Source organism: Leptolyngbya sp. FACHB-711 (assembly GCF_014695615.1).
Lineage (GTDB): Bacteria > Cyanobacteriota > Cyanobacteriia > Elainellales > Elainellaceae > Leptolyngbya_A.
Genome location: NZ_JACJOR010000151.1, coordinates 1 through 48,559 on the forward strand (window position 1 = coordinate 1; position 48,559 = coordinate 48,559).

Annotated in this window: 42 protein-coding genes and 1 pseudogene; 21 read left to right on the forward strand and 22 right to left on the reverse strand. The window is 48.6% G+C overall.

Annotated features, from left to right (window positions below):
* Nucleotides 1-97: 97 nt before the first annotated feature.
* From H6F80_RS05060 to H6F80_RS05075, 4 genes are all read right to left on the reverse strand, one after another.
* Nucleotides 98-703, reverse strand: coding sequence for a recombinase family protein (locus H6F80_RS05060; RefSeq protein ID WP_190790513.1), 606 nt, complete (start codon nt 701-703; stop codon nt 98-100).
* A gap of 506 nt (nt 704-1,209) precedes the next feature.
* Nucleotides 1,210-1,491: a hypothetical protein gene (locus tag H6F80_RS05065; protein WP_190790514.1), complete on the reverse strand. Its 282-nt coding sequence runs from the start codon at nt 1,489-1,491 to the stop codon at nt 1,210-1,212.
* A 258-nt stretch (nt 1,492-1,749) separates the two neighbouring features.
* Nucleotides 1,750-3,126 (reverse strand): hypothetical protein, encoded by a 1,377-nt coding sequence (locus H6F80_RS05070; protein ID WP_190790515.1) that lies wholly within the window; start codon nt 3,124-3,126, stop codon nt 1,750-1,752.
* A 205-nt stretch (nt 3,127-3,331) separates the two neighbouring features.
* Nucleotides 3,332-4,186 carry a DUF7687 domain-containing protein gene (locus tag H6F80_RS05075; RefSeq protein WP_199296388.1) on the reverse strand — a complete coding sequence of 285 codons (855 nt, stop codon included), beginning with the start codon at nt 4,184-4,186 and terminating at the stop codon, nt 3,332-3,334.
* 108 nt (nt 4,187-4,294) lie between these two features.
* Here H6F80_RS05075 and H6F80_RS05080 point away from each other — a divergent pair, with 108 nt between their 5' ends.
* Nucleotides 4,295-5,233 carry a Dam family site-specific DNA-(adenine-N6)-methyltransferase gene (locus H6F80_RS05080; protein WP_199296389.1) on the forward strand — a complete coding sequence of 313 codons (939 nt, stop codon included), beginning with the start codon at nt 4,295-4,297 and terminating at the stop codon, nt 5,231-5,233.
* Between the two features lie 336 nt (nt 5,234-5,569).
* Nucleotides 5,570-6,535 carry an integron integrase gene (locus H6F80_RS05085; protein WP_190790516.1) on the forward strand — a complete coding sequence of 322 codons (966 nt, stop codon included), beginning with the start codon at nt 5,570-5,572 and terminating at the stop codon, nt 6,533-6,535.
* Between the two features lie 253 nt (nt 6,536-6,788).
* Here the strand turns inward: H6F80_RS05085 and H6F80_RS05090 are convergent, their stop codons facing one another.
* From H6F80_RS05090 to H6F80_RS05125, 9 genes and pseudogenes are all read right to left on the reverse strand, one after another.
* Nucleotides 6,789-7,298: an SLATT domain-containing protein gene (locus tag H6F80_RS05090; protein ID WP_190790517.1), complete on the reverse strand. Its 510-nt coding sequence runs from the start codon at nt 7,296-7,298 to the stop codon at nt 6,789-6,791.
* 287 nt (nt 7,299-7,585) lie between these two features.
* Complete coding sequence (locus H6F80_RS05095; RefSeq protein ID WP_190790518.1) at nt 7,586-9,019, reverse strand: serine/threonine-protein kinase; 1,434 nt, start codon at nt 9,017-9,019, stop codon at nt 7,586-7,588.
* A gap of 190 nt (nt 9,020-9,209) precedes the next feature.
* Complete coding sequence (locus H6F80_RS30605; RefSeq protein ID WP_199296390.1) at nt 9,210-9,395, reverse strand: PD-(D/E)XK nuclease domain-containing protein; 186 nt, start codon at nt 9,393-9,395, stop codon at nt 9,210-9,212.
* A gap of 929 nt (nt 9,396-10,324) precedes the next feature.
* Nucleotides 10,325-12,823: a hypothetical protein gene (locus H6F80_RS05105; protein WP_190790519.1), complete on the reverse strand. Its 2,499-nt coding sequence runs from the start codon at nt 12,821-12,823 to the stop codon at nt 10,325-10,327.
* Between the two features lie 50 nt (nt 12,824-12,873).
* Nucleotides 12,874-13,641, reverse strand: a complete 768-nt coding sequence (locus H6F80_RS05110) for a glycosyltransferase (protein WP_242067171.1) — start codon at nt 13,639-13,641, stop codon at nt 12,874-12,876.
* A 1,207-nt stretch (nt 13,642-14,848) separates the two neighbouring features.
* Nucleotides 14,849-15,046, reverse strand: coding sequence for a hypothetical protein (locus H6F80_RS30610; protein WP_347277828.1), 198 nt, complete (start codon nt 15,044-15,046; stop codon nt 14,849-14,851).
* Between the two features lie 45 nt (nt 15,047-15,091).
* Nucleotides 15,092-15,310: pseudogene (locus tag H6F80_RS30615) on the reverse strand (transposase); the annotation flags it as partial.
* Between the two features lie 143 nt (nt 15,311-15,453).
* Entirely contained in the window at nt 15,454-15,873 is a 420-nt protein-coding gene (locus tag H6F80_RS05120; protein ID WP_190790520.1) for a hypothetical protein, read from the reverse strand.
* 18 nt (nt 15,874-15,891) lie between these two features.
* A complete protein-coding gene (locus H6F80_RS05125; protein ID WP_190790521.1) occupies nt 15,892-16,251 on the reverse strand; it encodes a GIY-YIG nuclease family protein in 360 nt (119 codons plus the stop codon).
* A gap of 60 nt (nt 16,252-16,311) precedes the next feature.
* On the opposite strand from H6F80_RS05125, the gene H6F80_RS05130 reads away from it, so the two are divergent.
* Together H6F80_RS05130 and H6F80_RS05135 are read left to right on the forward strand one after the other, a co-directional pair.
* A complete protein-coding gene (locus tag H6F80_RS05130; protein ID WP_190790522.1) occupies nt 16,312-17,064 on the forward strand; it encodes an AAA family ATPase in 753 nt (250 codons plus the stop codon).
* On the forward strand, nt 17,064-17,984 hold the full coding sequence (locus H6F80_RS05135) for a ParB/RepB/Spo0J family partition protein (RefSeq protein WP_347277827.1): 921 nt from the start codon (nt 17,064-17,066) through the stop codon (nt 17,982-17,984). Before H6F80_RS05130 ends, H6F80_RS05135 begins: the two co-directional genes overlap by 1 nt.
* 36 nt (nt 17,985-18,020) lie before the next feature.
* Here the strand turns inward: H6F80_RS05135 and H6F80_RS05140 are convergent, their stop codons facing one another.
* The 5 genes from H6F80_RS05140 to H6F80_RS05160 all read right to left on the reverse strand — a co-directional run bounded on the left by H6F80_RS05140 (nt 18,021) and on the right by H6F80_RS05160 (nt 23,984).
* Nucleotides 18,021-18,632: a Uma2 family endonuclease gene (locus H6F80_RS05140; protein WP_190790523.1), complete on the reverse strand. Its 612-nt coding sequence runs from the start codon at nt 18,630-18,632 to the stop codon at nt 18,021-18,023.
* Nucleotides 18,633-18,807: 175 nt separating this feature from the next.
* Nucleotides 18,808-21,960 carry a plasmid replication protein, CyRepA1 family gene (locus tag H6F80_RS05145; protein ID WP_190790524.1) on the reverse strand — a complete coding sequence of 1,051 codons (3,153 nt, stop codon included), beginning with the start codon at nt 21,958-21,960 and terminating at the stop codon, nt 18,808-18,810.
* Nucleotides 21,961-22,564: 604 nt separating this feature from the next.
* The gene (locus H6F80_RS05150) at nt 22,565-23,176 is read right to left on the reverse strand and encodes a Uma2 family endonuclease (RefSeq protein WP_190790525.1); all 612 of its coding nucleotides are present in this window, start codon (nt 23,174-23,176) and stop codon (nt 22,565-22,567) included.
* 35 nt (nt 23,177-23,211) lie between these two features.
* Nucleotides 23,212-23,772 carry a Uma2 family endonuclease gene (locus tag H6F80_RS05155; RefSeq protein WP_190790526.1) on the reverse strand — a complete coding sequence of 187 codons (561 nt, stop codon included), beginning with the start codon at nt 23,770-23,772 and terminating at the stop codon, nt 23,212-23,214.
* 17 nt (nt 23,773-23,789) lie between these two features.
* On the reverse strand, nt 23,790-23,984 hold the full coding sequence (locus H6F80_RS05160) for a ribbon-helix-helix protein, CopG family (protein WP_190790527.1): 195 nt from the start codon (nt 23,982-23,984) through the stop codon (nt 23,790-23,792).
* Nucleotides 23,985-24,113: 129 nt separating this feature from the next.
* Here H6F80_RS05160 and H6F80_RS05165 point away from each other — a divergent pair, with 129 nt between their 5' ends.
* From H6F80_RS05165 to H6F80_RS05220, 12 genes are all read left to right on the forward strand, one after another.
* Nucleotides 24,114-24,386, forward strand: a complete 273-nt coding sequence (locus H6F80_RS05165) for a hypothetical protein (protein ID WP_190790528.1) — start codon at nt 24,114-24,116, stop codon at nt 24,384-24,386.
* On the forward strand, nt 24,373-24,873 hold the full coding sequence (locus H6F80_RS05170) for a hypothetical protein (RefSeq protein WP_190790529.1): 501 nt from the start codon (nt 24,373-24,375) through the stop codon (nt 24,871-24,873). Before H6F80_RS05165 ends, H6F80_RS05170 begins: the two co-directional genes overlap by 14 nt.
* Before the next feature lie 72 nt (nt 24,874-24,945).
* Nucleotides 24,946-25,773 (forward strand): hypothetical protein, encoded by an 828-nt coding sequence (locus tag H6F80_RS05175; RefSeq protein ID WP_190790530.1) that lies wholly within the window; start codon nt 24,946-24,948, stop codon nt 25,771-25,773.
* Between the two features lie 4 nt (nt 25,774-25,777).
* Nucleotides 25,778-27,244: a P-loop NTPase family protein gene (locus tag H6F80_RS05180; RefSeq protein WP_190790531.1), complete on the forward strand. Its 1,467-nt coding sequence runs from the start codon at nt 25,778-25,780 to the stop codon at nt 27,242-27,244.
* A 195-nt stretch (nt 27,245-27,439) separates the two neighbouring features.
* Nucleotides 27,440-27,826 carry a hypothetical protein gene (locus H6F80_RS05185; RefSeq protein ID WP_190790532.1) on the forward strand — a complete coding sequence of 129 codons (387 nt, stop codon included), beginning with the start codon at nt 27,440-27,442 and terminating at the stop codon, nt 27,824-27,826.
* A gap of 3 nt (nt 27,827-27,829) precedes the next feature.
* Nucleotides 27,830-28,255 (forward strand): hypothetical protein, encoded by a 426-nt coding sequence (locus H6F80_RS05190; RefSeq protein WP_190790533.1) that lies wholly within the window; start codon nt 27,830-27,832, stop codon nt 28,253-28,255.
* Nucleotides 28,252-29,682: a M23 family metallopeptidase gene (locus H6F80_RS05195; RefSeq protein ID WP_190790534.1), complete on the forward strand. Its 1,431-nt coding sequence runs from the start codon at nt 28,252-28,254 to the stop codon at nt 29,680-29,682. Before H6F80_RS05190 ends, H6F80_RS05195 begins: the two co-directional genes overlap by 4 nt.
* Entirely contained in the window at nt 29,594-30,619 is a 1,026-nt protein-coding gene (locus H6F80_RS05200) for an ATP-binding protein (RefSeq protein ID WP_190790535.1), read from the forward strand. The genes H6F80_RS05195 and H6F80_RS05200 overlap by 89 nt, the downstream gene beginning before the upstream one ends.
* On the forward strand, nt 30,619-31,452 hold the full coding sequence (locus tag H6F80_RS05205; RefSeq protein ID WP_190790536.1) for a hypothetical protein: 834 nt from the start codon (nt 30,619-30,621) through the stop codon (nt 31,450-31,452). Before H6F80_RS05200 ends, H6F80_RS05205 begins: the two co-directional genes overlap by 1 nt.
* 223 nt (nt 31,453-31,675) lie before the next feature.
* Nucleotides 31,676-32,716, forward strand: a complete 1,041-nt coding sequence (locus tag H6F80_RS05210) for a hypothetical protein (RefSeq protein ID WP_190790537.1) — start codon at nt 31,676-31,678, stop codon at nt 32,714-32,716.
* Between the two features lie 405 nt (nt 32,717-33,121).
* Nucleotides 33,122-34,645 carry a fdxN element excision recombinase XisF gene (xisF, locus tag H6F80_RS05215; RefSeq protein WP_199296392.1) on the forward strand — a complete coding sequence of 508 codons (1,524 nt, stop codon included), beginning with the start codon at nt 33,122-33,124 and terminating at the stop codon, nt 34,643-34,645.
* A 410-nt stretch (nt 34,646-35,055) separates the two neighbouring features.
* Nucleotides 35,056-35,367 (forward strand): recombinase family protein, encoded by a 312-nt coding sequence (locus H6F80_RS05220; RefSeq protein ID WP_190790538.1) that lies wholly within the window; start codon nt 35,056-35,058, stop codon nt 35,365-35,367.
* Between the two features lie 220 nt (nt 35,368-35,587).
* Here the strand turns inward: H6F80_RS05220 and H6F80_RS05225 are convergent, their stop codons facing one another.
* Complete coding sequence (locus tag H6F80_RS05225) at nt 35,588-38,065, reverse strand: hypothetical protein (protein WP_190790539.1); 2,478 nt, start codon at nt 38,063-38,065, stop codon at nt 35,588-35,590.
* A gap of 1,079 nt (nt 38,066-39,144) precedes the next feature.
* On the opposite strand from H6F80_RS05225, the gene H6F80_RS05230 reads away from it, so the two are divergent.
* The 4 genes from H6F80_RS05230 to H6F80_RS05245 are packed head-to-tail and all read left to right on the forward strand — an operon-like array spanning nt 39,145 to nt 45,688.
* On the forward strand, nt 39,145-39,975 hold the full coding sequence (locus tag H6F80_RS05230) for an AAA-like domain-containing protein (protein ID WP_190790540.1): 831 nt from the start codon (nt 39,145-39,147) through the stop codon (nt 39,973-39,975).
* Entirely contained in the window at nt 39,968-41,242 is a 1,275-nt protein-coding gene (locus H6F80_RS05235) for an IS256 family transposase (protein WP_190790541.1), read from the forward strand. Before H6F80_RS05230 ends, H6F80_RS05235 begins: the two co-directional genes overlap by 8 nt.
* Nucleotides 41,243-41,281: 39 nt before the next feature.
* Nucleotides 41,282-41,803 (forward strand): AAA-like domain-containing protein, encoded by a 522-nt coding sequence (locus H6F80_RS05240; protein ID WP_190790542.1) that lies wholly within the window; start codon nt 41,282-41,284, stop codon nt 41,801-41,803.
* A 9-nt stretch (nt 41,804-41,812) separates the two neighbouring features.
* Entirely contained in the window at nt 41,813-45,688 is a 3,876-nt protein-coding gene (locus H6F80_RS05245) for a WD40 domain-containing protein (protein ID WP_190790543.1), read from the forward strand.
* A gap of 70 nt (nt 45,689-45,758) precedes the next feature.
* On the opposite strand, the gene H6F80_RS05250 is transcribed toward H6F80_RS05245, so the two are convergent.
* Nucleotides 45,759-46,073 (reverse strand): hypothetical protein, encoded by a 315-nt coding sequence (locus H6F80_RS05250; protein ID WP_190790544.1) that lies wholly within the window; start codon nt 46,071-46,073, stop codon nt 45,759-45,761.
* A 65-nt stretch (nt 46,074-46,138) separates the two neighbouring features.
* On the opposite strand from H6F80_RS05250, the gene H6F80_RS05255 reads away from it, so the two are divergent.
* Nucleotides 46,139-46,510 carry a hypothetical protein gene (locus H6F80_RS05255; protein WP_190790545.1) on the forward strand — a complete coding sequence of 124 codons (372 nt, stop codon included), beginning with the start codon at nt 46,139-46,141 and terminating at the stop codon, nt 46,508-46,510.
* Nucleotides 46,511-46,797: 287 nt separating this feature from the next.
* Here the strand turns inward: H6F80_RS05255 and H6F80_RS05260 are convergent, their stop codons facing one another.
* Together H6F80_RS05260 and H6F80_RS05265 are read right to left on the reverse strand one after the other, a co-directional pair.
* Complete coding sequence (locus H6F80_RS05260) at nt 46,798-47,205, reverse strand: hypothetical protein (protein ID WP_190790546.1); 408 nt, start codon at nt 47,203-47,205, stop codon at nt 46,798-46,800.
* A gap of 692 nt (nt 47,206-47,897) precedes the next feature.
* Nucleotides 47,898-48,419 carry a DUF6624 domain-containing protein gene (locus H6F80_RS05265; protein ID WP_190790547.1) on the reverse strand — a complete coding sequence of 174 codons (522 nt, stop codon included), beginning with the start codon at nt 48,417-48,419 and terminating at the stop codon, nt 47,898-47,900.
* Nucleotides 48,420-48,559 lie beyond the last annotated feature (140 nt).

Below are 48,559 nucleotides of genomic sequence, written 5' to 3' on the forward strand. Positions count from 1 at the left end.
ATTACACGAGTGCGTAAATCCGTTGAGTAAGCGACAGGCATTTCACCAACTTGATAGATTGTCCACTCGTTAGCTTAATAGAAAAGGGGCTAATTACCTAAAAACTGCTGTAACACTGGTTTGAACTGTCGATCGTTGCTTCCTTATGGCGACTCTTTGCAACAAGTCGGCTCACAGTTGCGGGGTGCACATTGAACAGTCGAGCCGCCTCAGACCCACTCCTTCGTTCACTGGTCACCATTTCCACAATTTCTTGTTGTTGTTGACGAGTGAGTTTAGAGCGACGACCACCAACCCGTCCCTGTCGCTTGGCTGCAGCCAGTCCTGCTTTGGTTCGTTCTCGAATCATGGCTCGTTCAAATTCGGCAAAGCTGCCCACCATCTGCATCATCATGCGGCCGGCAGGAGTCGTTGTATCAATTGCCTCAGTCAAAGAGCGAAACCCAGCGCCGATGGCATCAATCTTCTCCAGCAGGGTGAGCAAATCCTTCAACGATCGCGAGAGCCGATCGAGCTTCCAAACAATAAACACATCTCCAGGTCGCAATTGCTCGATGGCTCGATGTAACTGAGGACGATCCCATCGTCCCCCGGATGCCTTTTCCTCAAAAATTCGGTCTACTCCTGCCGCTTTAAGTGCCTCAATTTGGACAGCCGTATCTTGACCATCCTGACGTGACACTCGGGCATAGCCAATCAGCATAGAAAACGTTGCGTAAATCTATTGCCATTGAAACAGATTTTGCAATAGGTTTATGCAACACTGAAACAATTATTCTTACGTTGACGGAAAAGATTTGCACAAACGGTCGTTTTCGCAATTTTTTATGCCTAAGGAGAAATAGTCTCAAAACTCGTTGATGCAGAATAGTTTTGAGACTTTGATTTCGATACGAGTTTTGAGACTCTGAAAGTTCACCTTTGTCGTTGAAGTGCACCCCCGTTTTTCCATACCTCTATTGGGGCCGTTTTATTTACAAACCCAACTGGCACATCTAAATCGTCACTTTGCCAGAAACAGATACTAAAATTCCCTAGCTGCAATCGCAGAAACTCTCATCAGTTGTCCGTTGCAGAAATACAAGGGAGTCCACCACTGTCGAATTTAATTATTTCTGGAAGGGTTAACGACTAAACTCACCTGCGGTCGGAAGCCGGAGCGGTTGCAGCGCCTTGTTGTACTGCTTGTTAGTGGAACTTACCGCCAAATTAGAGACGGTTGAGAAATTCAACTCCGCCAACTCGATTGCCTTCAAGAATATCAAGCACCAGTTCGCCTTCGTACTTGTCATACAGCAAGATGTTGCGCTCGAATTGCCATTGTGAACCAGGCTTGTTTGAAGCCGTTGGGTCAATAAAATGAATATAGGCGTGACCACTTTGCAAATATGATGTGCATTGAGACAAAGCATCGACCAACCATGCCTCTTCTGGCATTTGCGCTTTTGCTAGTTCAACTAGCCAAGTTGGGTTATATGGTTTCCACGTCATAAACTTTAGCTTACTAGCCAAGCCGCACGCGAGCCGTATAACGGCGAGCGTCACCGGCGGTAGATTACATTGAATCGAAGCCGGAGGTTGCCAGTCCGCCCGGTGCACGTAAGGGTTAGCTGGCGATCGCTGAAGCGGATGAAGTAAGTGGTTAAGAAGTTTTTGGGTTTCCTTCGTTAACCCAACGTACGGACGAGCAATCACTATCCTCGCCTTCAATTACAAGACCAGATAAATGAAAAACCACTTCAATTGCTGTCATTTCGGATCCTCCCGATCTGCTGGTCTATATCCTTTACCCTGCAAATCCAGAGCAAGCTTCAAGTTTCTTATAGAATTGCTTTCCACCCAGTTATTCTTCTGATCTTTTGCCCAATAGTAAGTGTGTGAAAACCAACCACCTCCAATCTTCGTACTGACCGGTACATCCTGAACACCTGAACCAAACAATGGTGATAGAGGACCACCCACAAAGTCACCTTTAAGGAGCCATTGGCACGGAAAATATAGATTAGTCCAACGGACGCAAGCAGTCCAGGCTGCGTGGTGGGGAACAAAGGTCGTTCGGAGAGAACCATCAGGTAATTTATAATCGATTACCTTAGCAAAGGTTCCTCCTTGATTTACAACAGGAGGTGAAACGGGTAGCTCTCGCTGTTCAATCTTCTGCTTCAGATCTCTACGGTTTTTTGCCAGCAAGAGGTCAGCATGTGCGAGAGGGCTGCCAAGCGTTACAAAATTGGTTACTAGCCAAGAATGATTGTTTGCCCGCAGTTCCCGTCCAACCTTCTTTGTTAAATCCATCCACTCATCGCGCAGATCTTTTGGGATTTCTTTTCCGTTATCAATCATTTTGTGCATGTAGACAGCGATAGTTTCAGCTTTCCTGAAACTATCGCGCTGCGGTCTTTCAGGATACCCATGCTTATCACAGTATTGTTGCCAAGCAAAGTTCAAAATGTCATACCCAATGATGCTGCCGAGACTGTGACCTACAACAATGATGCGATCGTATTTACGGCTTCTATGTAAACTATTTAGTAGAGATACTCCAGCCGATCGAATTTCATGGCGTGCAGCAATGTTTCTGGGGTGTGCTCTTAGATAAGTTGCGGCATCGCCTACATAGGATAGGAACAAGCCCTGTAGGAACAACCAGATTGCTGCAATACCAAATGGTATTTCGATAAGAGTTTCAGTCCTCTCCTGCGGGTGAAAACCAGCATATATTAAAGAAACTAATGTGATTATGCAAAGAGCTACTACTCCGATCCATAAAATCCACCAAATGCTGCGAAACTGATACGGGATTGTTTTGATACCACGATTCATTATGAACCAAACCCAATCAAAAATCTTTGACCATTGAGCTTGGGGTATCAAGTGTTGCCAGTAAAATTCAAAGAAATCAGTTCTTGGACGGGTATTACCAGGTGTAGCCAAGCATCTCAACTCAAAACTTCTGGAGAACGGATCAGGTTTACTGTAGTAAAGAGGAGTGTTAAAGCCTGGCTTTGCATCTAAAACATTTTCAACAAAATTGCGTAACGTAGTCATTGGTATTTGTTCGCCAATTCCATGAATGACGATTACGGCTTGGCGCTTTGTATCCTTTTGGTTGAGGAGATGAGGCATCAGTACCTCCTTAAAAATATTCCATTTTAGCTTCAGCAGGTGATGGATTCACATTGAGTACCGACCAGGAATTTTCGGGCTGTGTCTCCGCTGAGAGTGAAGCCGCCTAACGTTGCCCATCACCTGCCGCAGACGAACTTGAACACTCACAGACAACTTATGGCGGTCGGGTGCATGGGCGTTGTTAGACTGCTTTTATCCACACTCAACAACCTCTCATTCTTGCAATCTGCACCCATTCCTGAACTATTTTCGGCAATTCTTCAACTACTTCATAACCAAATAGAGCCTCATCAATATAGCCCATATGAAGCATGTCGATGATTCGGCATAAGTAGGAACGTCCCATCCTCCACCAAGTATTAGAATCATCAACCATAAGATAATGCTTTACATCTATATCTTCATGTTCTCGAAGCTCTTCTAATTCCATGCCATCAAGTAGGCTCTCATAAACACCATCAGCAACTCGACTCCCAAAAGTAGTAGTGTAATAATATTCTTTTATTTCCCAAATAGCTATGGGATTAATAGTACTAGGGAAAGCTCCATCAACACGTCTTGCTAAAGTGCGTAGAGGTGTATTGTTATAAGTTATTGCGGTTAGTTCACGAGGATCATAATCGCATGGCAATCCTTCAGCATGAGCTTCTATTATCATATTTATGATTCCTGTGAAGTATGCTTCAGCCTTCTTTTCTCCCTTCTGTTTATTCATTGGAATAGGACACGATGGAGTTAAAGATTCTTTCAGTTCTGTGAATACTTCTCTCGCTCTTGAAACATTCATCAAGTTATGCTGTACATGATTGTTTAATGCCTCAGCACGGTATTCATAGTACGCTGATAGCAGTTCCCCAAATTCTGTAGGTATTCCTGGTTCACTAGCAATATGAGAAGAATCCAGTCCAAGATCTCGCATTGCTGAACACATTTCATTTATGTTTGGAACTTTAATCTGAGCATTTTGACGTAGTGTGTAGCCTACATGTTGGCTGATGGTTCGGACATTTGCCCAGAAAGATTTTGGTTGATTTAGGAAGAGTGAGTTGGCTTTCATAGCAGAAAAGTCATAATTCGTGGAATAGTTGAATATCTCTTTTCAATTATCTTATCCATGACCTTTAAGTTGCAGTGAGCCTAAAGCTGAGGACTGAGGCGCAACTCCTTGACTCCGAGCCAAAAGAATGGTACGGTCATTTGTCCGCTGAAAATATATGATATGCAGCTACAACAGTTGTCATTACTCAGTAGCGCTCCCTGTCAAGTAAAGCCCTTTAAAGCTCAACTCCTGAAGTGGATTGGGAATAAACAACGCTTTGCTCATGAAATCGTTTCTTATTTTCCTGAAAGCTTTAATACATATTACGAGCCGTTTCTAGGTAGTGGAGCAGTACTCGGAACTCTCGCCCCGAGAAAAGCAGTAGCGTCTGACGTTTTCCAGCCTTTAATTGGAATATGGCAAACTCTCCATCAATCCCCCGATGCTCTTAAAATTTGGTATGAACAGCGGTGGCTTGCTTTGAAGAATGGCAACAAAGTAGAAGAATACGAAAAGATTAAGGCAAGCTATAACAACTGCCCCAATGCAGCAGACTTACTATTTCTAAGTAGATCCTGTTATGGAGGGGTTGTAAGATTTCGGAAAGCAGATGGATACATGTCAACTCCTTGTGGTGTCCATGATCCTATCTCACCTACATCCTTTGCTCAAAGGGTCGATGAATGGCATCAACGTACTATAGGAACCACTTTTCTGCACCAGGACTATAAATTAGCTATGGAAGTCGCAGAAAAAGGGGATTTAATTTATTGCGATCCTCCTTATACGTTTACTCAATCTATCCTATATGGTGCTCAGGAATTTGAACTTTCAGATCTCTTTGATGCCATCCAACAATGCAAGCAACGTGGTGTATATGTTGCATTAAGTATTGATGGCACTAAGAAGTCTGGTAATTTTTTGTGTAATCTTCCTATTCCAGAGCATCTTTTTGAGCGAGAAATTTTTGTGAATTGTGGACGTTCAATGCTAAAACGTTTTCAAATGAATGGTAAAACTCTTGAAGAAGAAATTGTTCTAGATAGGCTTTTATTGACCTACTGATCTTATTTATCTACCAACCACCCCTAATTTTGTGTTTTGGGATAACTAAAGATTCTCTAAGAAACAGATGGGCTTCAAAAGCTGTCTCCACCAATAGCCCCGCAGTCTAACTCGTTATTAGACGGAATTAATTCGGGCTATCTACCCCATAGAGGTAATTAGCCCGAATCAATTCTGCCTAATCCCCCAAATCGGACATTAGCCCGACAATTTTTCCGTATAATACCCCTGATTTTGGGCATTAGCCCGAATTCTTCAGCGTTTCTTCGGTCTGTTTTCGCCTCTAATTCTGCCTAAGATCCCAAAAACGGGATTAGACAGAATCAGGGGGCTGGCATGGAACCACGACCTCGAAAATTACTCGACCGAGTCCGCGATGTCATTCGCATGAAGCACTACTCCTACCGCACCGAGGAGAGCTACGTGGCTTGGATCCGGCGCTTCATCCTCTTCCACAACAAACGCCATCCCAGTGAAATGGGAGCAGCAGAAATCGAGCAGTTTCTCAGCCATCTGGCAGTCCAGGAACGCGTGGCTGCTTCGACTCAAAATCAGGCATTCAGTGCCTTACTATTTCTTTACCGTGAGGTTCTGCAACAGGAGTTGGATGAGTCTATCAACTCAGTCCGAGCCAAGCCGTCTCGATATCTGCCCACTGTGTTAACCAAAGCAGAGACCCACGCCATCCTCAATCAGATGAATGGTGTACCGCAACTGGTCGCGCAACTGCTTTATGGCAGTGGACTGCGTCTCACTGAGGCTTTACAGTTGCGAGTCAAGGACTTGGATTTCGCTCAAGCTCAAATTGTGGTTCGAGATGCCAAGGGCAATGAGAGCCGAGTGACAATGCTGCCGGGTTGCACGATCGAGCCCCTACAAGGACAGCTGCGACGGCTCAAACGATTACATCAGCAAGACCTGGAGCGGGGGTATGGGCTGGTGCAGTTGCCTTACGCCTTGGAGCGAAAATATCCCAATGCGGGGCGGGAGTGGGTGTGGCAATTTATCTTTCCCTCGGTGGGGATTCCACTTGACCCTCGAAGCGGGCTGCGTTGTCGGCACCACCTGCATGAGAGCAGTGTGCAGAAAGCAGTGAAGCAAGCTACAAGAGCGGCAGGAATCCAGAAGCGAGTGGGGTGTCACACGTTTCGCCATAGTTTTGCGACCCACCTTTTGCAGGACGGGTATGATATTCGGACCGTTCAGGAGCTTCTGGGGCACAAGGATGTGAAGACAACGATGATTTACACCCATGTGCTGAATCGAGGTGGGCGAGGCGTGAAAAGTCCGCTCGATTCATGACTTCCAGTTTGTGAAGGAGCAACGTTCGCTCAACAGCCGTTCTGTCGGCAAGAAAATGAGCATATTCGTATAGGAATTTTGTCTCAAAACTCGTCGAACCGAGCCATTCTGAGACATATAAAATTTAGCGGAAACGCCTTCCAGCTTTGTTTTCTAGAGTTATTGACTATCCTCATGCCGATAGTAAACTAAACCAGCGTTTACGATAGAGTCCTAACTGTCACACTGTAAATTGAATTACCAGACTGCATACCTAACCTCGCTTTGATGGTTTGCTTCTGCTTGGAAAACTAGCATTATTGTCACCTAACGCTTTTTGGGTTTTCATCCAAATTCTTTCAGGAACATTTGGTGCCTCTTCTGCTAATCTATCTATTGATTCACGCAGTGGTGTAATCATTTCTCTCGTAAAGTTTTCCCCTACAGCTGAAAGCTCTTCTATCTCACGACGTAATGAACCATATCTTGCTGCAATAGCACGATGCTTCTCAGATCTCTCAGAGAATCTGAGAAAAGTTTGCAAGCCTGTAAGAACAGCAGCTACGACACTTACTAAACCAAAGAGTATTTGGACATTAGTGTTAACAGATTCGCCAATAGTAGCAAAAATCGAAGTTCCAAGCACAGTTGAGAGCATAACAGATGGTATTCCTAACCAATAGTTCATACGTTCAAATGCCTTGGCTGCTTCATAATGAGAGAATTGCGATTCCCGCAAACGACGATACCAAGCTTCAAGTAGCTCTTCAGTAGATGTGCTCATTTCTAGTCAAAATGCTTCCTATTTCATCAGTAATTTAAGTAGATTCATTCTATAGCTACAAATTTATCAAGCATTTCATTAAGGTTTTCTAAATTTAAGATGTTGAATTAAATCTATAGAGAATATGGAAAAGCTTTGTATAAGAGGGTATTACTGTTAACACCAACATACTCTCGATTGAGGACTAGATAGCTTTGTCAGCTTTAACGCATTATTAGTCACGCAGCACGGAGTGCACTCCGTTGCCTAACTCCTTTACCAGCGACACCCCAACATTCGCATCGAGGTCACTCGGGCACATCGTTGTTACTACTCCACGGACCCTCCTTTAGAAGCGACTCTAAGACTTGATCCACAGCATGGGAGAAGGCGTACGCGTCATTGTCTCCTGGATCACCGTTGTCAATCATAGCCTGGCGGAAATTCCAGCGTGCGCACGAACTACGATGTAAGTAGCTCAGCAAGAGTTGTCTCTGAGACACCCTGCATCCTCTGAGCTTGCTGATTGCCACGAGCCCTAGGGCAGCTGCAATTGACAGGCAGCTCCCTTCAGTATCCTTGATGTTCAAATCAGCTGGAAACTCAAACACTTGACTAAGAATATACTCTGCTCCCTCATTATTGCTTGTAGCGCAAGCTGCAACCACTGCGGTTAGCCGTGCTTGATCCCTCGCGGAGCTCCAACTCAGCACCTCCCGAACCAGTGAATGATCCTCTCTTAAAGGGGATGAGCGTACCAGGGGTTCAATCCGGCTCCTAAACTCGCCTACTACAGCATCACTCAGGGAGAGAGCATCTGGAAGTTCCTGTACGAATGCTTCAAGCGAGAGTTCAGCATGCGTAATATTCCACATCTGTAGGGCGAAGTACTCCGCAATGGCATCCGCCTCCGCACAACTCCTGGACGGAAGCGCTGCTAGCGCAATCAGAAGGTCGCCACGGATGAAGCGCTTCTCTGGGTCGGGATCAAGAAGGCTACCTACGATCGTTTGGAAGGACTGCCTGCACCACAGCGTACGTGATTTATGTAAACCCTTAAAACGGAAGCGACGTACAGCCTCCACTTGCTGTGAAAAGTGCGGGAGGTTTGGAACACAGCTGTATCCCTCAAAGGCAAAGTAAAGCACTTGCCCGAGACCCCAATAATCAGATGCCTCGGTATACTGACCGTCGAACAGATACTCGGGTGGCGCATACCGAATTGTCCCAAGAAACTGCCCATCGCGTGTCATTGTAGCGTCTGTAGAAGCGCGCGCTACTCCAAAGTCGCAGAGCTTAGTAGTATGCCCATCATAGAGCACGTTCTCTGGTTTCACATCACGATGCAGCACCTCCGCTGCGTGGATGTGAAGTAATGCATTGGCGAGATCGGCAGCCACTTGGAGAATCATCTGATCGTCGATCTTGGCTCTGGTGATATCAGTCGCCTCAAAGAACTCGTACACGCTGAACGGATCCTGCTCAAGCGCGTATAAGCCGTGAAGCCGCACAACGTTCAGATGTTGAATCCGTGCTAGAAGCGATGCCTCGCGCTGCAGGCGCGATTGCGCATCGCTGTGAAGGAAGAGCGATGGCTTGTACCGCTTCAACGCGTAGTGTTGGTCTGGGAACTCTTCCTTCCACCCATCGCGGGCAACGGCGCGGTAGACAATTCCGGTTGCTCCTTCGCCTAGCTCCTCCACGAGGTCGAATGCGTCTAGTGTAGTCTGCTGGTGTGTCATCGTGAAGTTATTATGGTGTGGTTGGGTGCGACCTAACATTCGCAATTACCGGACTCAAATGGCTTCAACTAGCAAATAGTAACTCCGAAGCCCCAGCACTTTGGGTTTGTTAGACTTTACACCTACTTAGGAGCAATGATTACTTTAACAATTAACCCTTCTTGCTCTCTACTTAAATCATTTTCAATCCTCATAAATTTATGATTTGACCTTCTGAATCATAAACGAAGTATATTAACGTTGGACAATTAGGATGAGTGCGATAAAGTTTAATATCAACAATTAGTTGTTCCCCTAGCTCCTTAGCTCTGAGGAAGTTACAGATTTCTCGACTTCTATGACTGTCTGTTCCTGCTTCAACAAGAAATTCATGCATGAATTATTGCCAGTAGAACTTGGTGCTCCTTCTTCAGCCTACTATAGCTGAAAAACATTTCAAGCCCATTGTTAACCAAACGGTCCTTTCTTTTACACTTGCAACTGGCACACCCTAAATTGGCACTTTGCCAAAAACAGATACTAAAACTTCCCGAACGCGATCGTAGAAACAATCACCAGTCGTCCGATGCAGAAATACAAGGGAGTTCACGATTGTCGAACCTAATCATTTCTGGAAGGGTTAACATTTGCCGCTCCGGCGAGGCTGCTCCGCGTCCAAAGCTCAGCCGGCTCTTGTTGTCCAAAAACTACCATGTCAGCTACGACTACTCAAAGCCAAGGTCTCATCGATATAAACAACGGGCTCTTCCCAGGGATGAGCGGACCGAATGGCATCGATTACCGAGCCAAGGACAGCCTCTTCTCGCGCGACAGAGAAGACTACTTGGACAGAGGATGAGGTAGTCGCTTCGCTCTCTGTGCCCAGAGATGGAGTTGACCCAGGAAGAGGTATGAACGACTCCTTACCGGGCGAGGACATCCAGAGGACATCCGAGTAGTTTCCGTAGCTGAGAACCCCAGTCTTCTGAAGCGCTGACTGAAGAGCAGGAACGCTGTCTGGTGGAATAAAAACAGTGATGCGATAGACGCTTCTCAAACTCATGGCATGAGACGATTGATGAACGGCTAAAGTGAGCGGCGGCAGATATGATTGAAACGAAGCCCAAAACGCCCAAAACCTTTATTCCGTCCGCTCCACTGCGTTGTTATACCGCGCCTTATAGTGACCTTACTCTACTTCAAAGCCTCAATCACGCTCAAATGGCAAGCAGCCCGTATGCCATTTGAGCGATCGCTCAGACAATGTGTACAGATCTTACTGCACAAGCATGGAAGCAATCGATTTGTCAGAAAGAGTAAACTTTTCTACCATCTACTCCAGCTTCTAGGAGAGAAAACCTGTTGAACAACAGGGGCTGCTTTTTTAACAACCTGAGCAGGCTTTTGTGCTGTCTTTTTAGCTGAAGATAATGCTTTATCAGTTTGCTTAATAGCTGTACTAAGTTGCTTCTGTGCCCGCTTTGCAACTTTTGGAGCTTGGGATACTGCAGCTTTGGCAGCCTTTGCCACTCGTTTTCCTGCATTCGATTTAGCCAATACATCGATCGCTGCTGGACCATGTTTAACAAGCAGGTTCGCACCAGCCGCAGGATTCCCTGTCGCCAAATCGAGTATCCCGGACTTCCTTACTAGTCTGGATCGAGTTGGGTCAAGCTTGCTTAGCGCACCAACTAATCTGGGACCGGTTTTAGGCCCAAATACTCTCTTAGCTGCTTCAACACCCAGTTTGGATGCTGCTTGCTTGACCGATTGTGGTAAGTTAAGGAGTTTTTCAACTCCTCTAGGCAACCGATTTTGGCTCTTCTGAGAAAAAGCCCTTGGAGTTGCACCAGAAGGATATAGGGCAACAGCACCAAGCGGTAGTTCGTAAGAACCAAGTCCAATAACAAATGCACTGAATTTCATGGCAGCGTCCAGTTGCCCGGACACGCTGAACATATTGAAGGAACCCAAGTTTGTAGATAGCTCGCTTAATCGTACTTTGTTGGGGTCATTGGGATTTTTGTCATCCCGCCAATTAAAGTCAATCGTGCCAACAAGACCGCCCTGAACTGTGACCCTTGCCAATGCGCTTAAATCGATCGCCGGACCTGCACTGACTCCTGCATTGATTGTGAGGGGAGCGACTCTGGAATCGAGGAAGAATCCATTCTCAAAAATATCAGCAACATTGTTGCTCGTACTGTATCTAAACAACCCTGCTGTATCAAACCCAACCTTAAGGTTGACGTTTGCACCAATAGTACCTTCAAATCGAACTCCAACAGGACCAATGACATAAATGGTTTGTCCCCCCGTTACATTCACGTTCAGGGTTGGCATTTGATAGTCAATGAGCGTTACATTTGGGTTGCCTAGCAGGAGCTTAAAGGCTGCTGTAGTATCTGTTAAAATCGGCAATCCAACAGTGCCGACTCCTGATTTCCCACTCTGAAGCGAATCGACGAAGCTCTTCACCGCACTGCCGTTACTTCCGGTGTAGGAGATACTTCCTCCCACAGGGTTAAAACTCGATAAGTTGAAACTTGGGGAGCGAACATCAACTCCCTCCAGAACTAAGTTGCCGAAGTTGAGAAAAGTTCCATTTGCATTTGGCAAACTGCCTGCCAAGGAAATGAGATTGGCTGCCGCTTTAATAAAGCCTAAATCTAGCTTAAAGTCTGGATCAGCCTTACCAATAATTTCGGCAATGTCAAAGAAGTTAACATCACGCTTTAACAGCTTTGAGAGAGGAGCGATCGGTGTTGTCAGTTTATCGGTAATTGAGCGAATAGGTTGAGTGACATCATTCACTCGCTGTAAGATTGGGGACAGGAAATTTCCCATGAATGACCCCATATCTAATTTCACATCCCGAAACTCAACTCTGGGGACTCCACCTAAGGTCTGCGGTTGTCCCGGATTAAGTTCGCTACTGTTGAGTGACCAATCAATTCGAAAGTCTGTACTTAACGAGGGAAACTTGGCTTGGCTTGGAAAATTAGTCGCTAGATTTACTTTGAGATCTGCGCGTCCTGCAAGACTTGTGTCAATCAAGTTGTCATCGCTCAAACCCAGAAGTTCTGTTATTGATAACCTTGTATCAGCGTCAGCAGAGTCTTTTATGTTGGTAGAAAAACTAGCTTCTAGGGTACTGCCCTGATTAGTTGCTTGAATTGGCAAAATTCCAAGCTTACCTACTCCCGGTATACTGGGATTTGCTTTTACATTGATTGAAATGTCTTTAGAATCTTTGGTCTCTGCATAGAAGGTTGAATTGCCAGTGTAACCTGTTCCACTCAGTTCATAACCAAAGTTCAGATCAAAACTATAATCAATCTCAACATTATTATTACCATTTAGTTCTAACCCTAATTCAGGAAGCCCTAAATCGCTTGTAAGTGCTGTAGTGAATGTAGACGATTGACTTAGTCTTAATTTGAAGTCAACATAGCCCCCATATCCTTCTCCAGTGGAGAATGTTTGATCATCGATCTGAATGTCTGCAACTGTAATGGTATTATCGCCATTTAAATCTTGAAGAACACCAAGACCGCCAGGTGTATTGCCCCAAGCTTTGAAGAGAACATCTGCTACATCTTCACCATAGCCAAAATCTCCAGGGTATACTTGGATTTGACTTTGGAGACTACTTCTAATCCGACTAAAAAAACTGCCGACTGAGGAACTTCTTATTTGATTACCAATAAATGGTAGTTTAGACTGTAAAACTTGGCTTGAAAACGCACTGCCTAATCTATCCAGGTAGCTGTTTAAGCCACTGAACATCTGCTCTTTGCTATTAAAAATTGGTTGATAAGCCATAAATTTAGTTGAGATGGATAATGCTTGAGTAAGCTGACAAAAGACTAGACTTAATCACTTCCGATTTTTCGTAAGGAAAACTTTCCTATGATGTGTAGATGGCTCTCAAATTGATCCGATAAGCCTCTGCGTTGAAGTGCTTGCTTGATTGCTGTGTGCGATAGAAAAATTTGATCGACTTGCTTGTTAAGTGAAAGATTATCATTGTGAGTGCGATAGTAATAAAGAGCTTTTTTAAGGTGCTGGATTTCTGCCGCCTCAGAAAGCCTTAAACAAAGCTCATAATCTTCAATAGATTCAAATGACTCGTCAATCCCCCCAACTTGTTCGTATGCAGAGCGGCGGATCATACGAAAGTGAAAAATCATGAAATCAATAAGGAGCCGATCTTTGGAATAGGGAATCTGACATCTTTCCCCTTCTCCTAATATCCAACCCTTCTCATCAATGACCACATAATCGGTATAGACTAACCCCACTTGTGGGTAGACATCTAGAAGTGCTGCCGTTTCCTCCAGTGCTGTTGGTGCTAAAAAGTCATCACTATCAACTTGCCCGATGTAGATTCCGCGCGCTGCCGCAAATGCTGCTTTTAGAGCCTGTCCTTGTCCCTGATGCTCCGCCAGAATTACTCGAATTCGTTTATCTTGCTTAGCATAGCTTTGAGCGATAGTTATGGATCTATCAGTAGAACCATCATCCCAAACCAATAATTCAAAATCTTTTCTAGTCTGTGATAAAACACTTTCAATTGCTTTTGCAAGATAAAGCTCTCGGTTATAGACAGTCATAACAACCGAAACAACAGGAATCACCATTATTCATTGTGATTTTTATTCAAAATTTACGCATAACGCGTGAGTTTATGCTACTTGAATCTAGCCGAAATCCTAGTAATTTTACGAGAAGTTCATACTTTTCTAAGTTGCTAGATGGCATATAGAACATACCGATCGCACCCCATAACAATCCGCTACTACTTCCCAACCTAAGATTCTTACAGCAGTTGCTGCTCGAACAAGCCACAAATTTTGCCGGAGAAAGCAACTGTTTGAGACTACACCTATGGCTTACTACCCTGAAAATCGCTGTAAGTATTTTTACTTGAGAATGCTTCCTGACTGCTCCTATACAGATAACTCGCGTGGATTAGTTGGAATGTTACCTGCGGGAGGTGTTGGCACACAGACAGGAAGTCCACCAAAGGGATGTCTAGCTCTATGAAATGGTGGACATGGATGAAAAGCCTTTGCTGGTAAAGATTTCCAAGTAAAGCTTGAAATAGCGATTACAAGAGTTACTGAAACTGTAAAGAGACTAAACAGAATGTTACGTCGGATTTTCATGTTTTCATAAAAAACTTGAACTATTAGCGATCGCATTCCACCATTAACTTCAGCGACATCAATAATTGATTGAATTGCACCCTCTTATGTTTGTCACCTAACAGACATTAGGGATTTGCGTAGGAAGACTCGTATCTAACTTAATTGCCTTACACCTACTTTGTCAGTCGGACAATGGTAGGGGAAAGGTCAGGGAAAAGTCAGATACACCCACAGATTTTTCTGCTGTACCGACTCAACCTAGGTCTAGCAGTCTAACGACGAAATTGAGCGGCTGCAAGCATTCTTAATACACTAAGGAGAATTGGCTCAGTCCGCTCCAACAATGCCTATTAGCTGGATAGAGGAGATCGCCTACCAATCCTCTTCAAACACTGACCTCACTAGACACCTCCTGGACGATAACTTCAGCAACTGCACTAAGAGACCTTAATAGCCCTTTCTAATTTCGGAGTTTGTGTTGTTGGGCTAAACTTATTTTCTAATAAGAAATCTAATTGGATAGTTTAGGTTAATATGCAACAATAAAATGTTTAGCTTCTTCATGCCAAATGCAGTGGATACTACTGCAATAATTGCGCTTCTAATACTAAGAAATATAGTTAATCAAACTTATAGATCAACTGCTTACAGCGGTCTCACTTCATTATTTGAAGCTTTTCCCATACTTTGCAGGCTCTCAAGAAACACTTTGGACAATAGAGGATTGGGGCACAACTTCAAAGCCGAGAGACTGGGCTGTTTTCTTCAAGTGTTTAACGAGCCGTTCTCGGTATTTTTGCTCGTAATAGTTTTCTCCAGGGTCAGTATAGATTCCATCTGTAGACCATAGCTTGTAAAACAGACGAGCGATCTTGTGAACCGTTGCCGTGAGCACCTTAGGTGCTCCTAAGCAAGACCGCAAGCGCCGATAAAATGCTCCCAAAGCTGAGCGACTGTGGCTAACGGCTTGAGCCGCCAGACGAAAAGCGTTTGCTGCCCGATTGACGACCGAGCGAGTCTGAGAACTAAGTGGCTTTCCCCCGGTAATCCGTGTCCCTGGACATAATTCCAACCAAGAACAAAAGTGTTTAGCACTGGGAAAGCGCTTTGCGTCTAAGCCTACTTGTCTATGCAGAAGTCTTGTCTCAAAACTCGTCAAACCGAGTCATTATGAGACATATAAAATTTAGCGAAAATGCCTCCTAGCTTTGTTTTCTGGAGTCATAGACTATTTCCATGCCGCTAGTAAAATAAACCAGGATTTGCTTTACACTCCAGCTAGATGATGTAGCATCGACAAACCTACGCTGCTTCGGCTTGATGGGCTTCACGATATTGCTGGAGCAGGTAGACCTGTTCCCTCTGAACACCGATCTGGCAGTCTTCAAAGCTGGTGGCATCGGGGTCGAGGAGGAAGGTAACGGCTAGCTCGACGACAGCTTCTGGTGGAAACTCAATCTCGGCTGCGTATTGCTCAATGCCTTTTTGAAGGGGAAGGGGGAGATGAGCCAGTACGGTTTGATGCGAAGGAATGCTTGGTGCGTCCTGATCGCCGGTGTCAACGTTGATGTCGGCTGACTCCAGGAAATAGCCGATCGCCAACTCAACGACAGCCTCGGGAGACAGGGCAACTTCAGCAGCATAGGCTTTGAGCGCAGCTTGAATCCGCTCAGGGAAGTAACTGAGGAGCGTTGCTTTTTGAGTTGAATCTGCCGTCTGCATCTGCCTAGTCCTCTGATGCTAACGATCGCTGTAGGGCGGTTGGACGCGCTTAATCATGATTTGCTCTAGTTCATATGATACTCGATTCCACTGGAAGGTAAGCGTGGTGCAAGCAACCCGCACGTCACCAGGGTCGAGGCGATCGATAAATGCCCAGCCCAGTGCCTTGTGTCCTCCTCGGAGGCGTGCCCGGATGTTGGTGCTTCTGCCGATGTACAAAATTCCTAAGCTGCAATGTTTCACGGCATAGATGCCAGGGCGGCCAGGGAGATCCTTAAATTGTCGGGTTAGGGGTGCGTCATTCTCGAATGGATTGTTACGCAGGAGGTCGAGAAGGCGCAGTGCCTCATCCACTAAATAGTCGGGATAATCGTCCATCAAACTTGTTCAGAAGTCGTATCTAACGGATAAACTAAGCTTGTCGCTACACCTTAAGTCGTGCCTAAAGTCATTGCTATTTTTAATCAAGCAGGTGGTGTTTGTAAAACGACGGTGACAATGAATTTGGGCTACCACCTGGCACTGCGTAGGCATCGCGTCTTGCTGGTCGATGTTGATCCCCAGGCGTCGCTTACCACCTTCATGGGGCTGGAGCCGCATGAGTTAGAGGAGACGATTACGAATGCAATTCTCGATGAAGAGGGTAGACTACCGATTCAGCAAGATTTGCACAAGATGAGCCTCGCTCCTGCCAACATTACGCTGAGTGCGGCTGAACTGCAACTGGCATCCGTCATGGCAAGGGAGTTGCGGCTGAAGGAAGCGTTAGAACCGGAATTGGCAAACTATGATTTCGTCTTGATCGATTGTCCTCCTAGTTTAGGTGTCCTGAGCATTCTGGCTTTAACGGCGTCCACTCATGTTTTAATTCCAATTCAGACCCACTTTAAGGCGTTCAAGGGGACTGAACTGTTGCTGGATACGATCAAGAAGGTGAGAAAGCACCTGAACCGAAAACTGGCGATCGCAGGGATTGTCCCCACGATCTATAACAATGCCAGCCAGGACAAAGCAATCCTGGACGCGTTGCGAGAACAGCTATCGCACCTTGCCCCTGTTTTCTCTCCGATTCCTCGTGCGACGGCGTTTGCAGATGCGGCAATGGCGCGGCAACCGCTGGCAGTCTATGCCCCCAAGCACCCATCTCTGAAGGTGCTGAATGAAATTGCCCAAGGCATGGAGGATCTGTAGTGTCTAGCAAGCGTCCTCAAGTTCCCCAGATGCGGGGCGTAACCGACCTCTTCAGCATTGAGGTTGAAGAGGGGTCTTCAGTCAGCACCGTTCCGATTCGTAAAATTGTGCTGCCGAAGCGTCAGCCCCGGCGATATTTCGACCCGGAGAAGCTGGCGCAGTTAACTCAGTCTGTGAAAGAGCATGGAATTCTGGAACCGCTTCTGGTTCGTCCGCTGGAGGACGGCTATGAACTGATCGCTGGAGAGCGACGGTATCGGGCTGCTAAGGAAGTGGGGCTGAAGGAAGTTCCGGTGGTTGTTCGGGAGTTTAACGATCGCCAGGCGTTACAGGTCGCGCTGATCGAAAACCTGCAACGGGATGACCTGAACTCGATGGATGAAACCGAGGGGCTGTTGCAGCTGATGGCGATCGACCTCGACGTTACAACCGATGAGGTGGTAGCAGTTCTGAATCGGGCTGCTAATGCCAAAAAGCGAGGGCAGGATTTGACGGATAACGTTATTCGTCAGCTTGAAACGATCGAATCATTGCTCTCTACGGTCGGTGGGTTTAGTGCTGAATCCTTCCGGGTCAACCGACTTCCCCTGCTCAATCTGCCAGAGGATGTGCTGGATGTTCTCAGGCAAGGGAAGCTTGAGTTCACGAAAGCACGGGCGATCGCACGGGTCAAGGATGAAGACCAGCGGCGTGATTTGCTGGAGCAGGCGATCGGTGAGAATTTGCCGTTGAGTGAGATCAAGGCACGGGTCAAAGAAATTAAGCCTGAGTTAGAGCAGCCGCCTGAGAAAATTGCTGCCCAGCGGTTGAGCGAGATTGGTAAGCGGTTGCAAAAGGGTGAGATCTGGAGCGATCGCAAGAAACGCGATCGGATTACGAAGCTGTTGGATGAGTTAGATAGGTTGACTGCTGAGAGCTAGGGGAACAGTCGGTTAGGAGCGAACCTTTCGTCTGAGCTATTGCGGTAGGTTGAGCGATGGTTCGGGAAAGTCGATGTCCTCGTATATTGCGGACAGTGGGCAACGAAAATCGATGCTGGTGAAGTGAACTTCGGGATCGCTTTCTTCTGGGGCTTCATCGAGTGGGTAAGCGGTCAGTTCCCATTTCCCTTGATCGTTGCGACGGTAGCAGTCAACGTTACGGGTTTCAGAGTCGATCAGGACGTATTCTTGTAGGGTTGTGAGTCGGCGGTAAGCTCGGAATTTATCTCCACGATCGAAGCCTGTGGTTCCAGGAGAAAGAATCTCAACGATCAGGCAAGGCGATTGAATGAGTTTGAGGGCGCGTCGATCGCGCTCATCGCAACTGACGACAACATCGGGGTAGAAGTAGGGGCCATTATCGGAGACTTGCACTTTAACGTCAGCAACGTTGACCCGACAGCCTCTCGATCGCAGGTGAGGATAGAGAATACGGTACAAGTTGAGGGCAATGTCATTATGGGGAACCGAGCCCCCCGTCATGGCATAGGCAATACCGCGAAGGTATTCGTGTCGGAAGGGGTGTTGGTCTTCCCACTCTAAATACGCTTCGGGAGCCATTAGCTGACTTTTGGGGTCGGCAATCATCCTGCTACCTCTGCTATCGCTCTATTTTGATTGTAGGTGAGAGAACGATCGCCCTATCCTACTCCCGGCAGGTTTAGCTGGTCATTGTTTGCCTTGCTTAGGTTTGCACAAATTGAGGGGAGTTTGTTGCTACCTCTGAATTCACAGGAATAGTTCTCAGCTACTGTCCAAACTACTAAGGGACAGGAACTGGGGTCATTGCCCTCCTCCACACATCAATCGGAATAACTTTCCTCAACTCCTCCTGGGCTTCGATCGAGTCAGCCTCCTGCCACAATTGCCGCACATCATCAAGCACCTTTTGGGATAACCATTCTTTTGAAGGACAGGAGCTAGATAAAAGTGGATCTCCTGTTCCTTCTTTTGTTTGAAAAGGAAGGGAAGATCCAGAGCATGTTGCCCGATCCCGTTTTGCCTTTCTCTGCTCCAAAATAGCGATCGCCTCCTGCCAAGCAAGTTGATGCAATCGGTAAACTCTTAATTTCTCGCCCTCATGCCCCGGCATCGATCTTGACCAGCGAAACTCAACCTTTACCCCTAATTGCGACAACAGTTGATGAACGATTTGTACATCGCTCATTTTTTCCGTAACCGTGAGACTCAGAGCTTGCTTAATCTGGGCTGCCCATTCCCTTACTCTGTCTGCATAAGGGGTGAGGTCATACTTCGTCCATTCTTTGTCCGGGTTCAGAAAATCGCTTAATCCCAGCTGCTCTCGTAAGGCTCGACGTAGCTCAGCACTAGAGATATCCCACGGGCACAGCGATTGATTCCACTTCAGCTGATTCTCCAGTGCCTTCACTGTGCGATCGATCGCCACTCCCGGATACAGCAATTCCTCCAGGCTCCGCAGTTCCCCCCGCCGCCGCCCCTCTTTATCTGCCAACACATCCTCAACCGTTAGCTCCTCCAGGCAGTAGAACTCCTTCAGGTAAAACTTGGCGATCGCCCGCTGCTGCTCGGGGGAAATGCTCTCTTGAGCTTCCAGTTGCAGCACTTCGCTGATTGTCAGGTCATCGGCTGCCACAATACTCTCCGCGTCTAATTGCCGGAGCTCATCACGGGTAATCTTCAGCCGCTCTCCAATGCCCCCATTGGATTCTCGGTTCTCGATCGCCACTTGGTTCCCCTCAAAGCGGAGCCGCACGATTAATGCCTCTCGCAGGTGCAGCATCGATCGATTCTGAGTGGCGGCAATGCGACAGTAAAGATCGAGGTGGGGATCAGCCTGCCAGTCATAATTTTTGAGGTCTGGGACATCTTCCCGCAGAGATGAGCGAATTAAGCTTACGGTGGCGGAGGTGCGGCTTCGCAGATGGGCTTTTAGCTCTAGAGAATTGGTAGACCGGGACGCTTTACTATAGTTGCTGCCTCGTTTCGCACACCAAACGACCCGCTCCACCGGCTCCCTGACTCGTCCTAATGCCTGTGCCATATCGGCATCGGTGGAACTCACGCCACCGAAGATGCCATAGACTCTGTCAATAATGCCCTGCGTTTCGATGCTGACCCCGGTAGACAGGGAGGGAGAGCAGATCACGACATCAAACTCACCCCGCTCCAGCACGGAGTCTGGACTCTGAATGAAGGCTCGCTCCAACTCTCCGCCAGAGGTATCGGAGTTGATCACTAGCACGCGCAACCCTGGAAACTGCTGCTGGATCGTCCTTGCCAGTGCTTTAGAGGTTGCCCGGCTGTCCGTCGCGACAAACATAACTTTTCCGGCTTCCAGCGTGTCGATGTCTTCCAACAAGTCTGCCGTGATTGCAGTGCGATCTGGACAGTCAAGCATTCGAACCGCATACCCCTGCGGCTGGTAATCGTTGCGAATCAGGAAGACAGGATGGGCATCTTCCCTCAAGGCTTTGAGATAGTACAGCGTCGCGTTATCCAAATCTGCATCAGCGACAATGACGCGGCGGGCAACGCGAATCAACTGCCGGAATCGTGCCAGCAGTGCAGGACGTTTACCGTCTTTCGCGCAGGTGCTGGAGGTCAGCAGGTGACGAATCACCTGCACCACTTCGTCAATCACCAAGTCGCAGCCCTTGAACTTCTCAGGATCGATTGCCAGCAGGGAATCGACGACAAAGCTGACGCGGAGGGTGTAAGCAGAGCCAGAGATGAATTCCCCATTCGCTTTGTCCAGGTCGCCAATATAGTCGAGCTTCAAGCGTTGACTGAGGGAACGTTGCAGCGATCGTCGATGTCCTGCCGAAAGGACTTTCTCCAATCCCTCGACCTGACCCGCAATCCACTTCGTCTTTCCCGTTCCCTTGGGGCTGCACAGGGCGATCATGCCCTCAGCCGGGAGGCGTTGCAGGTCCAGGGTAGACAAGTCAGCGGTCTGGAGCCGGATGGCAGGCGTCCAGGTTAGCTGCTGGGATAACTGCTGCCAGATGCGCCAGTGTTCCAGTGAGAGTGCTTCAGCATTCGCTTTTTCCCAGGCTTCAGCGCCGCAACTTACAATCAGGTCATCAATGCCCTTGCCGTCCTTACCGCTCCACTGAGCGATCGCTACGGTTCCATTCGTTTGATGCAGCAGTCCGCCAAAGCGAGACAAAGCGACATTCACCCGCTGCCGCGTTTTATCCTCCGCGTCCTGGTCGAATGCCAGCACATGCGGTCTGCCCGTCCGACAGAAGCGCAGGACATCGGCAATCAAGAATCGATCGCCAAGCGCATCCTTGGAATAACCGCCGTTTACACCGTAAAGCGCGATCGCCACATAGCCCAGGCTGAGGAGAGCGAGGGCTTTCTTGCCGCCTTCCGTCCAGACGATCGGCAGTTCAGGATGGTCAGTCAGCCAATCCCAGAATGAGCCGTCTAGGGGCACTTCTACGCGGTAGCGATCGGCGATTCTTTGGCGGATGGCGGGTGGAAGGTCGGGCAAAAAGGCTCTTGAACCATTGCCAACCGGGGTTTCATACTTGCAGACCTTCCCTTTCGGGTCCACCCTAGGCTGACCGAGCTTTGCTTGCCAGCAGGAGTAGTCCTCATTCAGCAGTAGTGCCGCGACCGTTGCGATCGGTTTATTAATCCAGAAGCGAGTGTATTTCCAATTCAGCGCGTCATGGATGGGTGTTTCCAGCACTTCCCCCCGCTCATAAATGAGGTCGGGCACGACTCGCACCGTGGCAGAAAACAGGACTGGGTCGATCGCGCTGCCGTGAATGAACTCTTGTGCGATCGCTGTACGAAACTGTTCTAAAGAAATGGAAGGTTGAGGCTTTGTGCCGTCTTCTTCAGATCTCCCTAATGACAAATTTTGAGATGCAAAACCCTGTGGAGACGAGGATGCCCTCGTCCCAATCGATGAAATATTCATAGTGATGTTCTTACTCTTTAGTGAATGTGTTGCTTGATTTGCAGGTTCTCCTGTGACTTAGGGAGTGAAGGTTGAAGCGGGTCCCCGGCAGGCTTGAGAAAAATTGCAGCAACAATTGGCGCACCGATCAGACAGTGTGCTATCTTTGTCTCAAGTCTGGGTGATTTTTAGACAAAAAATCCCCGCCGCTGAAAGACTTACTTTTTCAGCGATTCAACCCCCCAGGGGGACCTATGAAAAACCAAATAGACCGTTTAAGAACTAAAAACCGCTGGTGTTAGAGATTGGCCCCTCCTTAACCAGTGGTTTTTGCCTTTCTGCTACTGGTTCTTATTTGTTTGAGCATTGGTTCGCTAATTTCACCTCCTTGGCTAGATGGACAAACTTGGTCTCTAGTGGCGCTCGACCGATCGGGTTGAGGGCGACTAATTTGCAAAGTATAGATCCGATCGGCGTTTGAGAGAAAATTGATATCTCCAAGTCGGCAGGGTTAGGGGCTATATCTACTGCACAGCTTGGAGTCGTTCATCGCTTCTGGTGCAGTCAGTTCATTTTGTTGGGGTGATAGTCATGGCGTTAGCTTCGCTCCACGTAGTGTTCACCCTCACTTTTTTGCTGTAAAAACTTGCTCAGCGGTCAAATCTAGCCGTCCGAAGACGGCAGACTCGATTGGCTCGTCGTCCCGAAACTGCTGAGCCTCATACTTGCCATTCACCAAAGCATAGATTGTGAGAGTAGGAGACTTGGGGAACCCAATATATTTGGCTGCACCTAAGCCTTCGTAATCAATCACCCAGTATTCCTGCACTCCTAACGCCTCATACTCTTTCAGCTTTCTGTCATAGTCCTCACTGGCTGAACTGGGGCTAACAATCTCCACAACGAGAAGACTGGGGGTTTGAAATACAGCCGTCTGATGCAGCAATCGCTCAGCTTCTGCTCTAGACACGATCGCAACATCGGGCAGGCGAGATGAGGCAACTTCTGTTCGTTGCCCTGGCTCCCTCACGGTTTCCCATTCTTCTGGATCTAAATGCGCTTCAATTGCCTGGTCTAAAATTCGTTCTAAAAACTTCGCAATTCGGTAGTGCAGCATGGTTGGAGGGTTCATGCGATGCAGTTCCCCCTGCACCAGTTCGTAACGCTCGTCAGTTTGAGCGCAGATGTCAACGTATTCTTCAAAGCTTACTCTCGGTCGAACTACTGCTTGTGTCATGGCGTTAGCTTCGCTCCACGTAGTGTTCGCTCCTATCACTCAAACTCAGGTGCCCAGATTTCAGCAACCAGAAGTTCCCATCCTGGTAGAAGTTCTGGAACGGTTAAAACGTCCCCATCCTTCAGGATTTCAGCGTCCTCAACTCTTTTAATACCAGGACGGTACACTTCCAGTGTTCGGCTTCTGGGATCGACCAGAACGCCAACGGATGTGCCTAACTCAATAAATTCCTGAATCTTCTGTCTCAACTTGGGTGTTGAATCGGTCTTGGACTTGACCTCGAAGCTAAGGTCAGGGACGAGTTGAGCAAAGTCTTGGGTCGGACGTTTCAAACGCTCTGCCTTGATAAATGAAGCATCAGGGGCGCGAACATCCTCATCGGAGTTAGGCAGAACATAACCCCCACTGGAGCCAATCACTCGACCCAATCGGCGCGGTCTGACCCAGTTGGCAAGCTGGCGACCGATTTCTAGGGCAACCTCGTCCGACTCTAGCCCGGATGGACTCATGATGATAATCTCCCCTCCCACCAGTTCCATCTGCCAGTCAGGATGCTCCGTTTGCAGCTTTTCCAAGTCCCGCAGTGTTAACGCCATACATCTCTTCCCAATTCCTACTTAATTTCTCCTGTTCTTTCTGCCTGTTCAACTTCTTCCCTTATAAGCGTTTCTAACAAGTTGCTGACAGAGCGGTTGCGTCTCTCAGCCAACCGTTCCAACTTTTCCTTTAATTCCGGCTCAACGTAGGCAAAAATTTTTGCCTTGCTAGTGGGCACAATCCCAAATCCTTCAAGCGTTTCATTATCCATAAGGGTACACCGTCCTACTTTTTTAGTCTCAAGGTGGTAGCACTGTAGTTTTACTGTGCTACTATCATAACTTATAGGAATCGAAAAACGATCGCGCAATAGCTACAGCACGACGGACACACGACAGCAATGATCGAAACTCAAGCAACCCCCTTAGAACAGCAGCTATACACCTTCGATGAATTGCGCTGGCATCTTGCCAAATTCCGAGGTAAGAAACTCCCGCCCAGCACGCTGCGAGATTGGCTGACCATTCTAAAAATTCGACCCAACGAGGTGGGCTGCTATGAGCCAGAGGATTTGAAGTGGCTAGTCCGTTATTGCTTTTGGCTAAAGCGCGGCGGCAGTGCAAAAGGCTTTCAAATCATTCAGCAAAAGGAGATGCAAAATGCCAGTCGATAAGAATGCAGTCCTCAACGGCAACGGTAAAGCACAGCAGTCAGAGCAAGTTCAGCCCACCCCTGACGAAGCCACAGCCCTCGCAGCCCTCACTCAGACCGCAGCAGGCACAATCCGTCAATCAATTGGAGCCATGACCCAACTGGCGGAGAAGCTAGAAGACCAGCGTGACCTGGTGACTGATCATGCCGCAGATCGCGTTGCTGCCATTCTTGATCCGCAATCCATTCAGGCAGAAATCGCTGTCAAAACGCTCTCGCGACTGGAGGGCAAATCTTTCGTCCCTTTCGAGTTGGAGGCGATCGAGTTACCCGAAGTGCGGCAATATGTGCCGCAGTTGCCTCAGTCCTATGCTGTGGCGGTGTTGCCTACCTGCTCCAACGGCAATGGCAGCAGCCCAATTGGTGCTACGGGGAGCGAAACAACCTCCAATGGGAAACCCAGAACGGAAGCGGGGAAGGGGTTCGGTCTGCCGCGCAACGATTCTTAGATTGTCAAAAGTGAGCCATGACCGCATCTACCCTCCCTCCAGGCTTCAGCCTTTCGCCAAGAACTTTCCCTCATGGACCCGATCGACAATCGCACTCTGAGTCAGCTACAACTCAGCCCCCCTTCCCCAGGCAAACTGTCCTGGTTTAACCTCGGCTCGATCGCCCGCCAATGCCAGCGCCTCTCTGCTAAGACCTGGCTCTGGCTCGCGATTGGCAGCATGGGCATGAGCTGTGCAGGCTCCCTGTTCTGGCTCGTCTTTCGTCAGGATGGACTGCAACTGGCTGTCACGCCAACCCAGGAGTCTTATCTTGCCAAAGACTTCAGCCCCGAAATGCTGGCAGGCATTACCCCCAAAACACCAGAGCCAGAAGCGATCGCCAAACTCTATGCCATCATCCCCAACTACGAATACATCCTGTCTGAGGCTGCCTCAACTCACATGGAGACGATGCTGCGCTATGAGGCAGTGCGGCTCAACAACGAGGCACTGAAGGAAGTTCAGGAGTCTCGCTATGACGCGACTGACCCGGCAATCGACATCGACTTAGGCAAGTGTCCTGATGTGGTGAACCGACAGCGGTGTGTCCTGCTCCGCTTTGCCGGGGACGGTCTCAAGCTGATTCAGCAAGGGACGATCGCTCGTGATGCTCAAACGGTCGCCCTGGGCTACACCCGCTATCGCGCCGCATTGCTGGCACTCTATCCCCAGGAGCCGGTGCCGCCGGATAGCTCGATGGTGCTGCAAGGGTTACTCAACTATCGCCTGCTGGCTTACGCCCTGCTCCAGCGCCTGCCTTCGGCTGATCCCTTCGCACAGAAGCTTGACCCCAAGCTGACGCAGCAGGAGGGAGCCAGCCAGATCGAGCAAGCCAATCCCGTTCCGGTGGGAGGGCAGTAGCGCCATGTATCTGGGCAAGGGTCAAAAGCGAACGCTGACGGCTGGGTTGCTGGGAGTGGCTGCTCTGCTGTTTGTGCACGGGGGCAGCAAGGTCTTCAGCAATCCTCAAACCTTTAGTGCCGCAGAAGTGCAACGAATTCATGACCTGGGCATGAGACGCCAATCGATCGCCCTGACTGGCAAGAAGGAAGCCGCTGTGGCGGGTGTGCTGGAGATGGCGCTGGCAATGGGCTGTCTGATGCTGGCAGTTCCTCTCTCCGAGGCAACTCCTCGCCGGATTCTGCCTAAGTCGCTTGACCCCGCCGACACCCCTAAGAGCCACATCCCGGCTCCCCCGGATGCCCTGATACTCCTGCGATCGCGACTGGCAGAACTGTTAAGTGACTATCCCTGGCTGAAGCAGTGCATTGCCTGCGAGAGTCTAATCCTGATTGCACCTGCCGGGGGTGGCAAAAGCTCGATTGCCTCGGTCATTGCCTTTCTACGAGCCATCCTGCGCGGACATCGGGTGATCATTCTTGATCCGCACGGCTCTATCAACATCGAGCGAGGGGTATGGCTGGTTGGGGATGTGGTTCAGTCCGAGGTGGACATTCTAGGGACGCAGGCCACGATTACCGCGCGTCACAGCAAGCAGGAAGCGCACTCCGCCATTCTGGATGAGTTTGGCGCACTCTGCGCGGACAAGAACTCTGCCACCGCCCGGTTTGCCGCCGAGATTGTCGGCAATGCCATTCGCAACAACCGGAAGTTTCACAACCACTACATCTTCCTTTGTCATGGCAGGGCAAAAGGGCAGATGGGCGGGGAAGCGATGCCCTCCGGCTACCTGGATAGCTGGACCTACAAGAGTGCCGTTCTGGAACTGGAGACGGACTACGACGAGTGGGGTGAAGCGGTGTTTTCAGGACGTGCCCGGTTCAAACCAGGCGGAAATAGCTTCGACGATGATGCCGCTTACACTCCACTCCAAATCCCCGACTTCCTCAACCCGATCGCCATCCGCAACGAGTTTACCCACCTCTTTGCTCACCTGGGGCTGAAGCAGGCCGAGCAGCGAGCCCAGCAGCCCCAGTACGACCCCAAGATCGAACAGCTGATTGACGAGGCACTGGCGGAAGAGAATCTGCCGCAAATCAAGACTCTGCTCGATCGGATTTATGAGTCATCCAAGGAAGTGAATCAATGTACCTCGATCGACCCGATCGAAATCGTTGCTCAGTTATCTGATGCTGCCAAGCAACTGCTCGTTTACTACTTCGATAAAGGTCAGAAATATGCCAATTCAGAAGGGTGGCTGGAGGTGAAAGTGCTGCGGGAAAATTGGGCAAAAAACAAAGGCATTCTGGCAGACCAGCTCAAGGTCATTCTGATGGAAACGGTAACAGCCGAGATTGCAATTTTGGAGCGTACCTGCTGGAAGCCAAGGATTACTAAATCAGACTTGCCGCCCAGCTTGGGACAGGTGTAGGTGTCAGCAGATGTGCAGGTATTCCTTGCCCAATCACCGTTTCAGCAAACCTTTTGTTCAGGACTGAGCAGGTTCGCACCTTTACGAGAATCTGCTGATTAACCTGCCCACTAGCATTACCAGAAACAAGCAAGATTTGTCAAGAAATCGATCGAGAAACGAGTTTTCAACTGTTAGCAAATTGGAGCACCCAAAATGTCAGAACAAAGCAATCGTTCAACCCATGACACGGCTTACCGAGCCGGTCAAACCACACGCGGATTTGTTGGAGAAATCGCGACTGGAATGAGTGGGTTTATCTGGACAATTACCCACCCTGGAAAATCATTTCTGCGAACCGTCGGCGTGATTGGAATTTGGAGCGGCCCTGCCGCAATCATTGGTGGCGTTGCCTACTTGCTCGCAGGGCAACCGGGGACCAGTCAGTTCGATCTGTGGCGACCCGCGACCTGGGGTGCGAGTGCCGTCGATGCAATCCGTCCTGGCATCAACACCGGGCAGCAGCTAATCCGCATGCAGTTAAACGAAGTGCAGCCCGGAGAACCCGGACAACCCGCAGACGAACCGGGATATCGGAGATAGCTCATGCGACGCTGGATCGATCGCCTCGACGTATCACTCAACCGCTGGGGTAGGCGTGTTCTTCAGATCGGCGTCGTCGCTGCAGTTTGGGGAGTGGCTTACCTGGACCTGAAGCAGCCAGGCTATCTCCAGTTCTATGACCCTATCCCCTGGAGTGCGATCAATCAGCTAATCGGCAACTGGGGGGAATGTCCAGTGGCAGATGCCATCAAAGTTCCTGGCATTCCCTCGATCGTTCACTTTCTACAAATGCCCTCGACGTTGGAGGATTGGCGGAGACGGTTGGGTCAGCCAACCTGTTACAGCAGCGAGGACGACAAAGAGATTTATATCTGGAAGCTGCAAGCCCTCTTCAACCAGCAGCTCTTGCTCCGCATTGAGTTCCAGCAGAATGCTGCCACCGGCTATGAGTTTCTCAGACAGAAATGACGCTCTTTCCTGCGACGCCTCCTCCGGTCGAAGCACTTAGCCCTGACCTCCAATTCAAGCTTTGGGAACGAGAACGTACCCGTGTTAAGCGAAGTTGGTTTTTCACCTTGTTGCTCTGCAGCCCGGCGATCGCCTTTGTGGTATTCCAGCCGGTGCATGACGTGGTTGAGACGGTCTACCGGGGTGCAACCTTTCTGCATTGGTTGACCGGATTAGTTTCACTGCCTCAGTCAGGCATGGGAGCAGCAACGATCGCAGCAGGGACGGCAGGACTGAATGGGCAACAGATCGCCGTCGCCCAGGAAATCATTCAGGCAGGGATCGATCGCGGGTTGGACCCGGTAGACATCAAGCTGGCGTTAATGGCAGCGATGCAAGAGTCCACGATGCAGGAACTGGAGCACGGAGACGACTGGTATTTTGAAGCAATGGGCTGGGGCAAGTCTGACTCCCTCGGTCCCTTTCAGCAGCGGGAGCGCGGCTGGGGCAGCCGAGAATGCCGGATTGATGCGACCTGTTCTGCCAACTGGTTTTACGATGCTCTCCTAAAGGTCTCCGATCGTCGCGCAATGCCGGAGTGGCAGGCGATCGCCACAGTTCAGCGTCCCGCGAAGGAATACGAGCAGCATTATCAGCAGTGGGAAGAGACGGCAAACGCACTGCTGAAAGCGGTTAAAGCAACACCTATTAGCAGTGCAGCGTCAGGCAAAGTCTTTCCAATCGCCGGGTTCACGGTAGCGAACATCAATTCAGCCTACGGAATGCGGGATGGCAGGATGCACTACGGGGTTGATTTGGCTGCCCCAATCGGAGTTCCGATTTTAGCGACGCAAGCCGGGAAGGCCATGGTCGCGCAGATGGGCAGCGACGCTTGTGGCGGACAGGTCGAGATTCAGCACAGTGACGGCAACGGAGAGCGAATTTGCCATGCTTCTGAAATTTTAGTGCAGACAGGCGGTCAGGTGAGTGCGGGACAAGTAATTGCCAAGGTGGGCAGCACGGGACGCAGTACGGGACCGCATTTGCATTTTGAACGAATTGAGGGAGGGCAATCGATCGACCCTACGCCTTACCTGAAATCAATTAGCAGCACATCCCTTAGCAATGGAGCAGAAAACAACGTTAAGCCCGACACAGATCCCCAGAGAAAATCGCAGTGGGATCTATCCAAGATTCAGTTGCCTTTTCTCCCTTTTGTCTGGCAGCCCCAGACGCTCACGAGTAATGACCCCGACCGCTTCATGGTTGAAATCTGGATTCAAACTGATGCAGGCGCGGCTCCAGCTAGCGGCATCATCATTCGGGAAGACGGTCTAATTCTGACCAATCATCACGTTATTGCTAACGGGCACCCTGGCATCGCTACTGGCAGGTGTGGTGGTATGGGAAGCATCCAAATTGGAAGAAACGGCAGAAGAGCAGTTTGAAGTGCGGTTGGCTGCCCGAGAATTACGCCGCAAAGAATTAGCCTACCGATCGTCTTCCTATGACCTGAGAATGCAGCAAGAGTTTGGATTGCTGCCAGAGGTAGAGGAGGCGATCGAAGTCCTGTATCGTACTGTGCCTCAGCCCGGTGAGCCGGAGACCGAAGAGGCGATCGCTGGCGGGGACGAAGACGAGTTGCCCCTGTTTGAAGTGAGCCGGATTCAAGACCCAGACTTTTGCCCCTGCATTGCCATCATCGGGGTTCCCGGCACTGGAAAGTCCACGCTGATCAAATATCTGATCCAGACTCAGTTCCCCGGCAGCGAGGTGATTGTCTTTGACCCGGAAGCGGAGCCGCACGACTGGCAGGGATATCGCGTGCTGGGTAAGGAATGGCAGACCGACGAAATCCTGGATCAATTAGAGAGTGACCAGGAGGAGATCCAGCAGCGGGGACGACTGATCAATCGAGGACGGAAATCCCAGCTTCAGCAAACGCTGCGAATTGTCGAGGAAACTCCAACCCTAATCGAGTCCTGTAAGCCCAAGAAATCGGGGGAGGACAATCCTGTGATCGCTTGGCTGCTGCCAATGGTGCGGCTGGGTAGAAAGCGACGGATGCGGGTTTTTCTTGTTTCTCAGGAATGGTCAGTCAAAGCGTTAGGGCTAGAGGGCTTGGGCAGCCTGCGTCGCAGCTTTGCCCGCTTCTATCTGGCAGAAGACGCCTATGAAGCCATTCGATCGCTGTCGCCCCTGCTCAGGAGCAAGACAAAAGCCTGGCTAGATGAACAGGAACGTCCCTGCATTGTGGGACATCGGGGCAGGCTCTACCGCTTCCCCATTCCCCATCTGGCGATCGCCCAGCCGATTGAGGGCAGCCAATCAAACCAGACCGATATCCGACGATTGCTGGAATGGATTGATGAGGAGGACAGCTAGTGGGGAAGTTTGCCGATCGACTGGCGTGGTTAATGGGGTGGGACATCCTAAGCGTTGAACCACACAAATGCCATAGCACTAGGGAATGGGCAGCACGTCTGTCCTTACCCAGAGCAGCAGAGCTTGAGGTGCAGCGAATTGCCCAGGAGCAGGAACGGCAAGCAAGACAGCTGCAGCCCCAACTATCACCGAACGAAAGCGATCGTCTTCAACTGCCAGCGTCAGAACCGGCGATCACTGACCCAACTGCTGACACCGAAGATCAGATGAAAGCGATCGGTTCTGCTCAACCCTTGCCGTTGTCGCTTGTAGACTTGCTGGAAGCAATGCTGGAGCAGCAATCGGGTGAACTATTGCTATCTCAGGTTGAAGCGATCGTCTCGAAACCCAGATTCCGGCAGGTGTTTCCTCACCTGGGACAGGTCGATCGGGCTCAGCTAATCGCAGCCTTAAGACAGCTAGAAGCTCAAAAACAAGGAAAACTAAGCTTTCCTGCCAACGACAGTCCCCTCTTCTTGCAGCACAAGGCACCTGCCCCATGCCACGATTCCTGCATAGCAGCACAATTAAAACACTCTCCAAATCGGGCAGTAGCAGACCTACCAGCACAGGTTAAAGAGTTTTTAGAGTATTGCGATCGGCGAGCCAATAGATATGCAGATGCAGAGGGTTGGTTTCATTTCACTAAGCTCAGAACAAACTGGGCAGCCGATCGGGGGTTCAACGCAGAGAGTTTTAGGGCATTCCTTAACCAGATAAATCAGTCTGGGTTAGGCGAGTGGATGCAGAACGATCCGATGAAATGGCGTCCAATCCACATTAATTGTGGGTAGTGTGGACAGGTGGAATCCAAGCAGAATAAGGTGTGGAACGATCCATCTCTATCTACACTTATCCACTAACCCGCACTACGCTTTGCGCCTTCTGGCTCAGTGGGTAGCCTAAACTAAAGTGCTGTCTGCTTTGATGCACAGACTGCCGCAAATTCTGCCTTGCCCCGCTGCTTGACCCAACTCAATTCGCTGTTTCACGCTTGAGCGTTCTTAAGCCCCTCCTGTGAACTCACCACTATCCCAAGCTGAACTTCAAACATGGGCAGAGCAAGTATTTGAACGCCCTAGAACCCTTCAGGAACTCCCGTTAATTCTCGTCCCACCGAACCTTTTAAGTCTGCCGACGGGACATTGGAAGACTAGCCCTGCTATCCAATCAGCGATTCAAAATTGGCTTGAGGAAGCTGGGCTAGACGATGAACGGCTTCGACTTGAACGACAACTGATTCCGCATGCCCCGATCTACCTTCCAGATACTTCTGAGGGACAAAAGTTTTTCAGGTTAGCTAAGGCGATTGCTGACATCCCGCTCAACGCACTCATCCTGCCTAAAAATCAGGATCAGGGGTACTGGCTCAAGACTTTGCATTACTACTGGCAGGCACGAGGAGTTGTCATTGCCCAACAACTCCTGGGTGTGATTCCAGACCCGCTGGGAGAGTCCGGAGTTTTAAGGGAGCGGTTGTCAGACCAGAACCTTGAATGTCTAAGGCTCAGCAGCGCGATCGATATTGCTTGTTTGCAGCTTCTAACTCATGGAGAGCTTTACATTCAACGGTGGGCAAAAAAGAATCAGGTTGCCTACCCTTTTGAGACTCCTGGGGATTTGTTTCTGGAATTGCTGAGAGAAGATTTTCTTGTGATCTGGCAGCTGGGACCTGGCAATCAGGAAGAGAGTCTCTCCAAAGCAAAACAGCGAGATAACCTCGCTGTCCGGGTTCGATTATTGAGACAATCGCCCTGGCTCAATAAGCAGGGGAATCGCCAAGACTACAACCCAACCGAGCAGGAGTATCTTCAGTATTTGCAACAGGCAGGGTGGAGTGGACATTGGCTCCTGGCATTACGTCCGCACATGTACGAGCAGCGGATAGAAGCTGATTGGGAAGCTTATACTCGTGCGCTCAGTAAAGGGAAAGAACTGACTGTCAGTCTTCTGGATTGGCTAAGGGGTGAACCCTTTGCTCGACCTATGAGTAACTCTCATCGAGGTGTAGAAGGAACCCTCGACCTCCTGGGTTACATTCGTTGGATCTGGATATAACAGGTGAGTTCTCCCTAAGCCGATCGCCCAAGTTTTGCAATGAGGGTTTATGTAAAACATTGTTAAGGGTTCGAAATTACCTCTCATCCCCCTTCCGTAGCTGATATTTCTTAGCTAGAAATTCAAATGCCGGAAGGTTTTCTAATGACTTTTTCTCCAGCTTATTGGCAATTCATTGCCTGGTTTTTTCTTGAATCTACTATTTGCTTAGAGATAGGAATCAAGAATGATTTGCGCTCGATAATCGGGGTTCTCGTCTCTGCTTGGAACAGCTTTCTTTTCAGCTTTTTTCTACTGTTAACCTGGGTTTTGTGCATAACCCACTCAAGTGGGATTTGCCCAAAAAACGTGGTATTATCCAATCAGGAAAAATTCCTTGAAACCGTTGGAAATACTATTGAAGAGATGACCGAAGAAATCGTTGGATACATTCGGGTTTCTTCGCGAGAACAAGCAGTTGATACGAATGCACTGGAGCAACAACGCGCCCGAGTGATCGAGGCAGGTGCAAAACAAATTTTTGAAGATGTTCAAAAGGGGAAGAACGATAAACGTCCTTCTTTTGTGAAGCTCATCGAGCTTGTTAAGCGGGGAAAGATCCGAAAGATTATTATTACCAGAATTGACCGAATCACCCGTTCTTTAATGACCTTAAAGAAACTGGTTGACACCCTTGAAGAGTACGGGGTTAGCTTGGTAATTCTGGATCAAAAAATGGACCTAAGCACTGCTCAAGGAAAGATGGTGCTGAATGTGCTGGGGACACTGGCAGAATGGGAAGTCGATCTCTTGTCCGAACGCATTCAGCACGGCAAGAAGCACCAGCGTATCCAGGAATGGGCGAATGCTTCCTGTCCTTGGGGGTACAAGGTCATTAATCGACGGTACGTACTCGACCACACCCCTTTTCTCTGTCTCCTAACCGATCGCCCTGACAATTACCTGGAACTGAGCCAGAGTACTGACCTGAGCCTGCTGCCAGGACGTACGATCGCCCAGTTAGCTAGAGACTGTATTGATATTTTCTTTGCGAAGAAGGGGGCACGTCGGGCAATAAAGGTGATTTTTGAGAAGTACGGGATCGTGAAGACCCATGCCAAATTTAATGGATTTGACAAAGTCTTTTATTGGTCCGCCCGTGGGTTTACGCTTTGGCTCAAGAACCCTGTTTTGGATGGTCACACCTCCTATCTCCATTACAAGACAGTGCGGGGTAAGCGTCGCCCTTTACCAGAGGAGGAATGGCAGGTAATTCGGGACACTCATCCTGAGCAACGGCTGTTCCGAGATGGGGAAGCCGCAGCAGTCAAAGCCCTTTTCGAAGTCAACACCTGCAACGCGAGTGGTGCCTTCCAGAAGAGCCTGACCGGAACGGACAACTATCGTCCCTTTGCTTATCAGACTAGGTTGATCTATTGCCAGGAATGTGGTTCCCGCTGCACACCGAAGGGCAGTAGTACCAACACGGAGTACCTTTACTACGCCTGTCGTCATGCAGGGGTCGGTTGCAATAACCACAAAGCAATTCGGCGTCGAAATATTGAGGAATCGCTGATTGAGGCACTGGTTGAGAAGTCTCACCGTCTCAACCAGGAAGAATCATCTACCGAAGAGACACCTCTTGCTCGCTCAGAGGCTTTAGCTCGTCTAGAGGCGAGATTAGAATGGCTGGAACAATCCCCTGGCTTTGATCCTGAGATTGAGTCCCTAAAGCAAAAGACACGCCAGGAGATTGAGGAGGAGAAAAATCCGTTTCTCTCGAAGGACAAGGTGTTCGATAGCTCTGTGGAGGATCTGATTCGAGCGGGCAACAACCTGGCGATCTGGCACCTGTTGAATAACGACGAAAAAGTCGAGATTTACTGCAAGCTCGTCCACAGAATCTACATCCAGGACGGCAAGGTCGTCTCTGTCGTGTTTAACCAGTAGGAGCCTTTTGACGATGTACCTCCAGAACAAGTTGCTTGATAAAAAACGGTGCTACGAGCTTGCAATGCAATCTGCCCTGGAAGGGTGGCAGCGAGATCCAGTCGAATTCAAATGCCCTGCTTGTGGTTCCAAGAAAATTGGGACTCGTCCTGGGCTACGAGGTAAAAATCCCTGCTGGTGCCCTGTCTGCAAGAACCACTTTGATCAGCCTGCGCATTTTGTCTGCGACTGTTCTGAACCGGGCAGTCAAAGCAAGTGTCATGACTGCCCAAACTTTCACAAGCTGCTCGCAACTGTGAAAGCAACGGTTAAGGAGTTGCAGCCCCGCGCTCCTAAGCAGTCTCAGCTTGGTAATGATGCTTAAATTACCGATTCATTACCCACCAATCATGTCAATCAAGGAGTTCGATATGCCACGCAAAGTTATTGGTTATGCACGAGTGAATGCTAATGCTCAATCCGATCTCGATGAGCAGATGGCTCAGTTAGAAGTTGCTGGGGCTACAGAGGTATTGGCAGATGTTCAGTCAGGTATGTCAAGCGATCGGGCGGGTCTTAATCGCCTGATGAACTTGATTGCCACTGATCAGGCAGACATGGTTTTGGTGACTCGTGTTGATCGCCTAAGCCGCTCTGCAACCCAACTTTTGCAGTTTATCAATCTCTGCCGAGATAAGAATGTTGCGATCAAAGTGCTAGAACAAAACCTTTCGGTGCTCTAACCTGAACAGGGCTAAGAGGCGATCGCTTCTGGTGTAAAGGCATCTGGGGCGATCGCCTCTCAATATCCAGCTTCTAATAGAGAGCACTACAATCGTGGTTTTTCAGGAGGCAAAGGAAGTGAAGCTATCGTATCAATAGCATTAATGATGTGCATCATCTTGCGAATCTCAAGTGGAAATACAAATTTGAGAACAGTTTTTGTCTTTGACTAGAAACATGTTAGTCAAAGACTGCAATATCAATTGCTGATAAAGTGGAAATTCCTACTAACTTCGCAAATGCTCCTCCATTGCTTAGCCCTGATGCGCTCCCATTAGGGTTGTAATAAAGGTTGCTATCGGCTGAATTGAAAACAATCTTAGCAGTGCTTGTTCCAACCGCTGATAGCGAATTCACCTGGGCAAACTGATTCGATCGGATTGGCAAACCAATACTTAAGTCGGTGAATGTGTCGTTATCGAGAACGATTCGATCGCTTCCACGCACAAAATCTTTTACTATGTCGAGTCCCATGCTTTCAACATTAAACCTACCGTTGCCTTTAAAGGCAAAGTAATCACTTCCACTTCCTCCTGTTAGCTCATCATTTCCAGTAGTACCGTAAATCAAATCATCTTCGCCCAAGCCACTAGCCCTTCTTCCTGTTAACGAAAGTGGTTCATTTTGGTTGTTAACTTTGATAATGCCCTCAAAAACGAATTGGCTTGGATCCCAACCTCTACTAAATGAATTACGTCGAAACTGCGATCGAGCAGGGTCATCGAGACCTAATAAGTTGCCGATGAGTTTGCGATTGCCTGAGAGCATATTGGTAAAGGTCGCATGTACTCTTGAATGTTCATCGTAAAGTGATGGGAAAGTGTTGCCGAAATCCATCACATAGGCTTCGTCCGCTGTACCTGCAAAAACAGAGTTGCCCAAAACACTTTGATTTCCGACATAGGCTCTGGAGAAGTTAGATACAGCAGCAAAATTACGAGCATCTACAGCGTAGGCGCCGAGAGCTTCAGAAGGCGGATCGAGCGCAATTAGTCGGTTGACGCTTCGGAATCGTGAGCCAATTTCGCTGCTTACTAGCGAACCAAGGCTATGACCAACTAAATTAAGCTTGCTGCCATCCGTGAATCCCCATGCCTTAAGTTTGTCGAAGGCAAAATCTGCAACATCATCGATCCATCGAGAAGCTGCAATATTGCCAGCTTCATAATTTTCAATAAATCCCGTACCAGCCGCTTGGCTCCAATCTAACAGCAACACAACGTCACTAGGTTTGTTCTGACGAACCTTCCTTGCCAAGTCTGCAAAAGTTCCAGTATCTGAGTTTAAGCCATGTGAAACAATCCAAACCGTTTGTCCTTTATATGCTTGTACCAAGCTAGCAGGGGCAGTTCCAGGTTGATAGCCAGATACTTCAAACTGAACCGGTTTTGACTCAGAGAGAGAGTAAATTTTTTCGCGTCCTTCTAATGCAAATAGATTAATTACTTCATTACTGGATAAGCTACCAACTTTTTCAATGAAGCCCCTACCTCTCTTCCAACCGGTGTCAGACTCAAAAAATTTAACAATGTTCAAATCCGTCAAATCGATCTCGCCGTTCCGATTCACATCCACAATCAAATTTTTGCCTTCTCGACCTAAACCGAGTCGCCCTTCTGTCATGCGGGTTCTCTCAATTCCTGGAAAAACAAGAGAATCACTGCCTCCAGAAGTGTCATTGATTAAAACATTGGTTCCATTTTCAGGACTTTCAATCTTATACACATCGTTGCCTGAATCGCCTAGCAGTATGTTCGCGCCACTGCTAGAAACCAGGGTGTCATTGCCTGAATTACCTAGCAACGTGTCCGCACCACCGCTTGATATCAGAGTGTCATTGCCGAAACCACCATCTAGGTAATCATTACCTGAACCACCATCTAGGTAATCATTACCTGAACCACCATCTAGGTAATCATTACCTGAACCGCTGGTTAACGTATCGTTGCCATCATAAGCATAAATAGTACTGTTGCCGCTTCCTAACCAAGAAATATTGTCTCTCCCTGAGCCTGTTCTAGCATTAAGCGTTTCAATGCTGCGAAGTTGTGTTCCATTATTCTCAAGCTTTCCATTGCCTGATGTATCGACTTTAAGAGTAATCGCTGCATTATGAGTCAGCGCTAGCCTAAGCGTATCGTTTCCTGAACCACCGTCTACATCATCTGCTTTTTGGGTGACTCCCCGCTGATTCCAAAGCGATAATCCAAAAATATCATTTCCGTCTCCACCTCTTAAAACATCGCTTTGTCCTCCATAAGGACCGGTAGGGACAGGAAGATGATCATCTAAGGCAGTTCCTGTGATGTCGAATCTTTCCATGCCTGCGTAGTTGATGTGTGAACTACTCTTTCCATTACCATTTGGCAAGTAGAACGACCCACTGCCTGTGTAGTAGATTACACCGCCTCGCAGTCCATATTGTGCCTCAACTTTGGAGTAGTCAATTTTTAAGGTGTCAGTTCCTTGGGCTTCGCGAACACGGTAACGCCCTTCTGTTGAAATGAAAAAAGTATCATCTCCTCGTGCTTCATTCAGATATTTTGGAATCGTTGAAATTCCACTTTGATCTGGGTCGGTTCCATCTGCTTCTGTAAAAGTTCGACCTTCTTTAGAAGCTCTTGCCTGATTTAAGGAGTGCTTGATCTTCTTATCCATGAAATTTAACCTCTGCTTAGTGTTAATCGTAAATAAGGGCTGACGCGACCAAAGCCGTTGAGACGGGGAATTTGATACCAAGTCTTTACCCTATGGCATAAATTCAGACTAATTCTCTGATTGTGATTTTATTTGAATGTGAGTTTATTCTCACAGAGCTTCATCAACTCTTATTCCGTGAAGGTTTTAGCATTAAATTCTAGGAATCGAGCTTTTGAGGGCTGATGTTTGTGCAGTCCACACAGCCCTCAGCGTAGCTTTTACCGATATTCGAGCCATCCACTGTTACAAACATCAACCTCCATATCTTGAGCAACAGATCCGTTAGAGAAGACAGCGCGAAAATCGTACAAGCAACGCTGAGAAGACTGATCGCCGAAGATCACTCTAGTATTCCTCCCATGTCTGAGAACGCTGCTGCCAAGAATGTCATTGTTCCAGTCTGAAAGATGGGAACCTGAAACATAAAGACGCTGAAGTGTGTAGCCTGAAGAATTATATACACGAAAGCTCGACTTACTGGCTAAAGCAGATGGAGCGAACAGCGTAACTAACGATAGAGCAACAGCAGGTGTGAAAAGCCGCATCATGTTTTTCTCCTTGAGATTTGAGTAAGATGAACGATTGAGCAATCAGTTTAGAAATGCATGGTTACTTGGTATCTGCTCTAAACTGATTTCATCTTGGTGCAAAGCACTTATTACAAGACTGAATGTGATAAGAATTTCTCATCTTGAATAGGAACAGCAGAACTGTCTACGATCTGCGGCATTTGTGAGAACTAGCTCGTTGCTGTGCCATTCTGTTCGGCAGAAGTGAAAAAAATCTCACATTTCTGCTCACTAGCCTCAGGTTCTGTTAAAAAAGGACTGTGAATGTCTGAGGCGATGTCTTTTTTTGAAAAGTCTTGATGAAGCTAGAGGGTGAGCAAGGCAGTGATTACTAAAAAGATGCTAGAGACCATCATCAATAAAAGACTGACTCGTAAGCAAAGACCAGTCCTGGAATGCGTGCTTCAAGGAAAAAGTAATCAGGCAATTACCCAGAAGTTATATACGCCACATACAGATCCGTCTACAGTGAGCAAGCAAATCTCTGCCATTTGCAAGGCATTTGATGAAGAATTTATCCAACAGGGTGAATCCCTGCGGCTTAGTAATGATAAAGGCGAGTCCTATCGACTCAGAGATGAGTTGATCGAACTATTTGTCCGCTACGATCCCAATAACCCTCATCTCAACCCCGAATTGCTCAAACATCGAAGCATTGCTTTAGAAGAACCTGACTACCCAGTTTCGCTTGAATCAGGGTTTTATATTGAGCGTCCGCCCCTGGAAACTCGCTGCTGTGAGGCAATCAAGAAACCGGGTGCGTTGCTACGGATCAGGGCACCTAAACAAATGGGTAAATCCTCTTTGCTCAGTCGAGTGCTAGATGAGGCGGTTAACCAGGGCAGGCAGGTAGTGGCTTGGAGTTTGTCGGAGCTAGATCGTGATCTATTAGACAGCTTAGAGCCGTTTCTGCGTAGCTTTTGCTGGGAAATGTCACGCCAACTAGATCTAGAAAGCTCTGAAATCGAGGCGATGATTGCTGATGTCTGGAATCCAGGAAGTTCACAGAAGATGAATTGTAGTCGATACTTTGAAAAGCATCTGCTCCCTCGAATTGACGGCTCTCTGGTACTGGCTCTGGATGATGTGGACTGTTTGTTTTCTCAACAGATACTGGCTGCTGAGTTTTTTACAATGCTGCGAAAGTGGCATGAGGATGGCATTCATCAGAAAAGGGACTGGGGAAAGCTACGATTTGTGGAGCTATGCTCTGAAGTGGTGTACAAGCAAAGGGGGAAGAAACGGCGTATCCTGCTGGATAAGCAAAAGAAAGACCAGACGAGGATACACCATGAGTAAGGACAATCTTATTGCATTTCAATCAGGAGAATCATCAGCATCGTTTCGAGATGCCCTGACAGAATTAGTTCGCAACGGTGCTCGCCAAATTATTGCTCAAGCTGTTGAGGCAGAGTTACAAGAGTTTTTAGCGCAGTACCAAAACCTCAAAGACGAACAGGGACGGCGTGCTGTCGTTCGCAACGGTTATTTGCCGGAACGCACGGTTCTAACTGGGGTTGGTGAAGTTGAAGTACAGGTGCCGAAAGTGCGAGACCGCACGCATAACGGCATCAAGTTTAATTCTTCGTTGTTGCCACCTTATCTCAAACGCGCCCAGAGTGTAGAGGAGGTGTTGCCCTGGCTGTACTTGAAAGGGGTGTCTACAGGAGATTTCTCAGAGGCATTGGCATCATTGCTCGGTCCTCAGGCTGAGGGGCTATCGGCAAGTACGATCAGTCGTTTGAAAGCCAAATGGATTGAGGAGCATCACCAGTGGCAGAATCGGTCACTGAGCGGGAAACGGTACGTGTATGTGTGGGCAGATGGCATCTACTTCAATATCCGCAACGAATCTGACCGCCACTGCATCCTGGTCATCATCGGTGTGACCGATACAGGCGTCAAAGAACTGCTGGGACTGGAGGCAGGCTTGCGGGAGTCGGAGTTGAGTTGGAAGCCAGTGTTGCTGCGCTTACAAGACCAGGGACTCAAAGTGGCACCGGAACTGGCGGTTGGCGATGGCGCACTGGGGTTTTGGAAAGCACTGGCACAGGTGTTTCCGTCTACTAAAACCCAACGCTGCTGGGTGCATAAAACTGCCAATGTGCTCAACAAGCTACCCAAAAGCCAGCAACCGCAGGCGAAATCTGCTTTGCACGAAATCTACCTGGCAGCGACCAAAGACGAGGCAGATAAAACCTTTGACCGCTTCATCAAAACCTACGAAGCCAAGTATCCCAAAGCCGTGGAGTGTTTAACCAAAGACCGGGAGGCATTGTTGGCGTTCTACGATTTCCCAGCCGAACATTGGGTCCATCTTCGCACCACCAATCCGATTGAATCGACCTTTGCCACCGTGCGCTTGAGAACCGATAAAACCAGAGGCTGTGTCTCTACTGACAGTATTGTGTCGTTGGTGTTCAAACTGGTGCAGAGTGCTCAGAAGCGATGGTTACGCATTCGAGGATTCAAACGATTAGGGGAGGTGATTGAGGGGGTGAAATTCAAAGATGGCATTCGAGTGGATCAATTAGTGAATTCAGAACTCTGTCAGGACGCTGCTTAATTCTTCCTCGTACACCAGATTTGACAATAGTTCCGATTTGTGATTGCCTATTCAACTGAAGACTATGTTCAACTGAAGGTGAATCAGTCACCATTTAATGTGGGATTGCCGTTTCAACTGCCCGAATTTACGCTGCTGCAAATGCGAGAGTTGGCAGTTAGGCATGGACTGAACTGGGAAACTGAGCCGGGCAAAGAGCGAACGGAGGGAAAGGACTATAGCTTGAGGGCACTGCATTCGCTGGTGGGCGGACATCCTTATCTGGTGCGCTTGGCGATGTACGCTGTCGCGCAAGGGGATCGGTCAGTCGAGCGGTTGCTGGATGAAGCTTTGACAGATGCTGGTGTTTATCATCGGCATCTGTTACGCCATTGGAATGTTTTAACCCAAACTCCAGATTTGGCTGCAGCGATGAAGCAGGTGGCTAGCGCATCTGAACCGGTGATGCTCGATCAGGGACAGAAGTTTAAGCTGCACAGTATGGGGCTGATCGAGTTTCAGGGCAATGAGGTGGTGCCTCGCTGTCAGCTTTATCGCGATTATTTTCAGCGTGCACTGTAGGGGGATGGAATGGAATACCAGGTTGGCGGGTGTTTGCCCCCACAGAGCGATAGCTACATTGAACGACGGGCTGATGCTGAACTGTATGAAGCTTTGCAGGCAGGTGAGTTTTGCTATGTGCTGAACTCACGCCAGATGGGCAAATCAACGCTGCGTAGCCGCACTTATCAGCGATTGACAGCAGATGGCGTGACCTGTGCGGTCGTAGATTTGCAAGGGATTGGCACGAGTTTGCTTAACCCCAAGATGTGGTATGCCGGGGTGGTGCAGTGTCTGATTGATGATCTGGGTTTGCCGATCGAGTTATCAGACTGGTGGCGCGACCACAGACATCTTGGACCCGCCCAGCGGTTAAATCAGTTTATTCGGCAAGAGATTCTCGCTCCCACCGATCGCCCAGTAGTGATTTTCGTGGATGAGATCGACAGCATTCTAGATGTGCCGTTTTCACTGGATGATTTTTTGGTGTTGATCCGCTCGTTTCATCGCCAGACGAATCAGGCTGCACGGGTGACGTTTGCGTTGTTTGGGGTGGGAACACCCGATAGTCTGATTCGAGATAAAAGCAGCACACCGTTCAACATTGGTCGCCCGATTATGCTGGAGGGGTTTAGCTTGGCTGAGGCGCGTCCCTTGGCACTGGGATTGGCAGAACGAGCAGAGCGTCCAGAAATCCTGCTGCAAGAAATTTTGACTTGGACAGGTGGACAGCCTTTTTTGACTCAGAAGCTCTGTGCGCTGGCACAGCAAGAACCAGGAATGCCGGTTTTGCTGGGGCAGGAGTCTGACTGGATTGAGCAGTTGGTGCAGCGGCAGATTGTAACAAACTGGGAGTTTCAGGACCAGCCAGTGCATTTTGGTACAATTCGCGATCGCCTGTTGCGCCAGGGGGAACGCCAAACGGGACGACTGCTGGGGATTTACCAGACCATTTTGCAGCAGGGGGCAGTGCAAGCGGCAGCAGTGGATGTGGATCAAGCAGAACTGCGGTTGTCGGGGCTAGTCGCAGCCCGCCAGGAGCGACTGGAGGTGTTTAACCCAATCTATCGGCAGATTTTTAATCAGGAGTGGGTGAGTCAGGAGTTGGCGAAGCTGCGCGACCCATTTTATGCCGAGGCGTTTTCAGCTTGGATGAAGTCCGGCAAGAAAGATGATTCGCGGCTGTTGCGAGGGGAGGCGTTGCAGAAGGCGCTGGCTTGGAAATTAGGCAAGCGGCTAAGCGATGAAGATGAGGAATTTTTAGATGCTAGTCAGCAGAATGAGTTGGAAGTAGAGAAACGAGCCAAACGGATTACAACCAATGCATATAAGAGGGCAAGCAATGCATATAAGAGGGCAAGGAAGCAAATTCGGATTGGGGTAATTGTTCTGGCGGTGTCAATTGGAGTAGCGATACTTTCTGGCATTTTTGCCCAATCGCAAATTCAGGCAGCAAATGGAGCGCGGCAGGAGTTAGAGACTACCCAGCAGACCTTGGTTACGACGAAGGACAATCTGACGAATGCCAGGCGGAATCTTGACATTGCTGTGGCAGATAAGCGACAAGCTGAAGTCGGAGAACAGCAGGCATTAGCAAATCAGCGGGTTGCTGAAACGGGACAACGGCAAGCTGAAGCAGGGTTGAAACAGACGCAGGTGGGTTTGCAGGGAGCAACGCAACGGTTGACGGCAGCGAATCGGCAGGTGAAGTTGGCAACGGCGCAAGCGATGCAGGCAGGGCAGGAACGCCAGCAAGCTCAACAGGCAGCAGCACAGGCAAGGCAGGAACAGCAAAAAGCTCTAGCTGACGTGGCAATAGCACAAACTACACTAGCCCTTGCAAATGTGCGGTTAGCAAGCACCAATTCAGAGGCACTATTTCTTTCCGGGCAACCCTTTTTTGCCCTACTGGAAAGCCTGCGGGCGGGGCAGCAGTTAAAGCGACTGAACCCAGCGATGTGGCAGCAGGACAATACTCAAGCCAGGGTGATAACGGCGCTTTATCGCGCGAATGCAGGGATAGCGGAACGGAATACACTTCAAGGACATAGGGATGAGGTCAGCAGTATTAGTTTTAATCCCGATGGCAAGACGCTTGCTTCAGGGAGTAATGACGGCACTGTGAAGCTATGGGATGCAGAAACAGGCAGAGAACTCCGTATCCTCGCTGAACATCAGAGCCGAATCAGCAGCATCAGTTTTAGCCCTGATGGCAAGACGATCGTTTCGGGCAGTTCTGACAAGACGGTGAAGCTGCGGGATGTTGCAACGGGTAGAAAACTCCACACCTTTACTGGGCATCAACATCCGATTTATAGCGTCAGCTTCAGTCCCGATGGTAGGACAATCGCTTCAGGAAGTTGGGACAATACTGTGAAGCTATGGGATATTACAACGGGTAAAGAACTTCTTACTCTCTCTGGGCATCAGAATCACGTCACCAGTGTCAGTTTCAGTCCTGATGGCAAAACGATCGTTTCAGGAAGTTCTGACAGGACGATGAAGCTATGGGATGTAGAAACAGGCAGAGAACTTCTTACCTTTACTGGACATCAGAGTGGAGTCTATAGCGTCAGCTTCAGTCCCGATGGTAGGACAATCGCTTCAGGGAGTCGGGACAATACTGTGAAGCTATGGGATATTACAACGGGCAGAGAACTTCTTACTCTCTTCAGACATCGAAGTACAGTTACCAGTGTCAGTTTCAGTTCTGACGGCAAAACGATCGTTTCAGGAAGTTCTGACAGGACGATGAAGCTATGGGATGTAGAAACGGGCAGAGAACTTTTTACTCTCTCTGGGCATCAGAATCAGGTCACCAGTGTCAGTTTCAGTCCTGATGGCAAAACGATCGTTTCAGGAAGTTCTGACAAGACGGTGAAGCTATGGGATGTAGGAACGGATAGAGAATCCAATACCCTCTCCGGTCATCAGCGGGAAGTCAATAGCATTAGTTTCAGTCCTAATGGCAAAACGATCGTTTCAGGAAGTTCTGACAAGACGGTGAAGCTATGGGATGTAGAAACAGGCAGAGAACTTCGTACCTTTACTGGACATCAAAATCTCGTTAGCAGTGTCAGTTTCAGTCCCGATGGCAAGACGATCGCTTCAGGAAGTAGGGATGATACTGTGAAGCTATGGGATGTAGAAACAGGCAGAGAACTCCGCACCTTCGCTGGACAAGAAGTTAGTTTCAGCCCCGATGGTAGGACAATCGCTTCGTGGGGCAGGGATTCGACCGCTGAAAACTTTGGCGCTAGTAGCACTGTGAAGCTATGGGATGTAGAAACAGGCAGAGAACTCCGTACCTTTACTGGGCATCAGAATCTCGTTAGCAGTGTCAGTTTCAGCCCTGATGGCAAAACGATTGCTTCAGGAAGTGGAGATGATACTGTGAAATTGTGGGATGTAGAAACAGGCAGAGAACTCCGTACCTTTACTGGACATCAAAATCTCGTTAGCAGTGTCAGTTTCAGCCCTGACGGAAAAACGATTGCGTCAGGGAGTTGGGATAATACTGTGAAATTGTGGGATGTAGAAACAGGCAGGGAACTACTCACTCTTACTGGGCATCGATCCTGGGTATTCAGTATCAGTTTTAGCCCCGATGGCAGGACGATCGCTTCAGGAAGTAATGACGGTACCTTGAAATTGTGGGATGTAGAAACAGGCAGAGAACTACTCACCTTTACTGGACATCAGAATCTCGTTAGCAGTGTCAGTTTCAGCCCTGACGGAAAAACGATTGCGTCAGGGAGTGGAGATGATACTGTGAAATTGTGGACGTGGGATTTAGAGAAATTAATGACTGATGGCTGTAATTGGATTAGCACCTACCTCATTACTCATCCAGACGATCGACCTTTGTGTGAGGGGTATCTGGACAATCAGAATGGGCAGAGATGAGAGTAAGGACACAACTTTTGAAAGAGCGTTTCAGATGCAGTCGATGAATTGATTAGCATAAAGGTTTGATTCACAATTCACTCAAAAGGAGATGATGAAATGGAATGGTGGCAACAGCAGCAGCAGCAGCAATATTATGAAGACCAACAAAGACAGCAACAGCAACAATGGTTGAATCTTTTTCAACAGCAACAACAGCAACAACAGCAACAACAACAGCAGCAAAGACAATGGGAAGAACACCAAAGGTACTGTGAAGAACAACGTAGGCAACAGCAGCAAGAAGAACAACGTAGACAGCAGAGCTGGTCGCAAGACCAACCAGTACAAGACAGTTCCAGCCACTACAGCTCCAGAGGATCGGTTTCGGACAACCCCCCTCCAAGCAAGAGTTACCGTCCTTCCAACCGTTTTCGTTATCGATTATTTCTCATCCATGCCAAGAAACTGATGATTTTAGGAGTAGTTGCAGGCGGAATCTATGCTGTCAGTCCTGCACCCATCGATCGTGTTATGCAGAATTTGTATCGGGATCATCAAGCAACTTCCACCTCATCTAAAGCCAAACCTCAGTCCTCCTCCCAAGCCTTCCAACTAACTGCTGAGGAAAAAGCAAGAAATCAGGAACTCAACGCTGCAATTGCTCAAGCTGGAGTCGATCGTACTACTTTTTTTGCCGCAGTGGATAGAACGTTCTATGCCCAGCATCCTGAACTCGCTGGACGATCGCTTACCACCCATCCCAGTGATGCTAACCTACGTCAAGAATGGAAAGAACTTGCCAAGAGCCAACTACAACAGGTTAGCAAGCGAGCTAAATAGGTCCATAGCAACGATTTTGACGATCAGAGTCCATTGGGCGACGTTCAATCGCTTTCGATCGTGGGAATCTCCTATCTTTCGGGAGCATCTTTCCTTTTTACGTCGAAAAGCGCGATCGCGACAAAATCTGCACAGCAGACAGTCCAGCCGATATAACCCCTTATCGTCAGAATCGTTGCCATATCCCAGCATCACATCCCCATTGAGGAGCTAGAGGGTTAGCTGCTGTCTGCTCAAGCTGGTGACAATTAAGCAGCACGCGATACATCTACAACATCAAGGAGTTCCTATCTCGAAAAACCAAGACCGGGGGACACTCTACGAGGACACGAAATTCTGGCTCCATACATACCCGTGCAAACAGGAGCATTTGCAGCAGCAGCACTGACTATTTCTCTTATTTGAAGATATCTTTCCCAACGAAGTTCGTAAGCTTCAATGATCGCTTGTTCCTCTGGAGTATATTGTGGCTCTTGAAATATTGGGCCCACCGATCTATAACTCCACGGCAAATCTCCTCTATCAAGCAGAAAGCTAATACTTTCGCCGTTAACACGACAAAATGACAATCTACGGTTATAGATTCCCAAAGCATTGTTGATACAGTTACTCAAGTCCCAAGCTTCTTCAAGTGAAAAGTCTGAGACCATTCGCCGCCATTCTTCCAAGCTAATGTCTTCAGCACGCTCAGCCAACGCAGGGATAGGAAACGATAGGATTACTACACTTAGCACAACCGTCTTGAGCCACACTGACGCTCTGAAACACATTTTCATTAATTAATTCCTCGCGATTTTCAAACTTCTGTAACGAGAATCTATTGCAAGAGAACAACTAACAGCCGATTGACTTTGTGCTTCGGCTCTATTTACCGCGGCTCTTAATTCTGTCAGTGCTTCTACTGAAGATAGCACCTCACAATTGACCTTCCGGTTGCACCCATACACCCAGCCAGCTAACAGTTCATTAGGCAGAGCTATACTGTTTATCTAACTATTTGAGGGAGGTAAGCAACGTATACGCTGCCTAAACACCTAATTTAGGCGGATAGGTAGGACTACGCTCTATACTTGCCCATTCTAGAGAAATATACAGCAGAACTCCGTCTATTTACTGAATTTCTTCGGATAGTAGTATTAAATGTTCACGCTCGGAATTGTCACAAATAATACAATGGTTGAGCTTCAGTCATTAGAAGTGCGATCAATGTTTTTACCCCTCATTCATCACATTGGCGAGAGTAAGATCAAAGTAGCTTCCCTAGCATGAGGTGCTGATGATGGTTGCACCCTGCTCCCCTGTATCCACGGTTCGCTTAGTCGATAACTACTGCCGTGTCTCCCTTCCGGTCCTGTTGCATTGGAACTAATAGGTAAGCTGAAGTTCTTTAATCCCCCATTTCCTCCTGCAATTGCCGCATCGCTCGATCGTACTCGGCAAGCGGTTCAAGTCCTACCGCTCTGCGTCTTTCATCCACCTCATCCGGTTGCTCAATCGGTCTAGGACCAAAAACTCCCTGCTCGTCCTCGTAGTACTGCGTCCCGTAAAGTTGAGGTCGCCCCTCATTCACCCGCACTCGGTCCTCCAGATACGCTACTGTCGTTGCATCTACATCGCTCATCAAGTGCTGCATCAGGTGGAGACAATCTCGCTGAAACGCAACATCATGATCTGCATGTTGAGCCAGCAACCAGGCATAATTAGCAGCTTCTCGCCCAACTTTGGAAATGGAGGGCCAGCCAATTTCCCCAATAATTTGCTTCAATCTTTGGGTGTTGCGAATATCGACCTCTGCATCCCACTCCTGGCTATTTCGCATCTCTTGGTCACGCTCCCCCATCTGCACTAACTCATCGGCGATGCTCATGTTTGGGGGTGGTGAGTTCAAATTACTATCTGAGGTAGTCATGAATCCTCCTGCTCTGTCTCGCTCTTTTTACAGCAAATTTCATGTGAATAGACCACAGTGATTGAACCAACCAATGGCGTCATCTTCAGTAATGAACTGAACTGCTTCCGTCATCGCTTGGTCGAGGGCTTGATCGGTGC

Excerpts from the sequence above, each read along its gene's own strand:
- H6F80_RS05125 (WP_190790521.1), bottom strand. The coding sequence starts at position 16,251 with ATGGACGATTATCCCGACTATTTAGTGGATGAGGCACTGCGCCTTCTC.
- H6F80_RS05120 (WP_190790520.1), bottom strand. The coding sequence starts at position 15,873 with ATGCAGACGGCAGATTCAACTCAAAAAGCAACGCTCCTCAGTTACTTC.
- H6F80_RS05170 (WP_190790529.1), top strand. The coding sequence starts at position 24,373 with ATGCCAGTCGATAAGAATGCAGTCCTCAACGGCAACGGTAAAGCACAG.
- H6F80_RS05245 (WP_190790543.1), top strand. The coding sequence starts at position 41,813 with ATGGAATACCAGGTTGGCGGGTGTTTGCCCCCACAGAGCGATAGCTAC.
- H6F80_RS05095 (WP_190790518.1), bottom strand. The coding sequence starts at position 9,019 with ATGACACACCAGCAGACTACACTAGACGCATTCGACCTCGTGGAGGAG.
- H6F80_RS05085 (WP_190790516.1), top strand. The coding sequence starts at position 5,570 with ATGGAACCACGACCTCGAAAATTACTCGACCGAGTCCGCGATGTCATT.
- H6F80_RS05220 (WP_190790538.1), top strand. The coding sequence starts at position 35,056 with ATGCCACGCAAAGTTATTGGTTATGCACGAGTGAATGCTAATGCTCAA.
- H6F80_RS05060 (WP_190790513.1), bottom strand. The coding sequence starts at position 703 with ATGCTGATTGGCTATGCCCGAGTGTCACGTCAGGATGGTCAAGATACG.
- H6F80_RS05065 (WP_190790514.1), bottom strand. The coding sequence starts at position 1,491 with ATGACGTGGAAACCATATAACCCAACTTGGCTAGTTGAACTAGCAAAA.
- H6F80_RS05150 (WP_190790525.1), bottom strand. The coding sequence starts at position 23,176 with ATGACACAAGCAGTAGTTCGACCGAGAGTAAGCTTTGAAGAATACGTT.
- xisF (WP_199296392.1), top strand. The coding sequence starts at position 33,122 with ATGACCGAAGAAATCGTTGGATACATTCGGGTTTCTTCGCGAGAACAA.
- H6F80_RS05155 (WP_190790526.1), bottom strand. The coding sequence starts at position 23,772 with ATGGCGTTAACACTGCGGGACTTGGAAAAGCTGCAAACGGAGCATCCT.
- H6F80_RS05160 (WP_190790527.1), bottom strand. The coding sequence starts at position 23,984 with ATGGATAATGAAACGCTTGAAGGATTTGGGATTGTGCCCACTAGCAAG.
- H6F80_RS05110 (WP_242067171.1), bottom strand. The coding sequence starts at position 13,641 with ATGGTGATTCCTGTTGTTTCGGTTGTTATGACTGTCTATAACCGAGAG.
- H6F80_RS05165 (WP_190790528.1), top strand. The coding sequence starts at position 24,114 with ATGATCGAAACTCAAGCAACCCCCTTAGAACAGCAGCTATACACCTTC.
- H6F80_RS05090 (WP_190790517.1), bottom strand. The coding sequence starts at position 7,298 with ATGAGCACATCTACTGAAGAGCTACTTGAAGCTTGGTATCGTCGTTTG.
- H6F80_RS05235 (WP_190790541.1), top strand. The coding sequence starts at position 39,968 with ATGAGTAAGGACAATCTTATTGCATTTCAATCAGGAGAATCATCAGCA.
- H6F80_RS05180 (WP_190790531.1), top strand. The coding sequence starts at position 25,778 with ATGTATCTGGGCAAGGGTCAAAAGCGAACGCTGACGGCTGGGTTGCTG.
- H6F80_RS05140 (WP_190790523.1), bottom strand. The coding sequence starts at position 18,632 with ATGATTGCCGACCCCAAAAGTCAGCTAATGGCTCCCGAAGCGTATTTA.
- H6F80_RS05175 (WP_190790530.1), top strand. The coding sequence starts at position 24,946 with ATGGACCCGATCGACAATCGCACTCTGAGTCAGCTACAACTCAGCCCC.
- H6F80_RS30605 (WP_199296390.1), bottom strand. The coding sequence starts at position 9,395 with ATGCATGAATTTCTTGTTGAAGCAGGAACAGACAGTCATAGAAGTCGA.
- H6F80_RS05145 (WP_190790524.1), bottom strand. The coding sequence starts at position 21,960 with ATGAATATTTCATCGATTGGGACGAGGGCATCCTCGTCTCCACAGGGT.
- H6F80_RS05105 (WP_190790519.1), bottom strand. The coding sequence starts at position 12,823 with ATGGCTTATCAACCAATTTTTAATAGCAAAGAGCAGATGTTCAGTGGC.
- H6F80_RS05255 (WP_190790545.1), top strand. The coding sequence starts at position 46,139 with ATGATTTTAGGAGTAGTTGCAGGCGGAATCTATGCTGTCAGTCCTGCA.
- H6F80_RS05190 (WP_190790533.1), top strand. The coding sequence starts at position 27,830 with ATGCGACGCTGGATCGATCGCCTCGACGTATCACTCAACCGCTGGGGT.
- H6F80_RS05185 (WP_190790532.1), top strand. The coding sequence starts at position 27,440 with ATGTCAGAACAAAGCAATCGTTCAACCCATGACACGGCTTACCGAGCC.
- H6F80_RS05195 (WP_190790534.1), top strand. The coding sequence starts at position 28,252 with ATGACGCTCTTTCCTGCGACGCCTCCTCCGGTCGAAGCACTTAGCCCT.
- H6F80_RS05265 (WP_190790547.1), bottom strand. The coding sequence starts at position 48,419 with ATGACTACCTCAGATAGTAATTTGAACTCACCACCCCCAAACATGAGC.
- H6F80_RS05075 (WP_199296388.1), bottom strand. The coding sequence starts at position 4,186 with ATGAAAGCCAACTCACTCTTCCTAAATCAACCAAAATCTTTCTGGGCA.
- H6F80_RS05070 (WP_190790515.1), bottom strand. The coding sequence starts at position 3,126 with ATGCCTCATCTCCTCAACCAAAAGGATACAAAGCGCCAAGCCGTAATC.
- H6F80_RS05225 (WP_190790539.1), bottom strand. The coding sequence starts at position 38,065 with ATGGATAAGAAGATCAAGCACTCCTTAAATCAGGCAAGAGCTTCTAAA.